The organism is Microbacterium zouquanmingi, assembly GCF_052266675.1.
Classification (GTDB): domain Bacteria; phylum Actinomycetota; class Actinomycetes; order Actinomycetales; family Microbacteriaceae; genus Microbacterium.
In genome coordinates this window covers 55,258-111,291 of record NZ_JBQPRA010000007.1, presented here as the reverse complement: position 1 = coordinate 111,291, position 56,034 = coordinate 55,258, and the positions used below count along the sequence as shown (strand labels likewise).

Here is a 56,034-nt window from a genome sequence, read left to right as displayed (position 1 = left end):
TCGAGGTCGGCGGTGGCGTAGTGCGCGGTGGCGCCGATGAGCTTCACTCCGCGCTCCTTGGCGCGTGCGTAGGGGTTCGCGCCGATGAAGGCCGGCAGGAAGGAGTGGTGGATGTTGATGATCGGCGCCCCGACCTGCTCGATGAAGTCATCGGTGAGGATCTGCATATACCGCGCGAGCACGACGAGGTCGACGTTGCCCTGCAGCAGCGCGAGCTGACGCGCCTCCATCGCCGCCTTGTCCGTGGCGGGGATGTGCATGAACGGCACGCCGAACGTGCGCACGGCCTCCGCGAGATCGGGGTGATTCGAGATGACCATGGTGATGTCGACGTCGAGCTGTCCGCGCTGCTGGCGCCAGAGCAGCTCCATCAGGCAGTGGTCGTACTTCGAGACGAAGATCGCGACGCGCTTGCGGCGTGCGGTGTCGTGCAGAGACCACTCCATGTCGAATCGCTTTGCCACTTCGCTCAGCGATGCTTCAAGCTCTGGGCGGGCGGCGGCGAGCCCCGGAAGGTGGATCACCGTGCGTTGGAAGAAGCGCCCGCCCGCGGCATCCGTGGAATGCTGGTCGAGCGAGATGATGTTCGCGCCGTGCTGAGCGAGGGCGTTCGCGACGGCCGCGACGATCCCGGGCTGGTCATCGCAGGCGATGAGCAGACGTGCGGTATCGATCTGAGACATGGATGCTCCTTGCAGGGGTGTGCATCGATTCTGCCCCGTGCACCGCGGCGCTGGCGAATCGGCGGGTGCGTTCCCAGCGCCGAGATGTCGCTAATCTGAGCGAGTGAACGCGAGTGACATGGGACTCATCCTGATACCGGTGCTCGCTGTGGCAGCCCCCTTGCTCGCCAGGGGGCTGCGCCGAGCCGTACGCGTGCCGATCATCGTCTTCGAGCTCGCGCTCGGCATCCTCATCGGTCCCGCGGTCCTCGGGTGGGTCGCCCCTGGCGTCGTGGTCGATCGGCTCTCGGACTTCGGCGTGGCGATGCTGTTCTTCATGGCCGGAGCGGAGATCGACTTTCGCGCCGTAGCGGGGCGCCCTCTCGTGCGCGCGTCGATCGGCTGGGTGCTCAGCCTCGTGCTCGGTGTGGGCGTCGGACTGCTGATCGCGCCCTCCGAGAGCATGGTCGTGATCGGAATCGCGCTCAGCTCGACGGCCCTCGGCACGCTGATGCCGATCCTGCGCGATGCCGGTGAGCTGGGAACTCCGTTCGGCAAGGTGGTGACCGCGATCGGGACGGTCGGGGAGTTCCTTCCTCTGATCGCGATCTCGATCTTCCTCAGCACCCGGCGTGCACCGGTGGCCGCAGCCATCCTCCTCGCGTTCGTGCTGCTCGCCGGAATCGTGATCTTCATCGCGCGCCGTGCCTCGCACGGTCGGCTACACGACTTCATCAGGGCGACCCTGCACACTTCCGAGCAGTTCGGCGTGCGATTCGTGCTGATGCTTCTGGCAGGTCTCGTCGGGCTCAGTGTGTTCTTCGATCTCGACATGCTGCTCGGCGCGTTCGTGGCGGGCGCGGTGTGGCGGATCATCATGACCAGGGCGCCGAAGGCCGACGCGGAGGCGATCGAGAGCAAGCTCGAGGCCATCGCCTTCGGCTTGCTCGTGCCGATCTTCTTCATCTACACCGGCGTCACTTTCGATCTCGGCTCGCTGCTCGCGTCACCTGTTGCGCTCGCCCTCGTTCCAGGGCTGCTGGTGGCGCTGCTGGTAATCCGCGGAACCGCGGCGCAGTTCTCTGCGCCCCGCGGAGCGTCGCTGCGCGAGCGCGGCGCGATCGGCATGCTGGCTGCCACCGGCCTGCCGATCATCGTGGCGGTGACCGCCATCGGCGTGAGTGAAGAGCTGCTCAGCCCGGCCATTGCCGCAGCGCTGGTCGGAGCTGGCATGCTCTCGGTGCTGCTGTATCCCCTCATCGGCATGATCTTGCGCGGCGATCGAGCGAAGCTCGCCCCTGCCGCGACCGAGCCTCCTGGAGAGCTGTGAGCTGCGTCCACGTGCTGCGTGCGGCACGGGCGGCGCTCACCGGCATCCCGAAAGAAGGACTCGGCGAGGAGCGCTCTTCGCGGTGGCGCGGTCAGCGGATCGTGCGCGTTGACGAGGCCTGGCACGTGGGGGTTCTGCTGCTCACGGATGAGGGAGTGCTCGCCACCGGGGAGATCCTGCGGGCGGCCGACCCTGGCCGCCGCGGCTACGCGGCAGAATCGGCGCGTGAACGCGCTGCACGCAGACAGATGGCTCTGCGCGGCGGATTCCGAGAGGGAGACGTCGTCCACGTGGGCTGGTCGGTGATCGACGTGGCAGCCGTCGATGCCGGTGGCGTCTCGGGGCCGCTCGCGCTGCAGGACGGTGTGCCGATGGTGCGCTGGTCAGGCAGCTCGTACCGGCCGCTCGGGACATACCTTCAGGAGCAGATCGACCTCAAGACCGGTCGCTGACGAACGCTCGGAAGCGCGCGAGCAGGTCGGTGCCGTCGACGGATGCCGCGAGCACACGCTCGGCCGTCAGATCGTACTCGTGCGGGTCGAAGTAGCCGGTCGTGCGGTAGTAGGCCATCCGATCCACGAAGTCCTGTGGTGTGACCTCGGGGTGGAACTGCGTCGCGTACAGCCGGTCGCCGACCCGGTATGCCTGCACGGGGCAGTCGTCGTTCGTGGCGAGGAGCACGGCGCCCGGCGGTGGCTCGATCGAGCCCTCCTTGTGCGCGGTGAGCACGGACATCGCGGGTGTGCTCGCCGCGAAGAGCGGGTCGGCCGTGCCGGCGGAGGTGAGGCGGATGCTTGTTGCACGGGTGGATTCAGGGACGGCCGTGCCGACTGTGCCGCCCAGCATCCGGGTTAGGACACCGATGCTGTAGCAGGTGAACATGGCGGAGAGGTGGCCGTCGATCGCGCTCCGGGCGATCGATTCAAGGTCTTCCTCGACGCGCTTCTGCAGGTCGCTGCGTTCGTCGACGACGACGTTCAGCGGGGAGCCGCCGACCACGATGCCGTCGTAGCGGTCGGAGATCGATTCCTCGAGCGGCCGGTCGAGCAGGTTCCATCGGTCGAGCGAGGGAACGCCGAGAGCGCGCCGGAACGATCGGTGCTCGGCATCTGCCGCGCCCTGCTCCGGCCTCACGCAGACGTACAGGATCGAGGCCATCTCATGATTCTATTCGCGGCGACGGGAATACTCCGGCCCACCCCACGTTGAACCTGAGTGCAGTACACTCAACTTTATACTTGAGTGAACAAGACTCAAGTTTTCAGGAGGATGAAATGGCCAACGACTTCAACGATGCCGGCGCGGGATCGTTCGACGACTTCCTCGCCCGATACCTCGCAGGCGAACAGGCCCGGCAGGCGCGATCCATCGACCTCAGCCGGTTCCTCACCGCGCGCACTCAGCAGATCCTGCAGCGCGCCGGACGCTTCGCGCTCGAGCGCGGTCAGACCGAACTCGACGCGCTGCACGTGCTGCGCACGATCGTCGAGGATGATGCCGTCGCGCGTGCGATCAAGAACCTCGGCGTGACCCCCGCGCAGGTCATCTCTGCGGTGGAGGCGCGACTGCCGATGCCCGGTGAGGCAACGGGCGCGGATGCGGCGACTATCACTCCGAGCGCGAGCCGAGCCCTGTTCCACGCGTACCAGGTGGCGCGCTCGGCTGGTGCGACCTACATCGACCCCGAGCACCTCTTCTTCGCGCTCGTGCTCGGACAGGACGTTCCTGCAGGACAGGTCCTTGCCCAGGCCGGCGTCACCGCAGAGGCCCTGACACAGGGTGCGCGCGAGCATGTCGCCGCCCCGGTCGGCGGAGAGAATCCAGAATCGGATGCCGCGGCATCCGGCTCTTCCATGCTCGAGAAGTACGGTATCGACCTCACCGCCCGTGCACGCGCGGGCGAACTCGACCCGGTGATCGGGCGTTCGGATGAGATCGAGCAGACGATCGAGATCCTCAGCCGTCGTACGAAGAACAACCCCGTGCTGATCGGTGAGGCCGGCGTCGGCAAGACGGCGATCGTCGACGGCATCGCTCAGGCGATCGTCGACGGTTCGGTTCCCGCACAGTTGGAGGGGCGTCGCGTGATCACGCTCGATCTTCCTGGGATGCTGGCCGGCACGCGCTACCGCGGCGACTTCGAGGAGCGCCTGACCAAGACGATGGATGAGATCGCCGCGCAAGAGGGCGAAGTGATCGTTTTCATCGACGAGGTGCACACGGTCGTCGGCGCCGGTGGCGCAGGTGACGGCGGCATGGATGCCGGAAACATCCTGAAGCCTCGCCTCGCTCGTGGCGACCTGCGCATGGTGGGCGCGACCACGCTCAACGAGTACCGCCGGATCGAGAAGGACCCGGCATTGGAGCGCCGCTTCCAGCCCGTCAAAGTCGACGAGCCGTCCGCCGACGACGCTGTGCGGATTCTGGAGGGGCTGAAGGACGCGTACCAACAGCACCACCAGGTGACGTACACGGATGCTGCGCTGCGCGCCGCGGTCAACATGAGCGCTCGCTACCTGCCTGACCGAGTGTTGCCCGACAAAGCCATCGACCTCATCGATCAGGCGGGTGCGCGGCTGCGGCTGAAGCTCGGTCTTCCCGTGGACACCTCGGCTCTCCTGGCCGAGCTCGCCGACATCGAGGCACGCAAGAACGCGGCAGTGACAGCCGAGAAGTATGAGGAGGCATCGCAGCTGCGCGATGAGACCGCTGCGGTGCAGGCGCGGATCGATGCGGCATCGTCTGGGTCTGCTCTCAGCGCAGGTGAGGCTGTCATCGACGAGCGCGAGATTGCAGAGGTGATCGCTCGTGCGACCGGCATCCCCGCCAGCCGTCTCACTGAAGGTGAGCGCGAGCGTCTCGCCGACCTCGAGGCCGAGCTGCACGATCGTGTGATCGGGCAGGATGACGCCGTGACCGCGGTCGCACGCGCCGTCCGCCGCAGTCGCACCGGAATGGGTGATGCGAGACGGCCGGTGGGCTCGTTCCTGTTCCTCGGCCCGACCGGTGTCGGAAAGACCGAGCTCGCGAAGGCCCTCGCCGATCGCCTGTTCGACGATGAGAACGCCGTGATCCGCTTCGACATGAGCGAGTTCGGCGAGCGGCACACGGTGTCGCGTCTCGTCGGTGCCCCTCCGGGATACGTCGGCTACGACGAGGCCGGTCAGCTCACCGAGCGCGTGCGGCGCAACCCGTACTCGATCGTGCTGTTCGACGAGATCGAGAAGGCGCACCCCGACGTGTTCAACCTGCTGCTGCAGGTGCTCGATGACGGGCGCCTCACTGATGGTCAGGGTCGCACGGTGGACTTCCGCAACACGGTGATCGTGATGACGTCGAACGTCGGGTCGGAGTTCCTCGCGTCGCGCTCTGGCGCACTCGGATTCGTGGCATCCGAGGACGCTTCCGCCAACGGCTTCTCGTCGATGGAGGATCTGCGGGCCAGGGTGATGGGCAAGCTCCGTGAGGCCATGCGTCCGGAGTTCTTGAACCGCATCGATGAGATCGTGCTGTTCCAGAAGCTCAGCCGTTCGGAGCTGGGCGAGATCGTACGGCTGATGCTGCGGGCGACCTCAGCGCGGCTCGACGATCGTTCGGTGACGCTCGAGGTGACCGATGCTGCGGTGGAATGGTTGGGCGAGCACGGCTACGAGCCCGAATACGGTGCGCGTCCACTGCGCCGGCTGATCCAGCGCGAGGTCGATGACCGGATCGCGGATCTGCTGGTCGCAGGTCACCTCGTCGACGGCGGCGCGGTCCGTGTGGATGCCGGGGCCGGGGGCCTCACGGTCGAAGCGCTGGTGCTGGTCGGCTGACCCGGGGCGCGACTCGACTAGCGCGAAGAGTTCGCGGAGCGGCCGCGGACGATTCCGATGAAAGTCTCGACGTCCTCCGTCGTGTGCTCTCGCCGCCAGGCGAGCACGACGGGGGACGTTCGTCCTGCAAGCAACGGCCGGTAGCCGACGTCTTTGCGGTGATGGAGCCGCGCCAGTGACATCGGCACCACGACGATTCCGACGCCTGATGCCACGGTCGCGATGGCTTCCTCGGTCGTCGCGATCGGTGCGAACCCCGGTGCGACAGTCGGAAGATCCAGCGGTCCGAGCACGTCATCGCCGGGCGTGATGAGGACTTCGCCGACGAGGTCGTCGGCAGTCAGCTGATCGACAGCCATGAGATGCGACTCTGCGGATGCCACGACGACGGGAACCTCGTCGTACAGCGGGATCACATGCAGGTCGTCGATGTCCTCGAGCGGACGGCGCACGAGCGCAGCATCCACTTCTTCGATCGCAGCGCGCTGCGACGCGAACTCGATCGGCACGATCTCGATCGGGATGCGCGGCATCCGCTGCTTCCACGTGTCGATCCACTTGCCGGCTGTCGCGCCAGGAACGACCCCCAGACGGAAAGTGCGGGGGTCGATCGTGCGCGTTGCCATGGAATCAGGCTACCCGGCGGGGGTCAGGCCGCCAGCCAGAGTCCCTTGCGGTCGGTCGTGATGCGCAGGCCCGCGGCGACGATCTCGTCGTCTCCGATTCGCGCGCCGCGAGCGATGAGTGCTCCCGCGCCGATCTCGGTGCGGACGCCGATGTGGGCGCCGTCTCCGACGGCCGCACCCGCGCCGATGTGCGCGTGCGCGTCGATGTAGGCGTTCTCGCCGATGACGGCGTCTGGTTCGATCCACGCTCCGCGGATCAAGTGGGCGCCTGCACCTACGCGCGCCCCCGGTTCGACATAGGCGCCAACCTCGACAACAGCCTTCGGGTGCACCTTCGCGCCGTGCGCGATCAGCCCTCGGCCGTTGACGTGCTTGCGATAGCGAAGCGTCGCGCCGTGGTCGTCTTCAATATCGATGTAGTTCTTACCCAAGATTCCTCCCAGTCCGGAACTGCCCGGATATAATCACAACCACGAGAATGCCGAATTCATTCCCGAATCGGGATGATCCTCACCGCTGGCAGCTCGGACACCAGAAAGTGACCCGTTCGCGGGTCGGGTCAGCGCCCTGCGCGTCGCGCCGGATGAGTGTTCCGCAGCGGCGACAGGGACGGTTCGCGCGACCGTACACCCAGGTCGTCTGGCCTCGGCGGTTCACTCCGGTGAAGGTGCGATCGACGCGATCGCGGTTCGCGCGGATCGTTCGCGCGCCGAGGTCGAGGAGTGCGCTCGTATCGACGTCGGCAGCCGGAGTGGTCGGCAGGATTCCGCGCAGAAACAGCAGCTCAGCCGCGTACTCGTTGCCGAAGCCGGCGACATTGCGCTGGTCGAGGAGCGCGACGTGGATGCTGCGCGGATCGCTGCTGAGGCGTCTAGCAGCCTCTGCGGCATCCCAGTCTTCCGCGAGCGGATCGGGGCCGAGGTGAGCGGTCAGCTGCGGCTCGTCACGAGTCGGAACCAGAGTGATGTCGGCGATGTCGACCCCGACCGCCTCGTGCGTCCGCGTGCCGACGATTGCGCGGACTCTGAACGCCGGATGCCGCCATTTCTCGCCCGGCCGGTACAGCAGCCAGGCGCCGTCCATGCGCAGATGCGAATGCAGGGTGAAGTCGCCGATGCGCATCAGCAGATGCTTGCCTCGGGCCGCGCACCTGTGGATCGTCGCCCCGGTGAGATCGACGGTGGCGGCCTGGGGCACGCGCAGATCGAAGCGGGTGACCTCGTGCCCCGCAAGTGCCTCATCAAGGCGTCGTGCGGTACGCAGGACGGTATCGCCCTCAGGCACGCGGAGCCTCCGGCGGCGGCGCCGCACCCAGCGTGGGAGGTGTCGCTTCGTGCCGCATCTGAGCCGCGGAAGCGACACTTTGTGACCCCTGCGGCCGCCGTACCGCAGCGTCGGCCTGCGCATCCGTCCGCTGCAGCAGGTCGCGCGCGAGCAGAGTGGAACCGGCGACCGCGGCCGGCATCGTCACGATCGCGCCGAACGGCACGAGGAAGCACAGCTGCGTCGCGACGCCGAAGCCGATCACACGGGCTCGCCCTGCGCGCAGCATCCCGGATCGGGAGTATCCGGTGAGTCCGCGTGCGTCGAATGCGCGCCCCGTGAGCTCGCGTGCGAGCAGCCGGCCGTTGAGGACGACACTGATGACGGATGCCGTGATCCCACCGACCGCGGGAATGAAGCCGATCAACAGCGTGAGAAGGGCGACGAGGATGCCGAGCATGACGAGCCGGATGCCCTCGCCGATGGTCGTCCAAAAGCCGGTCTCACCGGTGGGATCTTCGCCGAGGGAACGCTCGACGCCTCGCCAGATGCGCTGATAGAACGGATCGCCGATCGTCAGCGTGAGCGCCGTGAAGATCGCAGCCGACAGCGCGAGCGCTGCGATCACGATCACCGCTCCCAGGCCGAACCGCAGCCCGCTCCGCCACGGTTCGGTCCAGCCGTCTGCGAACGGCGTCATCCAATCGGTGATCGGCGCGAGCCAGATCATCAGCGGAATCACGGCCACGAGCAGCACCGCCCACGCGATGAACGCGGGAATGAGGCCAAGCGCCATGAGGCGGGTGTGCGTCTTCCACATCCGAAAGCCGCGAAACAGCGTTCCGACACCGGTGAAGAACTCGCTGAACACGATCAGATCGCCTTTCGAAGGGTGAACCCGCGTGGGGTCGCAACGAAGCCCGCTTCCTGCAGGGCGGTCGCGAAGGGCGTGCCGTAGATGGCGTCACCGTTGATCTTCTCGATCGTGAGGGTCTCGAGTCGGCGGGCGCGCGACGTCGCGACGAGATCGGATGCCGCAGCGCGCAGCACTTCCGAGTCGTCGGTGAAAGCCAACACCGTGCGGCCTCCGCGCTCGAGGTAGAGCGTGAGGTCACCGTCGACGAGCACCACCAGGCTGCCCGCCTTACGGCCGGGGCGATGCGAGACGCTCTCGCGCTTCGGCCACGCGAGCGCGGCACCGTAAGGGTTCGCGGGATCGGTTGCCGCGAGTGTGATCGTGCGGAGGGGGGCCGGGTCGGGAAGATTCGCGAAGGTGCGAAGCCGGTCGACAGTTGCGGATGCTGCGAACTGCGCGGCTCCCAGCTGCTCGATGACGTAGCCGCGGCGGCAGTGGCCGGCCTGCTCGAAGCCCGCGAGGATGCGGTACGCCTGAGCGAAGCCACCTGGCATGCCTTCAGACTGCACGGCGCCGCGCGTGACGACGCCGTAGCGGTCGAGGAGGAGACCTGCCGAGACCGTGGCGCGTCGGTTCGCATCGGCGCCGTCGCTCGGGGAGGACTGCGGCAGAAGCGACCAGCGGCCACCTGTTGCCGTCGGCCGTGGGGCCGGATTGCCGGTGAACGAGACTCCGCGGAACGTTCGCGTGCGCGGCGCCCGTCGCACGGACTTATGCGCCTGCGAACCGCCCGCGAGAAGCGTGCGCACGGGAGCGAAGGTGTCGTTGGTGACCCGCCCCGACCAGGTCAGGTTCCAGAGTGCCTCGAGCACGGACTGCTCGTTCTCGGCGGCGACCATCTCTTTCAGCTGCGCCGCAAAATATGCCCCTCCGCGGGCCAGAGCCGCAAGCAGCGCGCTCTCGAGCTCATCGGGCGTCTCGTCGTCTGCCACCGGGAGCGTGAAAGATGCGACATCGGAGGGATGCAGCGACACCCAGCCATCTCTTCCAGGCAGAGTGCCGTGGCCTGCCCAGACGACCTCACCGCTGGAGGTGAGCTCATCGAGCAGCGCGGGGGAGTAGTCGCGCACCCGCGACGGCAGGACGAGCGTCTCCCACGCGCTGGCGGGAATGGGAACGCCGGCCAGTTGCTCGATCACGGCCAGTACGCCGTCGACTCCTTCGAGGGGCCGCGTGAGGTGCTGCCAATCCGGGAGGAATCGCGCATACGCGTCGGGAGAGACCGGCTCGACGCTGCCGCGGATCGCTGCGAGCGAGCGCATCCGCAAGCGCCGCAGCACTTCGGTGTCGCACCACTCGTTCTCGGTGGCAGACCCGGCAGCATCGGGCAGAAAATATCCGCTCGTGATGCGCCCGGACTGCTCGAGGCGCTGCAGAGTGTGGCGCGCGACAGCTGTGCCGATCCCGAAGCGGGTGGCGACAGCATCCGTGGTGAAAGGGCCGTGCGTGCGCGCGTGACGAGAGGCGAGGTCGCCGAGCGGATCGGCGACCGGTTCGAGGAAAGCGACCGGGATGCCGGTGGGCAGCGCCGCCCCGAGCGCGTCGCGGAGCCGCCCCGCATCTTCGATCGCGGCGACGCGCAGAGTGCCCGCGATGATCACCGGGATCGCGCGGCGCGCCGCGATGAGAGCGTCGAGGTGGAGCTGGGCCTCTTCTGCGGACTCGGACTCCAGGCGGGCCGCGACCTCGGTGGCATCGAGCGGCCCGAGAGTGCGCAGCAGGTCGGCGACTCCCTCTGCGCCACGTGCGTGGCGTTCGGAATCGAGCCGCTGCGCCTCGCGTTCGAACTGCGCGATGACGTCGGGGTCGAGCAGCTCGCGCATCTCGACCGTGCCGAGAAGCTCTCCGAGCAGCGCCGGATCCACCGACAGTGCGGCGGCGCGACGCTCTGCGAGAGGTGAGTCTCCCTCGTACATGAAGGCGCCGACGTAGCCGAACAGCAGATCACGGGCGTACGGTGATGGCTGCGCGGGTTCTGTCTCGACCAGTCGCACGCGGCGCTCAGCGATGGCTGTGGTCAGTCGCCGCAGCGACGGCAGATCGTAGACATCTTGCAGCACCTCGCGGAGAGTCTCGAGGATCACCGGGAAGGTCGGGTGGCGTCTGGCCACCTCGAGCAGCTGGGCGGAGCGCTGCCGCTGCTGCCAGAGGGGAGTGCGCTTGTTCGGGTTCATCCGCGGCATGAGCAGCGCGCGTGCGGCGCACTCGCGGAACCGTGAGGCGAACAGCGCTGAGCCGCCCACCTCTGCGGTGACGATGTGCTCGATCTCGTCAGCATCGAAGACGAACAGTTCGGCTCCGGGTGGTTCAGCGTCAGCATCCGGAATACGAACGATGATCCCGTCATCGCTGGCCACGGCGGATCCTTCGACGCCGAGACGTTCGCGAACCCGTGCGTTGAGTGCCAGTGCCCACGGGGCGTGCACTTTCATGCCGTACGGGGAATGCAAGATGACGCGCCAGTCGCCGACCTCATCACGGCCGCGTTCGACCGTGAGGTTGCGGTCGGTCGGGAGGGTGCCGGTGGCTTCGCGCTGCTCCTTCAGATGTGCGACCAGGTTCGCCCGAGCCTGCTCGTCGAGCCCTGCCTCGATGAGGCGCTGGGCAGCCTTCTCTGGCGGTGCGGCATCGACTTCACGCGAGAATGCTCCGAGTGCCTCGCCGAGCTCGTATGGCCTGCCGATGCCGTCGCCGTGCCAGAACGGCACCTTGCCCGGTTGTCCGTACGCAGGCAGTACGTTCACTCGGTCGTGGGTGATCTCGGCGATCCGCCAGCTCGTCGTGCCGAGGGTGAAGACGTCGCCCACGCGCGACTCGTAGACCATCTCTTCGTCGAGCTCGCCGACGCGCCTGCCTGCACCCTCGCCGGCGACGAAGACCCCGAACAGTCCTCGGTCGGGGATCGTGCCGCCGCTCGTGACAGCGATCCGCTGTGCGCCGGGGCGACCGGTGAGGGTTCCGGCATCTCGGTCCCAGACGAGCCGGGGCCGAAGCTCTGCGAACTCATCAGAAGGGAACCGTCCGGCGAGCAAATCGAGCGTTGCTTCGTAGGCCGAACGGGGCAGCGACTGGAACGGTGCCGAGCGGCGAACGGTCTCGAACCACTCCTCGACGTCGATCGCATCCAGCGCGCAGGCCGCGACCGTCTGCTGGGCGAGGATGTCGAGCGGGTTGCGCGGCACCGCAATCGCTTCGATCTTTCCCGCCAGCATCCGCTCGGTGACGATCGCGGTGTGCAGCACGTCGCCGCGATGCTTGGGGAAGAGGGCCGCGCGGCTGATCTCGCCGACCTGGTGACCGGCGCGGCCGACGCGCTGCAGTCCGGATGCAGCGGACGGCGGCGCCTCAACTTGGATGACGAGATCGACCGCGCCCATGTCGATGCCGAGCTCGAGGCTGCTGGTCGCGACCACGCACCGCAGGACGCCCGACTTCAGCTCTTCTTCGACGAGTGCGCGCTGCTCTTTCGAGACCGAGCCGTGGTGCGCCTTGGCGAGCACGGGATCGGCGCCCGCTGTGGACCCGGCCTGCGCCATCATCGCGGCAGGCGGAGCGGATGCGTCGGGAAGCGGCGCACCGATCCGCTCGGAGTAGATCTCATTGAGTCGCCCCGTCAGACGTTCGGCGAGGCGCCGGGAGTTCGAGAAGACGATGGTCGAGTTGTTCTGCAGGATGCGGTCGACGATGGCCTCTTCGACATGCGGCCAGACCGAACCGGTGACCTCGGTGTACTCGGTCTCGTCCACTCCGACCCCTGAGCTTGTCGAAGGGGCCGGTGCACCCGGGGGCGCAGGCGGGTTGGTCATGTCGTCCATCGGGACCACGACGTTCAGCTCGAACGTCTTGGATGCTTTCGGGGCGACGATCTCGACCGGCGCTGACCCGCCCAGGAATCGGGCGACCTCATCGATCGGTCGCACGGTTGCAGACAGGCCGATGCGCTGCGCCGCAGCATCCGCCCCCGCCGCGCGTCGCAGGGAATCCAGGCGTTCCAGGCTCACCGCGAGATGCGCGCCGCGCTTGGTGGCGGCGACAGCGTGCACCTCGTCGATGATCACGGTGTGCACACCGCGCAGGGTCTCGCCGGCCCGACTCGTGAGCATCAAATAGAGCGATTCGGGCGTCGTGATGAGGATGTCGGGTGGGTTCGCGACGAGCTTGCGCCGATCGCTCGAGGTCGTGTCTCCCGAGCGCACGCCGACAGTCACGCCGGGAGCGGCGATGCCGAGGCGTCGGGCGGACTGACCGATGCCGACGAGCGGTGAGCGCAGGTTGCGCTCGACGTCGACACCCAGCGCCTTCAGCGGGGAGATGTAGAGGATACGGGTGCCCGCAGCATCCGGCTCCTCGACCTTCTCGCGGAACACGCTGTCGATCGCCCAGAGGAAAGCGGACAGCGTCTTTCCCGATCCCGTTGGAGCAACGACCAGCGCGTGCTTGCCTGCCGAGATTGCCTCCCACGCGCCTGCCTGCGCATTGGTGGGCGCGGCGAAGGCACCGCGGAACCAGTCCTGGGTCGCGGGGGTGAAACGGTCGAGCACATCTCTCACATCTCCATCATTGTCGGTGTGGCCGACATTGCGCGTGGTCCATCGACATGTCCGCCGAAAACGCCGGAACGGACTTTGGTCCGAAGTCCTCAACACTCGTGTGCGCATCTCCATCCCCACGGGATTGGATCGGCTGTCTCGTTCGTATCGCTTTCGGCAGTCGTGGAAAGAGACCGTCCCTGACTAGGATCAGAGCATGCCGGCGACCGTCAACAATCCGCTGCTGCCAGCCGCGTATGACATCACGTGGTCCGTGGCTGTTGTCGCTGTGCTGCTGCTCATGGTCATCGCGCTGATTTCAATCGCCCGGACGGCCAAGCGGATCACCTCACCACAGGCGCTGATCTGGACGCTCGTCGCAATCTTCGTTCCTTTGGTGGGGCCGTTGTCGTGGCTCTTCATCGGACGTCGTTCTGCGAATCAGGCGCTCGACACCGTTCAGCCGACGCCATAATTGCCGTCGCGCTTTGGCGGTCTGATGCTCCAGCAGCAACTCTGATCTTGCCTCCACTATCGACAATGTCAGCCGCGGGGTAGATGGTGGTGTCATGGCTGAGCACACGACGAACTACCAGAGCACTTTCATCGAGGTGTCGGAGGACTGTCCGATCGATCACGGCGCGGAGCCGCCGATCGCCGAGAACCTCTCGATCGCCGCTCTGCACTACCGGCTGCTCTCCGAGCGACCGTACGGATTGACCTCCGACGACGTGCTCTTCGAGACGCATGCGCTGCGCAAGGGCATCGATGCGGACGATGCCGAAGCCAGAGCCGAGTTCTTCTCGAAGGGCCAGACTTGCCTGCGCTCCTCGCCGCTCAGCAAGCGCTACGGCTGGGGCACGCACCACGACGCCGAAGGCCGCGTTGCGCTGGTGCCGCGCGACTCTGAAGAGTACGCATCCCTCGCCGCTGACCCCTCGCTCGCACACGCCCGGGCGATGCGCAGCAGTCGCGCGCAGTAGCGCTCACCTCAGCTCGTTCAGCCGCCCCTCCGCATCGATCTCGAGGGTGAGATCGATGCCCAACCGCGCCAGGAACGCATCGTCGTGGCTGACGATCAGCACGGCGCCTCGGTATGCGCGCAGCGCCTCCACCAGGTGATCGACCGTGTCGAGATCGAGGTTGTTCGTCGGCTCATCCAGCACCACGAGGTGCGGGGCGGGATCGGCGAGCAGGAGTTTCGCCAATGCGATGCGGAATCGCTCGCCGCCAGAGAGCGATGACACGGCTCTGTCAGCCGTGGCCCCGCGAATCAGGAACCGGGCGAGCCGGTTGCGCAGCTCTTTCTCGGGGATCGATGGCGCAGCCTTCGCGATGTTCTCGATCGCGGACCGGGCGTCGTCGAGGCCGTCGATCCGCTGCGGCAGGTATCCGACGCGATCGGTGTGCGCTGTCGCCTGCGCATAACTCCTGAGGAACTCGGGTTCTGCGGGGTTGCCGGCCGAATCGACAAGGATCTGAGAAAAAGTTCCGGAGTTATGCAGCGCGGCAGACGCGACCAGCCGCTGCAGTAACGTCGTCTTGCCTGCCCCGTTGCGACCGATCAGCGCCACGCGCTCCGGGCCCTGGACGACCCAGGAACGCTCCTGGTCACCCAACATCGCGATGCGGCGAGACGCGGACACCTCAGGATCGGGCAGCTCGATCTTCATGGTGGCATCCGAACGCACCCGATGGCCGGCATCATCGAGACGAGTCCGTGCCGCGGACTCTTTCTCTGCAACCTCCGTGCGCAGCCGGCCGGCAGACACCTGCGCAGCCATCTTCCGACCATTGGCGACGATCTTGGGAACGCGCTTCTCGACGAAGGCCTTGCGTCCCATCTGAGCTCGGGCCGCCAGCTTCGACTCCGCCTCGATCCGCTGTCGCTTCTCCTTCTTAAGAGTCTGCTTCGCGTCGCGCTCATCCTGTCGCGCGGCATCCTGCTCGGCATCCAGCCAGGCGCGCCACTGCGAATACGGACCGCCGAACACGTTCAAGTCGCGCCCGTACAGCTCAGCGGTGTTGTCCATCAGCTCGAGCAGCGACACATCGTGACTGACGACGATGAGCGTGCCCCTCCACGGCCGCACCATGTCGGCGAGCTTCGCGCGCGCATCACGATCGAGGTTGTTCGTCGGCTCATCGAGCAGCGTGATCGGTGCGCGACGCAGACGGATGCCGGCGATCGCGACGAGCACGGACTCCCCGCCTGAGAGCTCGCCGACGCGGCGGTCGAGGAACGAGGGATCAAGGCCAGCCTCGGCGAGAGACGCTTCGGCTCGCGCCTCGATATCCCAGTCGTCGCCGACCGCGTCGAAGTGTGCGGGGTCGACGTCGCCCGAGGCGATGGCGCGCACGGCGTCGAGCGCGCCATCGACGCCGAGAAGCTCCGCCACGCGTCGGTCGACATCGAGCGTCAACTGCTGCGGCAGGTAGGCCACATCTCCCGTGGTCGTGATGGAGCCCGACGTCGGCGCGAGCGTGCCGGCGATCAGGCGTAGCAACGTGGACTTGCCTGATCCGTTTCGTCCGACGAGTCCGGTGCGTCCGGTGCTGAACGCGCCCGATATGCCGTCGAGCGCAGTGGAGCCATCCGGCCAGGTGAAGGTGAGGCGGTCGAGGGTGACCGATGCGTGGGGGGTCGGTGTTGACATGGTTGTCTCCGGGAGTGTGCGGGTGCACTGACACCGGTCGCCGAACGAGCGCCAGAGATGGCGGGGCGAAACCGTACAGGAAGGGTCGTGTCAGCGCGCGGAAAGAGGGGCGCGGAGGCAACGACTCAGATCAATGAACTTCCAAACACGGCGGACAGGACTCATCGATGCTACCCGGGCGTGTCGCGCGGCGCAAGGGATGCGGGTGTCGCGCAGTGCACTCGGGGTCGTACGGTGGAGTCATGGCTGACGATCGCATGAGTGGCAACGAGATGCGCCAGCGCCTGAGGTGGGGCGCTGGCATCGCGATCGGTATGGGGGTCGGTGTGGCGATGGGGTCAGCGCTCGACAATATGGGCGCTGGCATCGCGATCGGTATCGCGATCGGCATCGTCTTCGCGATAGCCATCGGCTCGGTCGGCAAGCGCCGCAAGCCTCGGGGCGATGACGAGAGTGCAGACGAGGACGACTCAGTCGGCTGACTCGTCGCGCCACTTCTCGAGGAAGATGCGCACATCGTGCAGCTCGTCTTCGGACACACTGTGCGTGAGTCCGGGATAGACCCGCCCGGTGAGCTCTGAGTGGTCGGGAAGCCACTGCGAGGTGTGATCGATCAGCGGCTCGGGGATGACATCGTCGTGCGTGCCCCGGCCCCAGAACACCTTCGGTCGTGAAGTGCGCAGGTCCTCATCGTCTGGCAGACCGCCCGGCGTCGCGTACCCGCTGAGGGCGACGATCGCACTGAAGCGCGCAGCATCCAACCGCATCGCCTGCAGGGACACTGCCGCGCCCTGCGAAAAGCCGAGCAGTGCGATCTTCGGGGCGCTAGCGGCCTCGGCATCGATCCAGCGCAGGAGCGCCTCGGCTGCATCGGTCACGCCATCAGGATGGCGCCCGTTGATGCCTTCGATCGGATACCAGGATCGACCGGGCGCCGGCCACGGCGGCGATAGCGGTGCGGCGACGGATGCCACTGCGATTCCCTCTGGCAGAAACGGGCGCAGTCCGAAGAGGTCGTTCTCGTCGGAGCCGTAGCCGTGCAACAGCACCAGAAGCGGCAGGCCGTCGCGTTCTGCGGGGGCCCAGCGGGTCGCATTCGCATCGATCGAAAGAGAGTTGCTCACATGCCCATCCTGCCAGCGGCGACCGACACTGGTAGAAATGGAGCATGGCGGTGCGCACACCAGATCCAGATCCCGACGACGAGGGCGACGACCTCTCGCAATTCGCAGAGCTGCCCGCTGATGCCAGCAACCCCGGCTGGCTGAGCGAGTTCGAACTCGCCGACGCGCGCCGCAGGCTGCCGATGCTCTACGTCGAAGCGATCCCTGTGCGTACCGACGGGCTCGGGGAGGTCACCGAGATCGGCATGCTGCTGCGCTCGACTCCGATGGGAGAGATGACCCGCACGATCGTGTCCGGTCGCGTGCGCTTCGGTGAGACGGTGCGCGATGCGCTGTTCCGTCACGTCGAGAACGACCTGGGTCCGATGGCGTTCCCGCTGATGCCTCCTCAGCCGACGCCGTTCACGGTGGCCGAGTACTTCCCGATGCCAGGCCTGAGTGCTTTTCATGACGAGCGACAGCACGCGGTGTCGCTCGCGTTCGTCGTGCCGGTGACCGGCACCTGCGAACCTCGCCAGGACGCCCTCGAGGTCACCTGGTTCTCGCCGGAGGAAGCGGCATCCGACGCCGTCGCCGCCGAGATGGAGGGTGGCCGCGGGGCGTTGATCCGCACTGCGCTCGCGAGCCTGGGGCTCCTCCGGTAGGGCGCAGCTTCCGATAGAACGCAGAGCGGCGAGCCCCGAAGGGCCCGCCGCGTGCATTCAGGTGTATCAGCCTGCGGTGTAGCCGCCGTCGACCACGAACTCGCCACCCGTGGCGAAGCTCGCGTCATCGCTGGTGAGGAAGGTGATCATCGCGGCGATCTCCTCCGGCTTGCCGAGACGGCCGACCGGGGTGCCTGCGATGAGCCCTGCGCGGTCAGCGTCGCCGAGGATCGGTGTGTCGATGAATCCGGGGTGTACGGAGTTCACGCGCACGCCCTCCTTCGCCCAGCCGAGCGCCGTGGTCTTGGTGAGCAGCCGCACAGCGCCCTTGGCCGCGTGGTAAGCGGGGCTCACGCCAGAGCCGACGATGCCGTACATCGAGCTGATGTTCACGACTGAGCCGTTGCCGCTCTTCTTCAGTGCGTCACCCGCGGCCTTCATGCCGAGGAACACGCTGGTCTGAGTGACAGCGACGACCTTGTCCCAGGTCGCGAGAGTGGTGACTTCGATCGGCTCGGTGTCACCGATACCGGCGTTGTTCACGAGGATGTTCAGTCCGCCGAAGGCATCGACAGTCTTTGCGACAGCATCCGCCCAACCCTCTTCGCTCGTGACATCAAGATGGATGAACAGCGCCTTGCCGCCGTCCTTCTCGATCTCGGAGACGACCTGTGCGCCGAGGTCATCCTGCACATCGGCGATCACGACCGTTCCGCCCTCGGATGCGATTCGCAGTGCTGTTGCCTTGCCGATTCCGCTTGCGCCACCCGTGACCAGGGCGACACGTCCGTCGAAACGAGTCATGATCTCCTCTTTCCTTGTGGGATGCGGCCGGCGGATGCCGTGCCGTGTCTTCAGTACAACATCGGAGGCGTATTTATATTCCTTTGAATGAATATCAGGCGGTGGTGAGGCGCCCGATCTCGGCGACGAACGCGTCGACGTCTGCCTCCTGCGTGTCGAAGCCGCACATCCAGCGCACCTCGCGGCGCGCGGCATCCCAGTCGTAGAACCGGAAGGACTTGCGCAGCTGGTCGGCGACTCCATCGGGGAGCGTGGCGAAGATGCCGTTGACCTGGGTCGGCTGGGTGAATTCGACACCGCGGATGCTTCCGTCGGCAAGGCCCGCCGCGATGGACCCACGCAGACGTGCGGCCATCGCGTTGGAGTGGCGGGCGTTGCGCAGCCACAGGTCGCCCTCGAGGAGGGCGATCAGCTGAGCAGAGACGAAGCGCATCTTCGAGGCCAGCTGCATGGAGTATTTGCGGCTGTAGATCAGACCATCGGATGCTTCGCCGTTGAGCACGACGATCGCTTCGCCGAGCATGGCGCCGTTCTTGGTGCCGCCGAAGCTGAGCACATCGACCCCGGCGTCTCGCGTGAAGTCCGCCAACGGCAGGTTCAGGGCGGCGGCGGCATTGGAGAGGCGAGCGCCGTCCATGTGCAGGCGCATGCCGTATCCGTGAGCGTGGTCGGCGAGAGCCCGGATCTCATCGGGCGTGTAGAGCGTGCCGAGTTCGGTCGACTGTGTGATCGAGACGACCAGGGGCTGTGCGCGGTGCTCGTCGCCCCAGCCCCAAGCCTCGCGGTCGACGAGTTCGGGGGTGAGCTTGCCGTCCTCGGTCGGGACGGTCAGCAGCTTCATCCCGCCCATGCGCTCGGGGGCGCCGCCCTCATCGACATTGATGTGCGCTGTGGATGCCGCGACCACCGCACCCCAGCGGGGGAGCATCGACTGCAGTCCCACGACGTTGGCGCCGGTGCCGTTGAAAACAGGGAAGGCCTGGATGCCGTTGCCGAAGTGGCCGCGGAAGACCTCTTGCAGGCGCTCGGTGTATTCGTCTTCGCCGTAGGCGCTCTGGTGGCCGTTGTTCGCCGCGACGATGGCCGCGAGAACTTCAGGATGGATGCCGGAGTAGTTGTCCGACGCGAAGCCCCGGATCGCGGGGTCATGCAGAGTGTTCACCGAACCAGCCTATGTGCAATGTCGGAGGCCGCAGCTAGTCTTTTCGCATGGAACGAGCCATAGCCAGGCGAGCATTCGCGGGCGTTCTCGTCAACACCCTCATCGCCAATGTGACGACGAGCTTTCTGTGGTTCGCTCTGACCTTCTGGGTGTACATCGAGACGCGGTCCGTGCTCGCCACGGGCATCATCGGCGGGGCGTACATGCTGCTCGTAGCGGCGTTCGCGATGGTGTTCGGCGCGGTGGTCGATCGGCACCGTAAACACGCGGTGATGCTGCTTTCGAGTGTGGTCTCGGCAGTGGCTTTCGGCATTGCCGGGGTCTTCTACCTGTTCTTCACTGAAGAACAGCTCCTCGACCTGGGCGCACCCTGGTTCTGGTTGTTCGCCGTGATCATCCTGTTCGGTGGAGTGATCGAGCAACTGCGCAACATTGCGCTGTCGACGACGGTCACCCTGCTCATCGAAGAAGACAAGCGCGCCAATGCCAACGGACTCGTCGGCACTGTGCAGGGCATCGCATTCCTCGTGACCAGCGTCTTCTCAGGCCTGTCGATCGGTTTCCTCGGCATGGGGTGGACGCTGATCATCGCGATCGTCTTCATGGCGCTGACCGTCGTGCATCTGCTGTTCATCCGGATTCCAGAGGCCGAACCGGTGCCCGACCCGAACTCATCGGGTGTGCTCGACCTGCGCGGCAGCATTCAGGCGATTCGGCTGGCACCGGGTCTTTTCGCGCTCATCATCTTCTCGACATTCAACAACCTCATCGGCGGTGTCTACATGGCGCTGATGGACCCGTACGGGCTGACGCTCTTCGACGCCCAAATGTGGGGGATCGCGCTCGCGTTCGGGTCGACGGGCTTCCTCATCGGCGGCGCGCTGGTCGCGAAGTTCGGTCTGGGTAAGAAGCCGGTGCGCACGATGCTGACCGTCGTGATCGCGATGGGTCTGCTCGGCTCGGTCTTCATGCTCCGGGAATGGTGGCCGCTGTACGTCATCGGCATCTGGCTCTACATGTGCCTCGTCCCGCCGGTCGAAGCCGCAGAGCAGACCGTGATCCAGAAGGTCGTGCCGTTCGCGCGTCAGGGCCGCGTATTCGGCACGGCGGCGGCATTCGAGGCTGGTGCTGCACCGATCACAGCGTTTCTCATCGCGCCGATTGCCGAGTTCTTCGTGATCCCATACATGAACAGCGCCGACGGGCAGCGACAGTGGGGCTGGCTGCTGGGCGAGGGAGACGCGCGGGGCATCGCACTGCTGTGCCTGTTCGCAGGACTGATCATGGTGGTCGCTGCTGGTCTGGCGTTCTTCACTCGCTCATACCGCAAGCTCACGAAACTCTACGAACGGGCACCGGAGCAGCAGATCCCCACAGCAACCGGCGCGGACGAACCGCACGAGACGAAATAGACAACCGCAGCGGGCTGCGGTTCCCGGGTTCGCGCCGCTCAGGCCAGGTCGATCACGCGGTCGTTGAGGTCTGCGGCTTCGGCATCCCACAGGCCCGCGACGGCGGTCGCGAGCGCATCCGGTTCCAGCGCTTTCGCCCGGAAGACGACGGATGCTGCGTGCAGCGGTTCACCAGCATCCCGAGCAGTTTTCGCGAATCCATGCGCGACGGCGCGTGCCCACGCCTCGCTGGCAGCCTTCACCGCCGCGTAATTCGCGCCTCCCGCAAGGGGGTGGGCGACCGCAGTGGACGACACGATTGCGAAACGGCCAGCATCCGATGACTGCAGCAGAGAGTCGAAAGCACGCGAGGTGGCGCGAACCGCCTCGAGGGCCGGAAGCAGCGCGGCAAAGTCCGCATCCGACTGCCCGGCGAGACCTCCGCCTCCGCGCCATCCGCCGACCAGCGAGATCACGCCATCGACGGGGCCGAGCTTTGCGGCGAGGGCCGTCATGTCGTCGAACGAAGTCGCATCGGTCACCGCGACCTGGGCCCCGACGTCGCTAAGCGGTTGGAGCCGTTCGGCCGACCGCCCAGTCGCGATCACCCGTGCCCCGGCGCCGGCCAGGGCACGCGCAACTGTGAGCCCCGCTGCGCTCGTCGCGCCCGCGAGCAGAACGACGCGTCCTCGTGCGCTCATTGCTTCGTCCCTGCGTTCTGGGTGTGCAACAACCTCGGAGAAAAGCTCTTGACTCGGATCAATCGCGCCGATTGATCCGAATATGCAGCACTTCTCCGAACAAGCAGCACACCACCGAGGTCACTCATCGCCCGCACGGATCCCCGCGGTCGACTCGATCACCGGCCGCATCTTCTTCTCGAGCGCCTCGAAGAACATCGACAGCGGGAACTCGTCATCCAGCACCGCGTCGGTATATCCCTTGGGGAGGCCGGCGAGAACTTCGTCCGTGAGTCCGCGAGCCCAGACGGATGCCGGGTTCGGTGCAAGCACGCTGCTGATCAGCTCGTAGGCTGCGAGCCAGTGCGCCTTCTTCGGGCGATCGATCGAGCGCCAGTAGAGGTCGTTCACCGCGTCGCTGAGTGCGATCACGGATTCCGGCACGCCCTCCCAGTCAAAGGTGAGCTGCGTGTCGGTCCAGTGCAGCACGCCGTGCTGGTGAAGCCACGCGAACAGCAGCTGACCGCCCAGGCCGTCGTAGTTGCGCACGCGCGAACCGGTGATCGCGAAGCGGAAGATCCGGTCGAAGATCACTGCGTACTGCACGAGGGATGCGTGCTCGAGCATCTCCCGCTCGGCATCCGACAGATCGTCACGGGCAGCCAGGCGCTTCTCGATCGCCACCGACTCGCGGAACGCGGTCAGATCGCACCGCAACTCCTCGAGCGAGTAGAGGAAGAACGGCATCCGCTGCTTGATCATGAACGGGTCGAAGGGCAGGTCCCCGCGCATGTGCGTGCGGTCGTGGATGATGTCCCACATCACGAACGTCTTCTCGGTGAGGTCTTGGTCATCCAGCATCCGCGCCGCGTCAGCCGGCAGATCGAGCTTGGTGATCTCGGATGCTGCACGCACCACGCGCCGGTAGCGCGCAGCCTCGCGGTCCTGGAAGATCGCGCCCCAGGTGAAGGTGGGGATCTCGCGCATCGCGACGGTCTCGGGGAACAGCACCGCGGAGTTCGTGTCGTATCCGGGCGTGAAGTCGATCAGTCGCAGCGAGACGAACAGCTTGTTGGCGTAGTCGCCCGCCTCGAGCTCGGCGATGAATTCCGGCCAGATCGTTTCGACGATGAGCGCCTCGACCAGCCGATCGGATGACCCGTTCTGGGTGTACATCGGGAACACGACGAGGTGCCGGATACCGTCGATGCGGTGCTGCTGCGGCTGGAAGGCGACGAGCGAGTCGAGGAAGTCCGGGACGCCGAAGCCCTCTGACGCCCACCGCTCGAAATCGCGAATGGATGCCGCAAGGTACTCGGCATCGTGCGGGAAAGCGGCGGAGAGGGCGCGGATGCCGGCGATGAGAGCTGTGACGTGGTCGCGCGCCGCATCGTGCGCCCCTTCGATCCCTGAGCCGGTCGAAGGGTCGGGAATCGAGCCGTCCTTGACCTGCAGTTCGCGGATCGCGATGGCGGCGTCCTTCAGCATCTGCCATGCAGTGCTGGTCTCGGCGAGGGCTGCATCTTCGACGACCTCGGGCTCGCCGATGATGGCTGTGTTCTGAAGGGGAGTGGACATCGGGACCTCCGATCGTGGACTCAGCGGAAAATATCCGGTGGAATGTGACGTACACCGATATTCTTCCATCTATGGAAGATGCTGTCGACCGCCAGATCCTCACCGAGATCTCTCGCGATGCGCGCGCGACGCTCGCGCAGCTGTCTGAGGCGGTGGGGATGTCGACCTCCGCAGTGCAGAGCAGGCTGCGCAGGCTCGAATCTCGGGGTGTGATCGCGGGGTATCGCCCGATCCTCGACGCTGAGGCCGTCGGCAAACCGCTATCTGCATTCATCGAGATCACCCCCCTCGACCCTGGTCAGCCCGACAATGCCCCCGAGCTGCTCGAGCACATGACCGAGATCGAGGCCTGTCACTCGATTGCGGGCAACGCGAGCTACATGCTGTTCGTGCGCGTGGCGGCTCCGCGAGCGCTCGAGAAGCTGGTGGGCGACATCCGCCTCGCGGCGAACGTCAGCACGCACACCACGGTCGTGTTGCAGACCTACTACGAGAACAGGCCGATCTCCGTCGACGGCTAGGCTTTCGTTGAAGGAGAACATGAACCGATCCATCCCCCAACGGCAGCTTGCGCTCGCCGCACTTTTTCTCGTTCCGGGGATCGGCATCGCCTCCTGGGTCACGCGTACGCCCGATATCCGCGATCTTCTCGGCGCTTCGACGTTCGAGATGGGTCTCGTGCTGTTCGGACTGTCGCTGGGCTCGATGCTGGGCATTCTCGTCTCAGGCCCGCTCGTCGCTCGTTTCGGCGCGCGACCGATCATCGCGGCGGGAGCGATCAGCGTCGCCCTGAGCATGCCGTTGATCGGCATCGGGGCTGGAGTCTCCGAAGCGCTGATCGCTGCTGCTGGGCTGTTCCTCTTCGGCGCGGGCATGGGCGGCGGCGAGATCGCGCTCAATGTCGAAGGTGCCGACATCGAACAGGTGACTGGGCGCTCTTTTCTTCCGCGACTGCATGGCTTCTTCAGTCTCGGCACCGTCATCGGTGCACTGGTCGGGATCGCCGCAACGGCGACGTCTTTCCCGGTGAGCATCCACATGGTCATCATCGGGGTGCTCGCCCTTATCGCGGTGTGCCTCGCCATGCCGCGAATTCCGTCGGGAACCGGACGCACGCCGCGGGAGGCCTCCGGATCTCCTCGCGCAGCGCGGGCACAGCTGTGGCGCGATCCGACGGTGCTGCTGATCGGCGTGATCATCCTGGCAATGGCGCTCGCCGAAGGCACCGCGAACGATTGGCTTCCTCTCGTGATGGTCGACGGGCACGGGTTCGATGCTGCATCGGGATCAGCGATCTACGCGGTGTTCGCCGCTGCGATGACGACGGGCCGATTCGTCGGCGGATGGTTCATCGATCGTTTCGGCCGCGCGGCCGTGCTCTGCGCAAGCGGAGTGTTCGGTGCGATCGGGCTGGCTCTGATCATCTTCGTGGACAACCCGGTCATCGCGACCGCGGCGGTGCTGCTGTGGGGGCTGGGCGCGTCGCTGGGCTTCCCCGTGGCGATCTCTGCCGCCGGTGACTCCGGTCCGGATGCTGCGGCGCGAGTATCGCTGGTGGCGACTCTCGGCTACGTGGCGTTCCTGGTCGGTCCGCCCGCGCTCGGCTTCTTCGGCGATGAGTTCGGCCTTCGCTCAGCACTGATCATTCCCTTCGTGCTGGTTGCGCTCGCCGCATTCGCGGCGCTCGCCTACGGACGCAGGACGCGCGTGCACCTCGAAGTCGAGCGCGCCGCCTGAGTGCGCGCTCGCCGTCCGCGCCAGGGCTAAGATTCCAGATCGTGGCAGCATCCTCAAAGCGCAAGACGTCGACACCCAAGCACAAGCCGGTTCGCACCAGCGGCAACCCCGCGAGACGGCCGATCGTCGAGGCGCCGCCGATCACTGCGCGCGACTGGATCGGAGCCGCGCGTCTGCGCACACTGCCGCTCGCGGTCGCGCCGGTCATCATCGGCACCGGCGCCGCGCAGCTCGTCGATCGCGAGCTGCACTGGGTCATCGCACTGGCTTGCCTCGCCGTCGCCGTGTTCCTGCAGATCGGCGTGAACTTCACGAACGACTACAGTGACGGCATCCGCGGCACCGACGCTCACCGCGTCGGGCCCGCCCGCCTCACAGCCTCCGGCCGGGTCAACCCGCGCGCTGTGCTGCTCATCGGATTGATCTTCTTCGCGCTCGCGGCCGGCATGGGCCTTGCGATCGTGATCCGCACCGGTCAGTGGTGGATGCTGGTGGTTGGGGCTGCGTGCATTATCGCCGCCTGGTTCTACACCGGCGGCAAGCGGCCCTACGGCTATATGGGGCTGGGCGAAGTCTTCGTCTTCGTCTTCTTCGGACTGGTCCCTGTGCTCGGCACCACGTGGGTGCAGGCTTTCTACCTGCCCGTGGAAGCATGGCTCGGTGCCGTCGCCGCAGGCCTGTTCGGATGCGCCGTGCTGCTCGCGAACAACCTGCGCGACATCGATCAGGATCGCGAAGTCGGCAAGCGCACGCTCACTGTGCGCATCGGGAGGCGCCCGACGCAGGTGCTGTACACGGTGTTCGTCGCGGTCCCCTTTGCGATCGCCGTGCTGACCGCACTGCTCTACCCGATCGCGTGGCTCGCCCTGCTGGCACTGCTCGCCGGCATCCCCACGATCATCATCATCTGGACCTACCGCCAGCCGCGCGAACTGGTGATCGCGCTCGGGCTCACCTCTCTGACCGCACTCGCGTACGCGGGCGCGCTGTACTGGGCCTTCGTGGGCTAAGGTTCAGCTCTCACGGTGCGGTTCGCCCGCGGGCGTTTCAGCAGGAGTCTCGTCGATAGCTGTGTCTTCAGCGTCAGCATCCTGCGCGGCCACGCTCGAACGCGTACCCACCCGCGCTTCGCGCTGCTCGTAGATCTCTGCCGATGCGCTGGAGAGCGGCTTGCGCAGGAAGATGATCGAAATGCTCATGCCGATCAGTGCCGCGAAGACCACCGTGAAGTACCAGAGCTCGCGCATGATCGGGAAGAAGAGCCACATGATCGCCAGCGGCACCAGGAACGCCAGCAGCCTCAGCACGGAGTAGACGAGGAGGGGTGGCAGCTTCATGCTTCCAGTGTAGATCGCCATGAAACAGGACGACATTCAGAGTCGCAATCCGAGACATTGTGCCGGGGTGCTGGCGATCCGAATCACGGCTGGGTAGCGTCAAAGTCATCGCGGCGATCCGGGTGGCCCCGGGCTTCAGCTCATACCTGACGGTGTTGCGGGTTCGACTCCCGCCGTCGCGTCTACTCCCGAACGGGCTACACCAGTGGCGGCAGAGTGGGATCGATGGGCACCTCGATGACGGTGGGTCCGGTTCGCTTCCATGCGTCGCCGAGCGCCGTCCGCACCTCCGCCGCTGTTCTCGCAACGACGCCTGTCGCCCCATAGCCCTGCGCTATGAGGTGGGGTGCGATCCCCGGGATATCGAGTCCAGGGACGCCGGGGTTCTTCTGGAATTTCGAGAACGCCTTGAGGATGCCGTACTCCTGATTCGTCGGCACGAGGACCACGAGCGGGAGATCGTGCTGCGCCGCGGTGTAGATCGCCTGCGGCGAGTACTGCATCGACCCGTCGCCGATGATCGCCAGCACGGGCCTGTTGCGCGCCAGATCGCGCTCGGCAAGGGCGATGCCGACGGCTGCCGGAAGATCCCACCCGAGCGCGCCGCTCGCCATGGCGAAATAGCTGTCCGGTGCAGTGAACTCCCACTCCGAGTGGAGGTCGGCGATGTTCGAGGGCGACTCCTGCACGACCACGGTCTCGGCGGGGGATGCCGCGCGCACCACACGGAAGAGCTGCCTCGCGGTCATCCGCTCATCGTCGGCGGCATCCGCCACGTCGGTCTCGGCCGGCGGGTGCGGCGCCAGACGGTGTCCCTGAGTGACGACGGTTGCCTGACTCGCGCGCGCGGGCACGAGTGACGCGAGCGCGCGCAACGCGAGAACGGCATCGGAGACCAGGCTGTCGCCGACCGGGGCCCGACCCGACTCAGCCGGGTCATCCGTGATGTGCAGGAGGCGCGCGCCGGCGGGAAGGTAGTCGCCCGGCACCCACGGGTAGTAGCGGAAGACCGGAGCACCGACGACCAGGACCACGTCGTGTCCTGCGAGCTTCTGCGACAGAAGCCCCTGAGCGAAGGGGAGGCCGCCAGCGTAGAGCGGATGGTCCTCCGGAAACGGAACGCGCTCTCCCGAGGGTGCCGCCCACACCGGCGCGCCGATGCGTTCGGCGAGCGAGACAGCATCGTCCCAGCCGTCACCGCGAGCAATGTCGGATCCGAATACGACGACGGGGTTCTTCGCTGCGGCGACGACGGCGGCGAACTCGGCGATGCGCTCCGGGTCAGGACCGACACGGGTCGTGACCGACCGAACGACCGCGGCGCCGGTGGCTTTCTTATCCCAGTCATCGAGGGGGAGCGAGAGGAACACCGGCCCCTGCGGCGGCTGCATCGCAATGGCGTATGCACGCATGAAAGCTGCGGGGATGTCCTCCGGGCGTGTCGGCTGATATGCCCACTTCACCCACGGCTTCGCGATCGCCTCCGGATCCGGGTTGACGAGCCAAGGCTCAAGCAGAAGCATCTCCCGCGTCTGCTGACCGGCCGTCACGATGAGCGGTGTCTTGTTCTGAAAAGACGAGTCGAGCGTGCCGAGAGCATTGCTGACGCCCGCAGCGGTGTGCACATTGATCAGCGCGGGGCGCCGCATGATCTGTGCGTGACCGTCTGCCATCGCCGTCACGGAGGCTTCATGCAGACCCAGCACGAAGCGGAAGTCGTCGGGGAAGTCCTGCAGGAATGTTTCTTCTGTCGATCCCGGGTTGGCGAAGATCGTCGTGAGTCCGAGCTCACGCAAGAGTTGGAATGTTGCTTCACGAACGGTGGTCATGGCTCAGCTCGCATTCATTCGTCAGGGGCCATCGGTGCGGCGCGTGTTACCTCACGGTGCCAGCTTTCGAGGCATGCGCGAGACTCTTTATGAATCTTTCACCCGGAGTGCCACCTCTGTGTCACCCGCCGTCGGGACCGACCTGCGCGCGAATGTGCCGCACGCCGCTGCGCGTGAACTCGGCGCGGAACGCGTGATCGTCGTGCACCTGCATGCGAAGTGGGAGAACGTCAGGATGACGCGCACTGTCACAGCGATCGTCGACCTCGCGAACGATCCGTCCGTCGTGCTGATTCAGCCTGAGATGCAACGGATGGCGCAGTGGACGATGCGCGACGTTTCTCGGCTTATCACTGAGGGCCGCCGTGCTGCCACCCAAGCTCTCGATGCCCCGCCCGAGTTCTGAGCGGAAGCGAAGACTCTCACAGTGATCCCGCCTAGACTGGAGCTGTGGCAAGAGTACTGATCGTCGGGGGCTTTCTGGCCGTCGTCTTCTGGGTTTTCAGCATCGTGGACTGCGCAGTGCAGCCGGCGACGCGGCATCGCGGCGTGCCCAAGGGTGCCTGGATCGCGATCGTCGTCCTGATCCCGGTGCTCGGCGGCATCCTGTGGTTCGTGATCGGTCGGCGCCGTCGCGGCGACGAGCAGAAGCTGCGCTCCCTCGCCCCAGACGACAACCCCGAGTTCTTGCGGAGCCTCGGAAAGAACGAGCAGGACGAGCGCATCCGCCGCCTCGAAGAAGAACTCGCACGCCTCGACGATGAGACCGACGGCCCTGCCGCGGACTCTCGTTCATGACCTCATCACCAGCTGCGGATTCCGCGGCATCCCTGCTCTCCGAGCTCATCGCCCACGGCGTTCGCGACGCCGTGATCTCACCGGGTTCGCGCTCGCAGGCGCTCGCGCTCGCAGCCCTGCGCTTCGCCCGTGAGGGCGCCATCCGCGTTCATATTCGGATCGACGAGCGGGTCGCCGGCTTCACCGCCCTCGGCATCGCCCGAGAGACTCGCGTACCGGTCGCGGTGATCTGCACCTCCGGAACCGCCGCGGCGAACCTGCTTCCCGCGACGATGGAAGCTTTCCATTCCGGCATCCCGCTGCTTCTGCTCACCGCCGATCGCCCGCCGGAGCTGCGCGGCGTCGGCGCGAACCAGGCGACCATCCAGCCCGGAATGTTCGATGCGTTCGTGCGCTGGCAGCGCGACGCGCCAGTGCCGGGAGACGGCACCTGGGGCGGCCTCGGCGAAGAGGCTGTCACGGTCGCGATGGGGGCGGATGCTGCGCCCACTGCCCTCGCGGGCATCCCGGGCCCGGTGCACCTGAACCTTCCCGCCAGGGAGCCGCTCTCCGGTGCGGTTCCTGCCGGTTTCGTCGCGACCCAGGGTGAGGCCCCGACGCCCGATGCCGGCGAACTGCTCGTTCTCGAACTCGGACAGCGCACGGTCGTCGTGGCTGGTGCCGACGCGGGGGCTGCGGCCGAAGAGATCTCGCACGCGGGATCGTGGCCGCTCATCGCCGAGATCGTCAGCGGTGCGCGCTTCGGACGTCTCGTCGTCCACGGCTACCGCGAGCATCTGCGCGACGAGAACCTCGGCGGCCGCATCGAGCGCGTCGTCGTTCTCGGCCACCCCACGCTCAGCCGTGAAGTCACGGCGCTCCTGAAGCGAGACGATGTCGAGGTCATTGCCGTGCGCTCTGGCGGCGAGGCGCTGAATCTCAACGAGCGCACGCGTGCTGCGGCATCCGTCGCGGTCAGCACGGGGACCTCTGACCGGGCGTGGCTGGGCGAATGGATGCGGGCCTCTGCGGCATCCGTCATCGACCTCAGTGAAGACGCTCCCGATCACGACGGACTGCACTCCACTGATTTCGCCGCCCGCCGCGAGGCGGTGCGCGCGGAGCTCGATGCGGTCCGCCGCCCGCTCGACCGCGAACTGCTCGTCGACGCCGTGTGGCGCGCGACCTGGCCCCATGACCGCCTGATGTTCGGATCGTCCCGGCTCGTCCGCATCGCGGACGCTGTGCTCGGCGGCAAGAAGGTGCCCGTGCACTCCAACCGCGGGCTGGCCGGAATCGACGGCACGATCGCCACCGCCCTGGGTATCGCGATCGCGAGCCAGGCCGACGGGGCGGCGGGCGTGACCCGCGTGCTGCTCGGCGACCTCGCCTTCCTGCACGATGTCGGCTCTCTGCTGCTGCCGCCTGACGAACAGGAGCCGCGCATTCAGGTCGTCGTCGGCAATGACGGGGGAGGGACGATCTTCGACTCGCTCGAGGTCGCAGCCTCCGCCCCTCGGGAAGATCTCGACCGTGCCTTCTACACGCCGCACACCGCTCAGCTCGAACAGCTCGCCCTCGCCTACGGCTGGGACTATCAGCGCGTCACCACGCGCACAGCGCTCGATCAGGCGCTCACCTCGCCCGTCACGGGCCGTCAGATCATCGAGGTTCCGCTCCCGCGTTGAGCCGGGCAACCACCCTCACTCTGGGTCGCGATTTCTGCCGTTCTGAGCGCCGCATACCGACACGAATTGCGACCTGGACGCCGCCCATGCCCGCCCTGGGGCAGGATGTACTCATGAGCGAGCGAGGGTGGACTGCCGACGCAACCGAGATCCTGCGAGTGGGGCAGGACTTCCGGCTCGCGGACGTCGATCCCGGCAGTCACCCCGGCTACGACGGCGACAAGCGCGACGGCGAGGAGGATCTCACGGTCGGGCTCGACGCGCTGGGCGAGCTGCAGGAGCGACTGTTCGCGCAGAGTCGCACCGGCGCCGCGACTGACTCCGTGCTGCTCGTGCTGCAGGCGATGGACTCAGCAGGCAAGGGCGGGATCGTCCGGCACGTCGTGGGCGGCGTCGACCCGCAGGGTGTCGAGCTCGCCGCGTTCAAGGCGCCCACGGCCGAGGAGCGCGAGCATGACTTCCTCTGGCGTGTCGAGAAGCGGCTGCCCCAACCCGGATTCATCGGCGTCTTCGATCGCTCGCACTATGAGGACGTGCTGATCGGTCGGGTGCGCGAGCTCGCTCCGGCCGAGGAGATCGAGCGCCGCTACGGCGCGATCAACGAGTTCGAAGCGCAGGTCGCGGCATCCGGCACGCGCATCATCAAGGTCATGCTGCACATCTCGCCCGAGGAGCAGAAGGAACGGCTCATGGAGCGGCTCGAGCGCCCCGACAAGTACTGGAAGTACAACCCCGGCGACGTCGACGAGCGAATGCTGTGGCCGAAGTACATGCAGGCCTATCAGACGCTCTTCGAACGCACCTCTACCGAGCATGCCCCCTGGTATGTCGTGCCCGCCGACAGCAAATGGTACGCACGCCTCGCCGTGCAGGAGCTGCTGCTGGAGACGATGGAGGCCATCGACCCGCAGTGGCCGGGCGCCGACTTCGATATCGAGGCCGAGAAGAAACGGCTCGCGGCGAGTTAGGCCAGCGCGTCAACCAGTGGGCGGAACTTCACCCTGGTCTCGAGCAATTCGGTCTCGGGGTCGCTCGCGGCGACGATGCCCGCACCCGCATACGCGGTCACGGCGATTGCGTCGTCCCCAGCTGAGAACTGTGCGCACCGCAGCGCGATCGCCCATTCGCCGTTGCCGTTCGCATCGATCCATCCGACCGGCCCCGCGTAGCGGCCGCGATCGAAAGGCTCGAGCTCTCGGATCGCCGCGACAGCGGCGGGCGTGGGGGTGCCCGCGACGGCGGCGGTGGGATGCAGGGCTCCGACGAGATCGAGCGCCGACTCTCCCGCGGACAACTCGCCTTCGACATCGGTGGCGAGATGGAACAGGTTCGGAAGCTTCAGCAGGAAGGGCTGCTCGCTCGATGCCATCGCCCGCACGTGCGGCCGCAGTGACTCCAGAAGCGAGCGCACGGCATACTGGTGCTCGTCGAGGTCCTTGACGCTCGACGCGAGGCGGGAGGATGCTGCGGCATCCTCATCAGCATCCGCACCGCGGCCGATGGTTCCGGCGAGCACTCGCGCGGTCACGGTGCGATCCTGCACGGTGACGAGTGTCTCGGGGCTTGCCCCGATGAGCCCGTCGACCGCGAACGTCCAGGTATCGGGGTAACCCGTTGAGAGTTCACGCACGAGGCGGCGCAGATCAGAGCCCGCGGGGATCGTGCCCTCGAGATCGCGGGCGAGCACGATCTTGCTCGCCTCTCCTGCACCGATCCGCTCCAGAGCGTCACGGATGGAGGCCTGGTAGCCTGCCGGACTCTGACGCCCTGGGCCGACGGTTCCCGCCCAGTGCGGTCCGTACGCGTCGGGGGAGAGAGTGGCGCCCGGCTGATCACCGGGGAGCTCCGTTCCGGATACCGCGATGCGGGTGATCCAGCCGCGCCCCCGGTGGCGCCCCAGAACCATCGACGGAACGACCAGCACGCTGTCGGCCGCTGAGTCCTCGTCGAAGGTCAGTGCGCCGAACCCGACCAAACCGGTGCCAGGCAACTGCACAGGGTCATCGATCTCAGCGGCGTCGGTGAGCGCGCGCCAGGACTCTGCGATCACGTCGCTGCGCAGCGGGCCACGGTCGGCGGGCACTCTGATGGTCACCGGTGCGCTGTCGCCGACGGCGACGATGCCGTCGCCGCGCCGGAGCCAGGCGAGGGGGAAGTGCGGATGCGCATAGGCCAGCAGATCGTCGACCGGGTCGAACTCACGGGTCTGCACGACCAGGCGGGTGCTGCTCACCCATCCAGTTTAGGCGCCGGGGGACCCCTCGCCGGCGCCGCGCGCAGACAGCCAGGCCGATCTAGACTGGTCGGATGAGCCAGCCCAATCGCGCCGACCTCGGCAAAGACCCGCAGCGCGTCAGCGGCATGTTCGATCAGGTGGCCGCCGGCTACGACCGCACGAACACGGTCATGACGTTCGGAAACGACGCGCTCTGGCGTGCGGCGACCACCCGTGCGGTCGCCCCCGAGCGCGGTGAGCGGATCCTCGATCTCGCGGCAGGAACAGCTTCTTCGTCAGCATCCCTCGCGGCCAGTGGAGCCGATGTCGTCGCGGCCGATTTCTCACCCGGGATGCTCGCTGAGGGCAAGCGTCGCCACGGACACCTGGGGAACTTGAGCTTCGTCGAGGCAGACGCCATGAACCTGCCGTTCGCCGATGATGAGTTCGATGCCGTCACGATGTCGTACGGGCTGCGCAACGTGCAGCAGCCGAAGAAGGCGCTCGCTGAGCTGTTCCGGGTCACCAAGCCAGGGGGTCGCCTCGTGATCAACGAGTTCTCCACCCCTCCTGGCGCACTGTTCCGCGGCCTCTACCGCTTCTACAACGCCCAGGTACTGCCACGCGTGGCACGTCTGGCCGGCACCAACAGCGATGCCTATGACTATCTGAACGAGTCGATCCGCGACTGGCCCGATCAGAAGAAGCTCTCGGCGTGGATCCGGCAGGCGGGCTGGACGAACGTCGAGTACCGCAACCTCACTTTCGGCATCGTCGCGCTGCACCGTGCGGTCAAACCAGCATCCGCTCCGATGACGAAGCCTGAGTGAGCCGCAGGTAGGGTGGACACCGTGACTTCGAGCCCCGCTGCCCCGGGTTCGCGCCTCGCGAACCGTCTGGGCTTCAGCGACCGCGTGTTCCTCGGCCCTGTTGCGCGTCGTGTCGCGCGTCAGATCGAGGATGGGCTCGAACTCGTCGAGAATGGGCTGTCCGAAGACCTGCGCGTTGCAGACTCCCTCGTCGATGCATCCGCCCGGTACCTGTACGAGGCCGGTGGCAAGCGCATCCGTCCCGTACTCACGCTGCTGACCGCGCAGCTCGGTGATGGCAACATCCCGGCAGTGATCGACATTGCGAAGGCGCTGGAGATCACCCACCTGGGCTCCCTCTATCATGACGACGTCATGGACGGCGCTGACCGTCGCCGTGGGGTTCCCGCGGCGCAGGCGGTGTGGGGCAACAACGTCGCCATCCTCACCGGAGACATCCTCTTCTCTCGCGCGAGCCAGCTCATGGCGAAGCACGGCGACCGGGCGATCCGCCTGCAGGCCGACACCTTCGAGCGGCTCGTGATGGGCCAGCTCCATGAGACCGTCGGCGCTCAGCCCGATGACGACCCGATCGAGTTCTACATTCAGGTGCTGGCCGACAAGACCGGTTCGCTCATCGCCGCGGCGACGCAGGGTGGTGCGATCTTCTCGAACGCGCCGGAGGAGTGCATCGAGCCGCTGCGTCTGTACGGCGAGAAGGTCGGCATCGCGTTCCAGCTGCTCGACGATGTGATCGACCTCTCGGCGAGCCCCGAAGAGACCGGAAAGGTGCCAGGCACCGATCTGCGTGCAGGCGTTCCCACCATGCCGTACCTGTTGCTCAAAGCAGAGACGGATGCTGCCTCCACCGATCTCGCAACCCGCATCGACGACGGGGTGGAGCGGATCGCCGCCGGTGAGGATGCCGTTATCCTCGACCAGCCGCTTGCCGAACTGCGTGATCACGTGGTCACGCAGAAGACGCTCGACCTTGCCCGCTCATGGACTCGTGACGCCATCGACGCATTGGCGCCGCTGCCCAAGGGCACGGTGCGTGAGGCGCTGACGCGCTTCGCAGAAACTCTCGCAGACCGCAGCAGTTGATCGCCCCCATCGTCGATCAGGCTCTTCGCTGCAGCATCCGAAAGGACTCTCATGACCAAACTCCGCCTGGCCATCGTCGGAGCAGGCCCCGCCGGCATCTATGCCGCTGACATCCTGCTCAAGACCGAGCGCTCCTTTGACGTGTCGATCGATCTGTTCGAGCAGCTCCCGGCGCCCTACGGGCTCGTCCGCTACGGCGTGGCCCCTGACCACCCTCGCATCAAGGGCGTGATCAACGCGCTTCGTGATGTGCTCGACCGCGGTGACATCCGCATCTTCGGCAACGTGCGCTTCGGCGAGGACATCACACTCGACGACCTCAAGAAGCACTACAACGCCGTGATCTTCGCCACGGGCGCGATCCGTGACACGACGCTGGACGTCCCTGGAATCGACGCCGAAGGCTCTTACGGTGCTGCAGACTTCGTGAGCTGGTTCGACGGTCACCCCGACGTGCCGCGCGACTGGCCGCTGGATGCAGAGTCGGTCGCCGTGCTCGGCAACGGCAACGTCGCGCTCGACGTGGCGCGCATGCTCGCCAAGCACGCCGAAGACTTGCTGCCCACTGAGATCCCCGACAACGTGCACACGGTGCTTGAGGGCTCGAAGGTCACAGACGTCCACATCTTCGGTCGCCGTGGCCCCGCGCAGGTGAAGTTCACCCCGCTCGAGCTGCGCGAGCTCGGTGAGCTGCGCGATGTCGACACGGTCATCTACGACGAGGACTTCGACTACGACGAAGCATCCCTCGCGGCGATCGCCAGCAACAAGCAGGTCAAGGTCATCGACCGCATCCTGCAGCAGTGGCGCACGCGTCCGTCGGTGAACAACGCCGGGGGAGAAGCGAGTCGCCGCCTTCACCTGCATTTCTGGGCCAAGCCGGTCGAGATCAAGACGGATGCTGAGGGCAAGGTCGCAGCGATCGTCTACGAGCGCACCAAGCCTGACGGCTCCGGCGGAATGACCGGCACCGGCGAGCTGCGCGAGGTGGCGATCGGTCAGATGTACCGCGCGGTCGGCTACTTCGGCTCACCGCTGAAAGACGTGCCGTTCGACAAGAAGCACGGCGTGATCCCGAACCGCGAGGGGCAGGTCATCGCGAAGGACTCCAACCAGCGCGTCCCAGGCATCTACGCCACCGGCTGGATCAAGCGAGGACCTGTGGGTCTCATCGGCCACACCAAGTCCGACGCCATGGAGACCGTGCAGCACCTCGTGAACGATCAGGGCTCCTGGTGGGATCCCGCTGACCCATCCGAGGCTGCGATTCCCGCGCTCCTCGAGTCTCGCGGCATCCAGTGGACCGACCTCGACGGCTGGCACCGCCTCGACGAGCACGAGGTCGCGCTCGGCGCACCGCAGGAGCGCGTGCGCGTCAAGGTCGTCCCTCGCGACGAGATGGTGCGGATCTCTCGCGGCGAGTAACGCCTCCGTCAGTTTGCGGGTGCGGTGACCTCGACTGTGAAGGTCACCGACTCGTCGCTGCTCGAGTTGTCGAGCGTGACCTCGGTCTCACCGACTTCGAGTGCGGTCAGGCCCGGGTTGAACTGAGCGCTGCCGTCGTCCTTGCCCGGAGTGAACTCGACGATCTTCTCGTCCGCGATCTCGGCGGTCCAGTCGGTGAAGGTCTCGTCGTCGCCGGTGAGGTCGATCACGTTGCCTTTGGCGACCTCAACGGTCGTGCCGTTGATCTCGCCGATGTTCACGATGACGGGTGCGATCATCCCGGCCTCCTCATTCGTCCCACCGGAGGACGAGCATCCGACGAGAGAGAACGCGGTGCCCAGAGCGAGGGCCAAGGCCCCGGCACGGCGGAAGGAGCTGCGGCGGTGCGACATGGGGTCCTCTCGACGATGATGCGCTCAGTTTAGAGGTACGGCTCAGCCTGCGGGAGGAGTTTCTGGGGCGGCGGGGTTGCTGGTGGGCACGACGGATGCTCCGTAGAGGGCGGCGATGATCGTCTTGGCGACCACGACGGCAGCCGTCTCACCGTCGACGGGAGAGGCCGAGAGGTTCGCCCCGACGATGATCGTGTCATCGGTGTTCTTGTTGTAGACCATGAACGTCGAGTAGCCGGGGAGCTGGCCGTCGTGGCCGAGGATGCCGGGCGCGAACTGCGCGATTCCGAGTCCGTAGCCGACGCCGCCGGTCTGGCCCGCGACGGTGGGCTGCACGCTGTCGAGGCGGATCTTCTGCATCGCGTCATCGAGCAGGCCTCCGCCGACCAGTGCCTTGACGTAGACGGCGAGATCGTCGGGAGTCGAGATCGCGCCACCGGCGGTCCATGCCCATGAGGGGTTCGCGTCGGTCTGATCGATCGGTGCAAGGGTGCCGTCGAGCGCTGCCGGAAGCTCGTCTGCGGGGACGGCGTAGGAGTCGATCGTCTCCAGGTTGGAGCCGAACTGGTACCCCTGCGCGTGGGGCGAGGGGATCGTTGCATCCGAGGGCTCAGGCAGTGATGAGTTCTTCAGGCCCAACGGCTCGAAGATCCGCTCCTGGAAGGCATCGGATGCCGACATGCCGGTGAGCTGCTCGATCACCAGGCCCAGCAGCACGATGTTCGTGTTGCTGTACTCATACTGCGTGCCGGGTGCGAAGTTCGCGGGATACGCGAAGGCGATCGCGAGCAGCTCATCGGGCGTCCACGCCTTCTGCGGGTCCTCGTCGAGAGCCGCGTTGAACGCGGGGTCGAAGGAGTAGCTGACCAGGCCGCTGCGCATCTCAGAGAGCTGTGCGATCGTGATGTTCTCGCCGCCCGGCACGTCGGGGCGGAACTTCGAGATCGGATCATCGAGTGAGAGCAGACCTTCTCCGACCAGCTGCAGGACGATCGTCGACGTCATCGTCTTCGTGTTGCTTCCGATGCGGAAGAAGTCATCCATCGACATCGGCACTGACCTGCCGAGCTCGGCAGTGCCGAAGGTCGCAGACCAGTCGCCCTTCTCCGGAGAGAGGATCTTCACGACGACCCCGGGGATCGCGTTCTGTGCCATGACCTCCGGGATCTTCGCCTGCAGGGTCGCGGCGTACTCCGGCGCAGCATCCGTCGTCGAGGAAGTCGACGTGCCCGACGGGCCGGAGGATGCCGGGCTCGGAGCGCTGCACCCGCTCACGAGCAGCATGGTGCTGACGGCTGCCGCCGCCAGGAGGGTTCTGGAGTTCTTCATCATGTCTGCGTTCCTGGGTCTGTCAGTGCGCGGGTGCGGTGGTGGGTGCTGGTGGGGGATTCTCGGGCACGATCTCAGAGGCGAGCTGGGTCGCCAGTGTTGCGGCGTAGTTCTCGAGGTTCCCGTTCCATTCGTCTGCCGTGTAGCTCTGGGCCCCCGGCACGATCGAGACGGAGACCGTCACCGACCCGATCGGAGACTGCGCCTCGGGCAGGGTGGCAACGGCGGCCTGGTACCCGCCGAAGAGCGGGGTCTGCATCACCCAGTCGCCGCGGAGGAACACCCCGAGTCCGTAAGTCCATTCCGTGGTCAGCGTGTGACAGGAGCGGCATCCCTCGAGCGGGGCTCCGAAGCCGATCAGATCTGTCGAGATCATTGCCTGGTGCGACTCGTCGCTGAGCAGTTCTCCGCGCCCGACGATGGCATCGAAGCTCGAGGTCATGTCATCGATCGTGGTGGTCTCGATCGCGCCGTGGGGGAGCGTCCACGAGGGGTTCCAGTAAGTCGAGTCCTCGAAGATGCCGCGTTCGGCGGTGAAGCCGTGCACGACAGGGCTTGGAATGTGGGCGGTGACGTCTGCCACCGTGCCGTCGAGTGACAGCGGGCCCAGGACGTACTTCTCGACCAGCTCAGCGAGCGTCTTGCCACTCTCCGCCTCGAGCACGTGGGAGAGGATGATGTAGCCTGCGTGCGAGTAGTCCCAGTTCTCACCCGGAGCGAAGAGCCGAGGGCTCGCCTCGCTGTAGGCGAGAAGCTCCTTTTCGGTCCACGCGCGGAACGGGTCTGCTGCCTGCGCGGTGAGGAAGTCAGCGTTCGCGACATGATCGGGGTATCCCGAGGTCATGGATGCCAGCATCCGTGGCGTGGCCTGGTCTCCACCGGGCAGGTCGGGCAGCCAGCGTGAGATCGGTTCGTCGATATCGATCAGGCCTTCGTCGGCCATCGCGAGCATGGCCGCCGCCACGTACATGATGGCGACAGCCCCATTGCGGAAGCGCCCGTCCTCGGTGACCGGGAAACCGGTCATCGATTCGCCGTATGTCACCGTGTCGATCACGCGACCGTCGACCATCACTTGAGCGACGAGCGAGGTGAACTGCTTCCGCGCGAATTCCTGCTGGGTGAGGTCGGTCAGCACAGCGCTGATCGCCTTGTCCTCCGCTGCCTGAGCTGTCGGTGGCGGCGTGCTCTCAGACACGCTGGCTCCTGTGCAGCCGGTCAGCGCGAGGGCTGCCGCGAGTGCGACTGCTGCCCCCGCACGCAGTGCGCGCCCACCTCGTTCCGTACTGGCCGAATACACACGTGGAGAGCCCATGTTCGGTAGCGTATGCACCTCGGCGGAGGGCAGATAGAGACCTAGGTCGCCAGATTCGCCGCACCCTCCCACAACACTCGTACGGCACTTGCACCCGTGCAGAGAACGTGGTCATGATGAGACAGCGTCGAGCGCGAACGCACATACTTCCACGGCGAGGAACCCATCCAGATGAGCACGGGCGCGAGCGCACCGATACGGCGATCCTTCAATCGCGCGCTCTTCGTGATCCTGTGCGCGGGAGTGCTGCTCAACACGGCTCTCGTCGCGCTGCTGCCCCTTCATGGGCCGCTCGGACCGGTGCTCGCGCTCTTCCCGGTCAACGTCCTGATCTATCTCGGCGCAGGTGTTCTCGCCTGGCACTACCGGCCGAGCAATCGGATGGGCGCGCTCATCCTGCTCACGGGCGTCTGGATGCTTCTCGGCGGGCTGGGCAACACGGATGTCGCAGCCCTCGCAGCGCTCGGCACCATCGCCGGCAGCATGCCTCTTGCCGGATTCGTGCACCTGCTGCTGGCCTTTCCTGCAGGTCGCGTGCGGGGAGCGGTCGCGCGCGCGACCGTGATCGCCGCATATGTCACCTCGTTGCTCTTGCAGGTCCCTCGCTACCTTTTCGCACCGGATGTTGCGGCTCCTGGCCTGATGATCGCTGATGTCCCCGCGTTCGAGCAGTGGGGCGGGGGCGTGCAGGAGTTCGTCGGCTTCCTGGTTTTGACGAGCACCCTCATCGTGCTCGCGGATCGCCTTCGGCGATCGACCGCAGTGGAACGGCGTGTCCTGGTGCCGCTCTACGGGTACGGGATCGTCGCGCTGGTCGTGCTGCTCTTCGCTTCCCGCATCCTGGGGCCGGTGCTCGGCTGGGCGCCGACGGATGTTGCGGCACTGCAGCTGCTGGTGTTCTGCGGCGTGCCGATCGCGTTCGCGCTCGGAACACTGCGCGGAGGCGTGGCAAGGACCGGCGAGCTAGAAGAACTCGGCGTCTGGCTCGGCGAAGTCGGCAGCGTCAAACCTGCGATCGGCGCAGCGCTCGCCCGCACGCTCGGTGACCCCACGCTGGAAGTCTGGTTCTGGGTGCCCGCTCGCGAAGGCTACGTCGACACCGAGGGAGTCGAGGTGACCTCCGAACGTCAGCAAGCGCATCGCGTGGTCGAAACCGTCGAGCTGGATGGGCGACGGATCGGCGCCATCTCGTGCGATATCGCGCTCATGGCCGAGCCAGGACTCGTGCGCACCGCCGGTCGCGTGGTCGCGATCGCGCTTGACCGTGAGAGGTTGATCGCCGAGCTTCTGGCGAGCAGTCGCGCGCTGCAGTCATCGCGTGAGCGGCTGGTCGAAGTCGCCGACCGCGAGCGGCGCCGTATCGCGCAGGATCTGCATGACGGGCTGCAGGCGCAACTCGTGCTTCTGGCGCTGGAGGCGCAGCAGATCGCGCACATCGGCGCCGACGAAGAGACAGTGCGCGAGCGCGCGACCGAGCTGCGCAAAGGAATCGATGCGGCAGCGTCGGGACTGCGCGAGGTGGTGTATTCGGTCATGCCCGCTGCCCTTTCCCAGCGCGGGCTGTCCGCGGCGGCCGAGGACCTTGTAGATCGGGTGCCGGTGCCCACGACCCTCGACCTGAACGTCGCCGACAACGAATGCTCCCCCGTTGTGGAGAGCACCGCGTACTTCGTCGTCGCCGAAGCACTGGCGAATGCCATCAAGCACTCGCGGGCCGGGGCCATCGCCGTCCAGCTGGGTCGCGATGGCGACGTGCTGCACGTCGAGGTGCGAGACAACGGCGATGGCGGAGCACGGGTCGGGCGTGGTTTCGGCCTGACCGGAATGGTCGAGCGGGTGGAAGCCCTGGGCGGCACCGTGCACATCGAGAGCCCAGACGGCAGCGGCACGACAGTACGAGCGGAGATCCCATGCGGGTTGTGATCGGAGAAGACGAGGCGCTCCTGCGCCGTGGGCTCGAACTGATGCTGGGTGATGCCGGCTTCGAGGTCGTCGACTCGGCCGCAGATGCGCCCGCGCTCGAGCGTGCCGTCGAAGAGCACCGGCCCGATCTCGTCGTGACGGACATTCGGATGCCGCCGAGCTTCACCGACGATGGTCTGAGGGTGGCTCTGCGCATCCGCGCCCAGCTGCCGCAGACCGCTGTGGTGGTGCTCTCGCAGCACGTGCAGCGCAGGTATGCCGTGGAGCTGCTCTCTGGGCAGACCGGCGGTATCGGCTACCTCCTCAAACAGCGAATCGCCGACGTCGACGAGTTCCTGGGCGATCTTCGCCGTGTCGCGGAGGGCGGCACGGCGATCGACCCCGATGTCGTTGCGGTCATGATCTCTCGTGCCAGCCGGTCGGACTCCGCCGTGGGAGCCTTGACCACCCGGCAGCAGGAGGTTCTCTCGCTGATGGCAGAGGGGCGCAGCAACGCATCGATCGCCGGCAGGCTCTTCCTCACCGAGAAGGCGGTCGTGCAGCACGCCTCGCGCATCTACGATGCGCTGTCATTGGCCGTCGACTCCGATGCGCACCGGCGGGTGCTCGCCGTGCTGCAGTATCTGAACCGCGAGGGCTGACGGTCCTCCGGCGCGTGCGGTCCCGGCGGTTGTGCGAGCATTGGCCTCATGACCGAATGGGTTCCGGATGTCTTGGGCGATGAGTTCGAGCAGCGGACCCTCCCGCTCGGAACGGACGAACAGGGCGAGGTCGTCGCAACGCTCGTGCGGGCTCTGCCTGCGCCGCTGCCACCGCAGCCTTCGGGATGGGAGCGGTTCGTCACGCGGCTTCGGGGCGAGTCCGACAAGTCGCAGCATCCGGTGCTCGACGGCGTCGACGTGCTCTACGTGCACGGCTGGTCTGACTACTTCTTCCAGAAGCGGCTCGCCCGATTCTGGACGGCGCGGGGCGCGCGATTCTTCGCGCTCGACCTGCGCAAGTACGGTCGCAGCCTGCGCGAGGGGCAGACGCCCGGATACATCGCCGATCTCGCCACCTACGACGAAGACATCGCCGCGGCCCTCGAGGTCATGAGGCAGGATGCCGGCGAGTCTGCGCGACCGCGCAGACTCCTGCTGATGGGGCACTCGACGGGTGGTCTCGTGCTGAGCCTGTGGGCGTCACGGCATCCGGATGCTGCGGATGCCATCGTCCTCAACTCTCCGTGGCTGGAGTTCCAGATCGCGCCCCTGCGGGCCGCGATCGCGCCGATGGTCGAGCTGCAGGCGCGGTTGCGTCCGATGGAAGCCGCACCGCAGATCGACCTGGGGTTCTACGCGCGGGCGCAGGCCGCCGTCATGGATCCGGATGACGTGATGCAGACGAACCCCGCCTGGCGGCCTGTGCCGGCGATGCCAGTTCACGCAGGCTGGCTGTGGGCGATCCTGCACGGGCACCGAACCGTCGCGGCAGGGCTGTCGATCAAGGCACCGGTGTGCGTGATGCTCTCGGCGCGCTCAGCGCTGCCGACCAGGTGGTCGGAGGAGCTGACCTCCGCAGACACCGTGCTCGTCGTCGAAGACATCGCCGAGCGTGCGCTGAGGCTGGGACCGTCTGTGACGGTCGAGCGGATCGACGGCGCGCTGCACGACATCTTCCTCTCACGCAAGGTTGCGCGAGATGAAGCTTATGCGCGGTTGGAGCGCTGGGTCGTCGGGTGGGCGGCTGCTAGCGGTAGTTGATGAACTGCAGGTCGACGTCGAGGTCTGACCCCTTGAGCAGGGCGATCACGGACTGCAGGTCGTCACGGCTCTTGGACTGCACGCGCAGTTCGTCGCCCTGAATCTGGCTCTTCACGCCCTTGGGGCCTTCGTCGCGGATGATCTTGCCGATCTTCTTCGCGTTCTCCGAGGAGATGCCGTCCTTGAGCGTCGAGACGATGCGGTACTCCTTGCCGCTGGCGAAGGGATCGCCCGACTCGAGGCTCTTCAGCGAGATGCCGCGCTTGATGAGCTTGGACTGGAACACGTCGAGCACAGCCTTGGCGCGCTCTTCGGTGTTCGCCTTGATCAGGACCGATTCGCCACTCCACTCGACCGAGGCGCCGGTGCCCTTGAAGTCGTAGCGCTGCTCGACCTCTTTGCGGGCCTGGTTGAGGGCGTTCTCCGCCTCCTGGTGGTCGACCTTGCTGACGATGTCGAACGATGAATCTGCCATGGCGCCATCCTACTGATTTCGGGCAGAGGGATCGATTTTGAAAGCGCTTCCACGGGAACCCGCCCCCTGGTCATCTATTACAGCTTGATATCAGCCGTGCCGACCGTTTCCTTAACGGACGATTGCAATGCATACTGTAAGCGCTTACAGTTCTGTGAGCAGATACCCGCATCGAGAGAGGCAACACACCAATGAAGGTGAACACGAGGGCCATCGTCGCGTTCGGCGCGATCGCAGCCGTTTCCACGCTGACGCTCGCCGGCTGCTCAGCCGGCACCGAAAGCGACAGCGACAAGGGCGCAGAGTCCGCTGACTCGTCGCTCGTCGTCTGGGTCGATGCTGAGCGCGTCGACGCTGTCCAGGGTGCGGCAGATGCCTACGAGGAGAAGACCGGCGTCAAGGTCGAGATCGTCGGCAAGGACGTTGACACCATCAAGGACGACTTCATCCAGCAGGTTCCCACCGGCAAGGGCCCCGACGTCACCATGGGTGCGCACGACTGGCTCGGCGAGCTGTCCACCAACGGTGTTGTCGCACCGCTCGAGCTCGGTGACTCGGCATCCGACTACCTCGACGTCGCGCTCCGGGCATCGACGTACGAGGGCACGGTCTACATGCTCCCCTACGCGGTCGAGAACATCGCTGTGCTCCGCAATGCGGATCTCATCCCTGAGCCGGCTGCGAACTTCGACGACATGATCGCCAAGGGCCAGGCCGCAGGCCTCGCTCAGCCGTTCGTCGTCGAGCAGGGCGTTGAGGGCAACCCGTACCACCTGTACCCGTTCCAGACCGCCTTCGGCGCTCCGGTGTTCGGCACTGACGCTTCGGGCAGCTACGACGCCGCAGACCTTCAGCTCGGCAGTGCCGGCGGCACCGAGTTCGCCACCTGGCTCGGCGCACAGGGCGCAGCGGGTGTCTTCAACACCGACATCGACGGCGAGATCGCCAAGCAGCAGTTCATCGACGGCAATGCCGCATTCTGGCTCACCGGTCCGTGGAACGTCGGCGCAGCGGTCGACGCCGGCATCAACGTCGAGATCGACTCCGTCCCCAGCCCGACCGGTGAGGTCGCCTCGCCGTTCGCCGGCGTGAAGGGCTTCTTCGTCAGCTCCGAGTCGAACAACAAGGTCGCAGCGAACGACTTCCTCGTCAACTACCTCGGCACCGAAGACGTCCAGCTCGCGCTGTTCGAGGCAGGCAACGTCCTCCCCGCGCTGACCGCAGCAGCTGACACCGCAGCCTCCGACCCGATCGTCGCCGGCTTCCAGGCCGTCGGCGCCGATGCGGTTCCCATGCCCGCCATCCCCGCCATGGGTGCCGTCTGGCAGTTCTGGGGCATCGCTGAGGCAGCGATCATCAATGGCGCCGACCCGGCTGCGACGTGGCAGAAGCTTGCCGACGACGTGGCAGCGGCCATCAAGTAACAAAGCACGAAACGTCGGGGCGGGCGCGGAAGCGCTCGCCCCGACAACACGATGGACGGGATGAAGATGAGCGACACCACCGAGACTGAGCAGAAGCCGCCGCAGACCAGGCGACAGCGTCAGGCCGCACGGATCGCGGAGGAGGCATCGACGCCGATCGGGTGGATGCTGTTGAAGATCGCGCTCCTCGCGATCGTCGACGCGGTGGCGCTGTATGCGGCATTCGTGCTCTTCACTCACCGTGAGTGGCTTGTGCTCGCGCTCGTGGTGATCGTCGCGGTGCTGGTGAACTACATCTACTTCTCCCGCAAAGCAGTTCCGGCCAAGTATCTGACACCGGGAATCATCTTCCTCATCATCTTCCAGGTGTTCACACTGCTGTACACCGGGTACATCGGCTTCACGAACTATGGAACCGGCCACAACGGCTCCAAGGACCAGGCGGTCGCCGCGCTCATGCGCTCCGCGCAGGAACGCGTGGAAGACTCGCCCGTCTTCCCCGTCACTGTCGTCGAACAGCTCGGCACTCTCGGACTCCTGGTCACCGACCCGGATGACGGCGACGTCAGCGTGGGCACGAACGATCAGCCGCTCGAAGAGGTCAGCGGCGCCACCATGGAGGGTGGCAAGGCCACCGCCATCGAGGGGTGGACCTCACTCAGCTTCGCTCAGGTGCTCGCACGCTCCAATGACCTCGAGCAGCTCTCTGTTCAGTACAGCAGCGACCCCAACGACGGAGCCATCCGCAGCCCCGACGGGCAGAACGGCTATCTCTACATCTCGACGCTCGAGTACGACGAGGCCGCCGGAACGATGACCGATACCGATTCGGGCACCGTCTACGAAGACAACGGCACTGGCGCGTTCACCTCGGCAGATGGCGAGCAGCTTCTGCCCGGCTGGCAGATCACGGTCGGCTTCGACAACTTCGTCCGCGCGGTCACCGACAGCTCGATCCGCGGTCCGCTGATCTCGGTGACGATCTGGACGTTCGCCTTCGCTCTGATCTCGGTGGCGACGACGTTCTTCCTCGGGCTCCTGCTCGCTCTGGTCTTCAACAACACCAAGATGCGATTCCGCAACGGCTACCGCATCCTGCTGATCCTGCCCTACGCGTTCCCGGCGTTCCTCTCGGCCCTGGTCTGGGCCGGCATGATGAACGAGAGCTTCGGCTTCCTCAACCAGGTGCTCTTCGGCGGAGCATCCATTCCCTGGCTCACCGACCCGGTGCTGGCGAAGGTCTCGGTGCTCATCGTCAACCTCTGGCTCGGGTTCCCGTACATGTTCCTCGTGTGCATGGGTGCTCTGCAGGGAATCCCCGAAGAGGTGAACGAGGCGGGTGTGATGGATGGCGCGAACCCCTGGCAGATCTTCCGCCAGATCAAGCTGCCGCTGCTGCTGGTCACCGTTGCGCCGCTGCTGATCTCGTCATTCGCGTTCAACTTCAACAACTTCAACCTGATCTATATGCTCACCGGCGGCGGGCCGCGCTTCTCGGATGTATCGATTCCCGTCGGTCACACCGACATCCTGATCTCGATGGTCTACAAGGTCGCCTTCACAGGTCAGACCCGCGACTACGGACTGGCATCCGCATTCACGATCATCATCTTCATCGTGGTCGCGGCGATCTCGATCGTCAGCTTCCGCAAGACCAAGGCACTCGAGGAGCTGAACTGAGATGACTTCCACGACCTCCTCACCCGTCCGCCGGCGTTCGTTCGGCAAATGGTTCGCCGACACCGGATGGCGCCACCTCGTCGCGATCGTCGTGAGCATCTTCGCGATCTTCCCGCTGCTGTACGTGTTCTCGGCGTCGCTGAACCCGAAGGGGACGCTCACCGGATCGAACCAGCTGTTCTCCGCTGTGGGAATCGACAGCTATGTGCGCATCCTCAGCGACCCGAAGAATCCGTACGGGATGTGGTTCCTGAACACTCTGGTGATCGCCGTCGTCACCGGTCTTGTCACCGTCTTCATCGGCGCCTGCGCCGCATATGCCTTCTCGCGCATGCGCTTCACCGGGCGTCGGGTGGGACTTGTGACGATCGTCGTCGTGCAGATGTTCCCGCAGCTGCTGGCAGTGGTTGCGATCTTCCTGCTGATGTCGACGCTGGGTGACTGGTTCCCTGCCATCGGGCTGAACACTCACACGGGTCTGATCCTCGTGTATCTCGGTGGCGCGCTGGGCGTGAACACCTATCTCATGTACGGCTTCTTCAACACCATTCCGAAGGAGCTCGACGAGGCGGCCCGCATCGACGGTGCCGGTCACGCTCGCATCTTCTTCACGATCATCCTGCGTCTGGTTGCGCCGATTCTCGCGGTGGTGGGGCTTCTCAGCTTCATCGGAACCGTCAACGAGTATGTCGTCGCGAGCGTCATGCTGATCGACCCTGAGAAGCAGACCCTGGTCGTCGGGCTCACCAAGCTCGTCTCCAACCCACGCTATGCGGACTGGTCGGCGTTCTCGGCCGGTGCGGTGATGGCTGCGATTCCGGTGATGATCCTGTTCCTCTTCCTGCAGAAGTACATCGTCGGCGGCTTGACCGCTGGAGCGACGAAGGGCTGAGATCGCCCAGCGTGTCCACCCGTTGCCATGCCCTCCTCGGTCGTAGCGTGGAGACATGGCACGGGTAGGCGGTCGAAACCTCGCGATGAGCTGGATCGCGGGTCTCTTCTGCATCACGGTGGTGGCGGCACTCCTGTGGCTCGCCCTACCGATGGGGCCCGTCATGGTGCAGTTCGTCGGCGACACGCTTCGCAGCATCGCGCCGGGCGCAGCCTCCTGAAGATCTGAGAGGTCGCCGCGAGTCCGGAGACACGTCGGCACGCCTCCGCTTTCGCCAGACCGCACGGCGGTAACCTCACAGTGCACATATTGACGAGAGGCGCCCACATGAGTGACCCTGAGGTCCCCCAGAACGAGCACAAGTCCGACGTCGACGACGTCGTCGACAGCGCTAACGCCGGACTCGCCGACGCCGAGGCCGCACGCGGCGATTCCCCCGCGCAGCCGGCCGAGGCCGATGCTTCGGCATCCGTCAACGACCCCGTCGACTACAACGCCGTCGACCCGGATCTCGCAGCCTTCGAGGCCGCGGAGCGCGATCACCCCGGCACCTTCGGTGCCTCGGAGCCCGACGCCGCCTCCTCGGGCGACGATTACCGCTCAGCGGCCACTTCTTCTGACGCCACCGAGTTCGGCGCAGCATCCGAATCCGCGGCATCCGACGTCGTCGTCACCGACGTCGTGGCATCCGGCGAATATGACGCGCCCACGCGCGTCGTCCCCTCGGAGCCCGTCGCCGAGACGGTGGTTGTCGCCCCGATCTCGCAGCACCAGCCGATCTTCGTGCAGGCGCCTGAGCCGCCGCGCGACCGAGGCAACCGCGGTACCGCGGCTGGAATCGGTCTGATCGCGACCCTATCGTTCGCGATCCTCTACCTCGGTACTGCTCTCGGGCTTCAGGCTCTCGTCGGCGACGTCACTGGAGAGAACATCGGCGAGGCTGCTCTTGCTCCGCTGACGACCTGGGGCTTCTGGGTTCCCGTCGTCGTCTTCTTCATCGGCTTCTGGCTGCTGGGCGCGATCATCAACCGCGGTCGCTGGGGTCTGTGGGTCGTCTTCGGACTCATCGTCGGTCTGTTCGCCTGGGCAGGCCACATTCTCGGACAGCTGTTCGAGGCGCCGTTCTGGCTGCTGTCCGCCCGAGAGGGCAGCGAACTCGCCCTCAGCGAGGGGCTCGCGCCACTCGCGATCGCAGCCTTCGTCTTCGGTCGCGAGCTCACCATCTGGTTCGGTGCGTGGGTCGCCCGCAGCGGTGCGCGCAAGACCGAGCTCAATGCCGAGGCGCAGCGCGAGTACGAGCGCACCATCGAAGCCGGCCCGACACTTTCGAGGTAGCCACGAACATCTCTTCGCCCGACTCCCGCAGCCCTGTGCCTGCGGGGGTTTCGGCCGTGTTGGCGACGGTGATGACGGCTATCGGCTTCTTCGCTCTCGCCATCTTCGGCCTCGGGGCGCTGAGCGTCATCACCGATTCCGACATCATCTCGGTACCTGGCATCGGACAGGCACCGGGGATCGTGGGGATGATCCTCGCCATCGCGGCATTCGCCGGTGTGCTGTGGCTGGCCGTTCGCGGAGCGCATCCGAGGTTCCGTTCGGTGTGGACGATCGCGATCGTCACGGCGTTGGTCCACCTTCTCGGGGTGGGTGCGACAGCTGTCGTGGTCGTGGGTGAGGTCGTCACCCCCCTCGCCGTGATGAGTGAGCTCGTCACGCACGGCGCGAGTCTTGTGGTGCTGGTCGCTGCCGCGGTCGCTGGCTGGGCAGGCGTCGCGCTGCGACGCGCCCGCCGGAGCCGGCCCCAATGGCCCTGGGAGCGTGAGGACCCTGACGCGCAGTGACGCATTGCTGCGAATCGGATGCCGCAAATCTCTGCCGTTTCGCGCCTATCGCCGTACCCTGGATCTGTGGAGCGGTCGCTAGAGGCGCAGGTTGACCAGGCTGTCGAGGCCTGGCTGCGTTGGGTGCCGCGGTGGGAGCCGGCCACGCATCGCGGACGAGTCGCTCCCTGTCGGCGGTGCCTTGGTTCGCCGATCCTCTCTGCCGTGGGCATCGGATCGAACGTTCCGCATGGCGTGCAGCATGGGCTGTCGACACGCATCAAGACGGTTGTCGACCGTGCGGTCGCCGACTACACGGCGCGCAATCTGCCGATGCTGCAGGCCGAGCTCGACCAGCAGGCCGCGCGCAACCGGGCGCGCAGCTATCGTCCAGCCGAAGACCTCGCGCCCGAGTTCGAGGGGATGCCTCTGGATCCCGAGCCCGTGCCGGGCGCGCCCTTCCTCTTCACGATCGCGGGACTGGCTGACGACGAATCGGGGGAGCTGCCCCCGCTTCCACCGCTCACAGACGAGGCGAAAGCAGCGCTGCGCCAGGAAGTGACCCTCGCAGATGAATACGCCAACATGGTCGGTCGGGAGATCTGCGGAATGCTCCTGCGTCACCGTCTGAGCGTGCAGGGCGCGATCTCGCAGTACGTCGAGCCGCAGATCGAAGCGATGCTCGAAGAGCTCACTCAGTCGCTGGACTCGCCCTTCGATCCCGAGGCGCCGTAGCGCCACAGCCCCGCCAGCGTCGTGAAGGTGGCGGTGCGCGGCTGCCGCCGCGTTAACCTTGGCGCTCGTCACGATCTCGCCGCTGCCGCGCACGGTCGCTCGGGGCTCAACCCGCAGATGGGGCGGCTGTCCGGTCGCGGCGTGATCGCGGCCCTCCGCATTCGCGCGCGTGCGCTACGCACGCGCTTCGTTTCGCCTGGCGCTCAGCGTGGCGTCGCGCCCGGATACCAGCGCGTGCCCACTCATCGCCCAATCGCGCCTCGCTCTACCCGGTTTGATAGCGCTTTCAAACTCGTGCTAAGGTCACGTTCTGAAAGCGCTATCAAACTGGATTGCGCATCCGCAACGTCGAGGAACGCCGTGTCTGAGCAACTGATCTGGTCCGCCCCGCAGCTCACGCTCGTGTTCGAGTGGGCTGAGGATGCACCGGTGCATCTCGCTCATGTCGGCACCGGCAACGGCGCCGCAGATCTGTATCGCGTTCCTGCTGTCGAGATCCTGACTGCGACCGACGGCCACATGCCTGCGTCCGACCGGCTGATCCATACCTCGCTCGGCATGCGCATGCGCTACATCGGGCACGAACAGCACGAAGATGAGAGTGCGTCGGTGCTCGTCATCACGCAGGCCACAGGCGACATCGAAGCGCGACTCGTGCTGCGTCGGCCGCATGGCGTAGCGGCGATCCGTTCGCACGTCGAGGTCAAGAACACATCCAGTATCGGGGATGTCGTGCTCCGCTCTGTGGCATCGTGGTCTGCCGGCTTCACCACCCGCGCCGACGAGGGGGCGCCCACGGCCGACACCCTAAACGGCTGGGACCGCGTCAGCGGACAGAGCGACTGGCTCGGTGAAGGACGGTGGGAGCGCGAGGCACTGCGCGGCATCGAATTCCCGCAGCTCGCCGAGCACCTGACGCGGCAGCATCCGCGCAGTGCGTTCTCTCGGGCATCCCATGGCACATGGTCGACGGGTGCAGCGCTGCCGAGCGGCGCGCTCGTGCACGATTCGGGCATATCGCTCGCGTGGCAGATCGAGCACAACGGGGCATGGAAATGGGAGATCGGCGAAGACACCTTCGGTGGATATCTTGCGCTGTCCGGGCCGACCGACGTCGACTCCGCCTGGACGCGCGTCCTCGCTCCCGGAGCCGAGTTCCACTCGGTGCCCGTCGAGATCGCGTACGGCGAGTCCTTCGAGGATGCCGTCGCCGCATTGACCGGTTACCGTCGAGCTGCCCGGCGCCCGCATGTCGACAACTCTGCCATGCCGGTGATCTTCAACGACTACATGAACACGCTCGACGGCGACCCGACCACTGAGAAGCTTCTGCCCCTGATCACGGCTGCCGCCGAGGTCGGGGCCGAAGTGTTCTGCATCGACGCCGGCTGGTACGACGACTCAGGCTATTGGTGGGACAGCGTGGGGGAGTGGCTGCCGTCCACGACGCGCTTTCCGGGCGGCCTCGCCGAGGTGATCGCCGCGATCCGTGACGCCGGCATGTCACCCGGGCTGTGGCTGGAACCCGAGGTCATCGGCGTCCGCAGCCCCATGGCCGAGCTGTTGCCAGCCGATGCATTCCTGCAGCGTCACGGTCAACGTGTCATCGAGCACAGCCGCTACCATCTCGACCTGCGCCACCCGGCGGCGGTCGCTCACCTCGACGCGGTCGTCGATCGACTGGTCGTCGATTTCGGTGTCACCTTCTTCAAGCTCGATTACAACATCAACCCGGGCGCCGGCACCGATCTGGCTGCCGACAGCCCCGGCGACGGTCTCCTGGAGCACAACCGGGCCCACCTCGCATGGCTCGACGGCGTGCTCGACCGCCATCCGGATCTGGTCCTGGAGAACTGCGGATCCGGTGCGATGCGCATGGACTTCGCGATGCTCTCGCGACTCCAAATGCAATCGACATCCGATCAGCAGGACTACACGAAGTACCCGCCCATCGCGGCGGTCGCGCCGCTGTCGATGCTGCCGGAGCAGGCCGCGAGCTGGGCATACCCGCAGCCTGGGATGTCCGACGAAGAAGCCTCGTTCTGCCTGGTCACCGGACTGCTCGGCCGATTCTACGTCTCGGGCTATCTCAATCGCATGACCGCGTCGCAGCGCACTCGCGTCGCGACGGCGATCGAGGTCGCCAAGCACCTGCGCGGGCAGATCGCATCCGCAACCCCCTACTGGCCGGTCGGTCTTCCCGCGTGGAACGATGACATGGTCGTGCTCGGCCTGCGCGGCACCGCCGCCGATCTCATCTCCGTGTGGCGCCGCGGCAAGTCCGACACGGCCGTGCTGAATCTTCCCCACCTGCGTGGGGGTGAAGTGACGGTCCAGACCGTCTTCCCGCTCGACCTCCCTGAATGGCACACCGAATGGGATGCCTCGACGGGCGAGCTCCGAGTGCGGGCATCCGCGGCACCGTTCGCAGCACGCACTCTGCGCATCATCCACGCTCCGGCAGGGAGCGCGGACGTTCGCACACCGATCATCCCGATCACCGAATAGGAAAAATATGAAGGAGCATTCGATGAAGAAGCGTTTCCGTGCCGCAGCGGCACTCACCGCCGTCGCAGCACTCTCCCTGGCAGGCTGTTCAGACCCGGGAGCAGGTGGCGGGGGCAGCGCGGAGCCTGCTGCGTGGCCCGCACAGGATACCGACCTGAGCGGCACGACCCTCACCCTCTGGGCCGCCCAGAACTCCAACACCGTTCCGGACAGTGTCGTGGCGGGCTTCGAGAAGCTGACCGGTGCCACCGTCGACGTCGTGACGATCCCGGATCCCTATGAGCAGGGCATCCAGACCAAGGTCGCGACCGGCGACAAGCCGGACATCGCGTTCTGGCAGCCGACCGGTTCACAGCTCGCGGCGCTGAACGCTTCTACCAACCTGCAGTCGCTCGACGGCGCGCCGTGGCTCGAGGCATATGACGCCGACTTGCGCGACCTGTCAGGCATGCTCGACGACACGCGCTACGCCACGCTGATCACCACTCCGGCTGTGCAAGGTGTCTACTACAACAAACAGGTCTTCGCGGATGCCGGAATCTCGGAGCTGCCCGTCGGCTGGGATGAGTTCATCGAGACCGCCCGCACGCTCAAGAGCGATGGCGTCACTCCGTTCTTCGATTTCGCCGGCGGAGGCAGCTCATGGGCGACGCAGTACTGGGTGCAGGTGCAGCTGGCCGATGCGGCGGCAGGGGGCCTGTGGAACCGGGTGAACTCCGGAGAGGAGAAGTTCACCGATCCGACCATCCAGGGCGCCATCGACACGTATGCCGGCCTGATCGACGAGGGGCTGTTCAACGACGACATCAAGACCGCGACGTTCGAGGACCAGGGCGCTGCTCTGCTCGCCGGGGACGCGGCGATGGCCGTGCAGGTGAACACCCTGTTCGGGCAGCTGCAGTCGCTGGCCGACACAGAGGAACTCAACGAGAAGATCGGCTTCTTCCCGATCTCGCCGAGCGGCAATATCGGGACCTTCATCCCCGATCAGGCAAACGCGCTGGTCGCTTTCAAGACCGGGGACGCTGAACGCGAGGCCGCGGCGCGTCAGCTGCTGTCGTTCTGGCTGGGCGACGGATACCAGGACTTCGTCGACGCGCAGTCGACGGTGTCGCTGCAGAGCGGAGTCGAGTCTTCCGCCGACGTGCCGCAGGCGCTCCTCGACGTCAGTGATGCACTCGGCAACTCGGTGGGCGCCATGCAGGCGGAGGCCATCGCGAACCCGGATCTGTACATCAACCTCGGTGACATGATTCAGGGCACGAAGACGCCGGCCGAGGTCGCCGAGGCGACCCAGGCTCAGTTCGACAGCCTGGCCAAGGCCATGGGAGCCGAGGGGTTCTGATCTGATTCGGGGGCGCCTGCATGTCAGGTGCCCCCGACACGACCCGCAGTCCTGAAGGCGCAGAAGCCACAGCGTAGACACGGAAGAAGAAAGCATGACGATCACTCAGGCGCCGCCGAAAGGCACGAGGCGCTCGCACGCTGCTGGCCAGGTGTCAGCAACTACGCGACCGAAGAACGATCACCCGTTATGGTTCCTGATCCCGGCGCTCATCGTGCTCGTGGTGTTCTTCTTCATCCCGACGCTATTCAACTTTTTCTACGCCTTCACGGACTGGTCGAGCTTCAAGGCTCAGATCGGCTTCGTCGGCTGGGAGAACTTCACCGAACTGCTCTCCAACGGCACGCTGACGAATGCGCTCAAGGTGACGCTCATCTACGCCGTGCTCGTGGCGATCTTCCAGAACCTGTTCGGGATGGTTCTGGCGCTGCTGCTCGAGCGCGACACCAGGGTCAACCGGGTGATCCGGGTGGCATTCTTCATCCCTGTCATCATGTCGGCGCTCGCCGTCGGCTACATCTTCCAGGCGATGCTGAAGCCGGATGGTGCTGTCAACGACATCCTCGGGCTACTCGTGGGTCAGAACGTCGAGATCGCTTGGCTCGGCAGCACGACCTGGACCATTGTCGTGGTCGCTCTCATCCACGCCTGGAAGTGGGCGGGCTTATCGATGCTCATCTATCTGGCAGGGCTGAAGACCATCAGTGATGACGTGCTCGAAGCCGCGCGACTCGACGGCGCGGGCTGGTGGACGACGTTCCGCTCCATCCGCTTCCCGCTGCTTGCCCCTGCGGTGACGTTCAACGTCGCCACATCGCTGCTGGGCTCCATGAACGGCTTCGATATCGTTCAGGCCACCACCGGTGGTGGCCCTGGCGGGACCACCGAACTGCTGAACATCTTCATCTTCCGGACCTTCGGTCAGGGCCTGTTCGCTCAGGCTACGACGATGAGTCTGGTGCTGTTCCTGGTGGTCATCATCCTGGCGTTCCCGGTCATCCGTATGCTGCGCAAGAGGGAGGACGTGCTGTGAGCGCTGTCACCGAAACGCGGTTGCGTCAGCGCATCCGCCCGTCGCACATCATCCAGCCGATCGTCGCGATCCTGGTGGCCGTGGCGCTGCTCGGCGTCCCGTTCTGGCTGGTCATCGTCACCGCAGGCAAGAACCAGGCGGAGGCACTGCAGCCGAACATGGCCCTGCCGGCTGAATGGCAGCTGTGGGACAACTTCGTCACGGTGTTCACCGATGGCAAGATGCTCGCAGCCTTCGGTGGAAGCGTTCTGGTGATGGTGCCCGCGGTGATCGGCGTGCTCATTCTCGGTTCGATGGCCGCGTGGATCCTCGGGCGTCGACGCTCCAAGTCGATGGCGTTCATCTATGCGCTGGCGATCAGCGGCATCGTTCTGCCTCCTGCGGTCGTCACCGTCGTGCTGCTGCTTCGTCAGCTGGGGCTTGCCGGGACCGCGGTCGGAATGATCGGCGTCTACATGGGCATGTACCTGTCGACGGTGATCTTCTTCGTCACCGGATTCGTGCGCACTATCCCGGTCGAACTGGAAGAGGCTGCGCGAGTCGACGGCGCCTCGCCGGTGAGGGTGTTCATGAAGATCATCCTGCCGTTACTGATGCCGGTGCTTGCGACGGCGACGATCCTGATCTGCCTCTACATCTGGAACGATGTCTTCTACGCACTGTTCGTTGTGGGCGGCCGTCTCGACACGCTGCCGTTGAACCTGTATCAGGTGGCGAGCGCGGGGCTCTATCTTCAGAACTGGCACCTGATCTTCGCATATATCATCCTGATGAGCCTGCCACTGCTGATCATCTTCATGGTCGCGCAACGCAAGATCATCTCGGGGATCACCAGTGGTGCGGTGAAGTGAGTCCGGTTCCAGGAGAGGAACACGTATGAACGGGGCAACGAGGCCGGCGACGATGGCGGATGTCGCTAAGCGCGCAGGTGTATCGGTGCCAACGGTCTCGCGGGTGCTCACAGGGGCGGCTCGGGTCAGTCCGAGCAAGCGTGAAGCGGTGCAGGCCGCGATCAGCGAGTTGAGCTTCCGGCCGAGCGCCGCGGCTCGGCTCCTGGTCTCAGGACAGTCGCGAGTGATCGCGGTGGTTGCTGGCGACACTTCGCCATACGGCTACGCCGAGACCATCCGCGGGATTGAGGAGTCTGCGCGCGCCGAGGGATACACCGTGATGATTACTGTGGTAGAAAGCGCCGTGGATGCTGAGATCGATCTCGCCATCGCCGCGACGTTCGGTCAACCACTCGCCGGCGCGATCGTTCTGAAGTTCGACCCGCCCGGAGACGCGGCGCTGCGTCG

General features: G+C 66.1%; 53 protein-coding genes and 1 tRNA gene (2 of these 54 cut by a window edge). 34 read left to right on the top strand and 20 right to left on the bottom strand.

What is annotated here, in order from left to right; translation table 11 throughout:
• Positions 1 to 683, bottom strand: the 5' portion of a protein-coding gene (gene purU / locus ACTU6V_RS14885; RefSeq protein WP_443468761.1) for a formyltetrahydrofolate deformylase. 169 nt of this gene lie to the left of the window's left edge; the window shows 683 of its 852 coding nt (coding positions 1-683); it begins with the start codon at positions 681 to 683; its stop codon lies off the left edge, out of view.
• 103 nt (positions 684 to 786) lie between these two features.
• On the opposite strand from purU, the gene ACTU6V_RS14880 reads away from it, so the two are divergent.
• Together ACTU6V_RS14880 and ACTU6V_RS14875 are read left to right on the top strand one after the other, a co-directional pair.
• Positions 787 to 1,992, top strand: a complete 1,206-nt coding sequence (locus ACTU6V_RS14880) for a cation:proton antiporter (RefSeq protein ID WP_443468762.1) — start codon at positions 787 to 789, stop codon at positions 1,990 to 1,992.
• On the top strand, positions 1,989 to 2,444 hold the full coding sequence (locus ACTU6V_RS14875; RefSeq protein ID WP_443475937.1) for a glutaminase: 456 nt from the start codon (positions 1,989 to 1,991) through the stop codon (positions 2,442 to 2,444). Before ACTU6V_RS14880 ends, ACTU6V_RS14875 begins: the two co-directional genes overlap by 4 nt.
• Here the strand turns inward: ACTU6V_RS14875 and ACTU6V_RS14870 are convergent.
• Positions 2,428 to 3,150 carry a glutamine amidotransferase-related protein gene (locus ACTU6V_RS14870; RefSeq protein ID WP_443468764.1) on the bottom strand — a complete coding sequence of 241 codons (723 nt, stop codon included), beginning with the start codon at positions 3,148 to 3,150 and terminating at the stop codon, positions 2,428 to 2,430. The genes ACTU6V_RS14875 and ACTU6V_RS14870 overlap by 17 nt on opposite strands.
• Before the next feature lie 116 nt (positions 3,151 to 3,266).
• Here ACTU6V_RS14870 and ACTU6V_RS14865 point away from each other — a divergent pair, with 116 nt between their 5' ends.
• On the top strand, positions 3,267 to 5,807 hold the full coding sequence (locus tag ACTU6V_RS14865) for an ATP-dependent Clp protease ATP-binding subunit (protein ID WP_443475936.1): 2,541 nt from the start codon (positions 3,267 to 3,269) through the stop codon (positions 5,805 to 5,807).
• Between the two features lie 17 nt (positions 5,808 to 5,824).
• Here ACTU6V_RS14865 and ACTU6V_RS14860 read toward each other — a convergent pair whose 3' ends face one another.
• The 5 genes from ACTU6V_RS14860 to ACTU6V_RS14840 form a co-directional block, all read right to left on the bottom strand.
• Positions 5,825 to 6,433 (bottom strand): LysR substrate-binding domain-containing protein, encoded by a 609-nt coding sequence (locus tag ACTU6V_RS14860; RefSeq protein WP_443475935.1) that lies wholly within the window; start codon positions 6,431 to 6,433, stop codon positions 5,825 to 5,827.
• Between the two features lie 23 nt (positions 6,434 to 6,456).
• A complete protein-coding gene (locus ACTU6V_RS14855; RefSeq protein WP_443468767.1) occupies positions 6,457 to 6,864 on the bottom strand; it encodes a transferase in 408 nt (135 codons plus the stop codon).
• A gap of 79 nt (positions 6,865 to 6,943) precedes the next feature.
• Complete coding sequence (locus tag ACTU6V_RS14850; RefSeq protein WP_443468768.1) at positions 6,944 to 7,717, bottom strand: DNA-formamidopyrimidine glycosylase family protein; 774 nt, start codon at positions 7,715 to 7,717, stop codon at positions 6,944 to 6,946.
• Positions 7,710 to 8,567, bottom strand: a complete 858-nt coding sequence (locus tag ACTU6V_RS14845) for an EI24 domain-containing protein (RefSeq protein WP_443468769.1) — start codon at positions 8,565 to 8,567, stop codon at positions 7,710 to 7,712. Before ACTU6V_RS14845 ends, ACTU6V_RS14850 begins: the two co-directional genes overlap by 8 nt.
• Positions 8,568 to 8,569: 2 nt before the next feature.
• Positions 8,570 to 13,162 carry an ATP-dependent helicase gene (locus tag ACTU6V_RS14840; protein WP_443468770.1) on the bottom strand — a complete coding sequence of 1,531 codons (4,593 nt, stop codon included), beginning with the start codon at positions 13,160 to 13,162 and terminating at the stop codon, positions 8,570 to 8,572.
• A 196-nt stretch (positions 13,163 to 13,358) separates the two neighbouring features.
• Here ACTU6V_RS14840 and ACTU6V_RS14835 point away from each other — a divergent pair, with 196 nt between their 5' ends.
• On the top strand, positions 13,359 to 13,616 hold the full coding sequence (locus ACTU6V_RS14835) for a PLD nuclease N-terminal domain-containing protein (protein ID WP_443468771.1): 258 nt from the start codon (positions 13,359 to 13,361) through the stop codon (positions 13,614 to 13,616).
• Positions 13,617 to 13,710: 94 nt separating this feature from the next.
• Entirely contained in the window at positions 13,711 to 14,124 is a 414-nt protein-coding gene (locus tag ACTU6V_RS14830) for a DUF6157 family protein (RefSeq protein ID WP_443475934.1), read from the top strand.
• Between the two features lie 3 nt (positions 14,125 to 14,127).
• Here ACTU6V_RS14830 and ACTU6V_RS14825 read toward each other — a convergent pair whose 3' ends face one another.
• Positions 14,128 to 15,798: an ABC-F family ATP-binding cassette domain-containing protein gene (locus tag ACTU6V_RS14825; protein WP_443475933.1), complete on the bottom strand. Its 1,671-nt coding sequence runs from the start codon at positions 15,796 to 15,798 to the stop codon at positions 14,128 to 14,130.
• Between the two features lie 242 nt (positions 15,799 to 16,040).
• Here ACTU6V_RS14825 and ACTU6V_RS14820 point away from each other — a divergent pair, with 242 nt between their 5' ends.
• Positions 16,041 to 16,280, top strand: coding sequence for a hypothetical protein (locus ACTU6V_RS14820; RefSeq protein ID WP_443475932.1), 240 nt, complete (start codon positions 16,041 to 16,043; stop codon positions 16,278 to 16,280).
• On the opposite strand, the gene ACTU6V_RS14815 is transcribed toward ACTU6V_RS14820, so the two are convergent.
• On the bottom strand, positions 16,269 to 16,922 hold the full coding sequence (locus ACTU6V_RS14815) for an alpha/beta hydrolase (RefSeq protein WP_443468775.1): 654 nt from the start codon (positions 16,920 to 16,922) through the stop codon (positions 16,269 to 16,271). The two genes, ACTU6V_RS14820 and ACTU6V_RS14815, sit on opposite strands and share 12 nt — an antisense overlap.
• Positions 16,923 to 16,966: 44 nt before the next feature.
• Here ACTU6V_RS14815 and ACTU6V_RS14810 point away from each other — a divergent pair, with 44 nt between their 5' ends.
• Positions 16,967 to 17,566 (top strand): NUDIX hydrolase family protein, encoded by a 600-nt coding sequence (locus ACTU6V_RS14810; RefSeq protein ID WP_443468776.1) that lies wholly within the window; start codon positions 16,967 to 16,969, stop codon positions 17,564 to 17,566.
• Between the two features lie 66 nt (positions 17,567 to 17,632).
• On the opposite strand, the gene ACTU6V_RS14805 is transcribed toward ACTU6V_RS14810, so the two are convergent.
• Complete coding sequence (locus ACTU6V_RS14805) at positions 17,633 to 18,370, bottom strand: SDR family NAD(P)-dependent oxidoreductase (protein ID WP_443468777.1); 738 nt, start codon at positions 18,368 to 18,370, stop codon at positions 17,633 to 17,635.
• Between the two features lie 94 nt (positions 18,371 to 18,464).
• A complete protein-coding gene (locus tag ACTU6V_RS14800; protein WP_443468778.1) occupies positions 18,465 to 19,532 on the bottom strand; it encodes a threonine aldolase family protein in 1,068 nt (355 codons plus the stop codon).
• A 47-nt stretch (positions 19,533 to 19,579) separates the two neighbouring features.
• Here ACTU6V_RS14800 and ACTU6V_RS14795 point away from each other — a divergent pair, with 47 nt between their 5' ends.
• Positions 19,580 to 20,944 carry an MFS transporter gene (locus ACTU6V_RS14795; protein ID WP_443468779.1) on the top strand — a complete coding sequence of 455 codons (1,365 nt, stop codon included), beginning with the start codon at positions 19,580 to 19,582 and terminating at the stop codon, positions 20,942 to 20,944.
• Positions 20,945 to 20,982: 38 nt separating this feature from the next.
• On the opposite strand, the gene ACTU6V_RS14790 is transcribed toward ACTU6V_RS14795, so the two are convergent.
• Together ACTU6V_RS14790 and ACTU6V_RS14785 are read right to left on the bottom strand one after the other, a co-directional pair.
• Positions 20,983 to 21,624: an SDR family NAD(P)-dependent oxidoreductase gene (locus ACTU6V_RS14790; RefSeq protein ID WP_443468780.1), complete on the bottom strand. Its 642-nt coding sequence runs from the start codon at positions 21,622 to 21,624 to the stop codon at positions 20,983 to 20,985.
• Between the two features lie 120 nt (positions 21,625 to 21,744).
• Positions 21,745 to 23,181: a DUF6421 family protein gene (locus tag ACTU6V_RS14785; protein WP_443475931.1), complete on the bottom strand. Its 1,437-nt coding sequence runs from the start codon at positions 23,179 to 23,181 to the stop codon at positions 21,745 to 21,747.
• A gap of 71 nt (positions 23,182 to 23,252) precedes the next feature.
• On the opposite strand from ACTU6V_RS14785, the gene ACTU6V_RS14780 reads away from it, so the two are divergent.
• From ACTU6V_RS14780 to ACTU6V_RS14770, 3 genes are read left to right on the top strand one after another with little or no spacing between them, the layout of a single operon-like run.
• Positions 23,253 to 23,702 carry an Lrp/AsnC family transcriptional regulator gene (locus tag ACTU6V_RS14780; RefSeq protein ID WP_443468782.1) on the top strand — a complete coding sequence of 150 codons (450 nt, stop codon included), beginning with the start codon at positions 23,253 to 23,255 and terminating at the stop codon, positions 23,700 to 23,702.
• A 19-nt stretch (positions 23,703 to 23,721) separates the two neighbouring features.
• Complete coding sequence (locus ACTU6V_RS14775; protein ID WP_443475930.1) at positions 23,722 to 24,918, top strand: MFS transporter; 1,197 nt, start codon at positions 23,722 to 23,724, stop codon at positions 24,916 to 24,918.
• A 41-nt stretch (positions 24,919 to 24,959) separates the two neighbouring features.
• Positions 24,960 to 25,928, top strand: coding sequence for a 1,4-dihydroxy-2-naphthoate polyprenyltransferase (locus tag ACTU6V_RS14770; RefSeq protein WP_443475929.1), 969 nt, complete (start codon positions 24,960 to 24,962; stop codon positions 25,926 to 25,928).
• 3 nt (positions 25,929 to 25,931) lie between these two features.
• Here the strand turns inward: ACTU6V_RS14770 and ACTU6V_RS14765 are convergent, their stop codons facing one another.
• Positions 25,932 to 26,255, bottom strand: a complete 324-nt coding sequence (locus ACTU6V_RS14765; RefSeq protein WP_443468785.1) for a DUF4229 domain-containing protein — start codon at positions 26,253 to 26,255, stop codon at positions 25,932 to 25,934.
• A gap of 109 nt (positions 26,256 to 26,364) precedes the next feature.
• Here ACTU6V_RS14765 and ACTU6V_RS14760 point away from each other — a divergent pair.
• Positions 26,365 to 26,437 (top strand) — tRNA-Met (locus ACTU6V_RS14760).
• Positions 26,438 to 26,452: 15 nt separating this feature from the next.
• Here ACTU6V_RS14760 and mdlC read toward each other — a convergent pair.
• A complete protein-coding gene (gene mdlC / locus ACTU6V_RS14755) occupies positions 26,453 to 28,084 on the bottom strand; it encodes a benzoylformate decarboxylase (protein ID WP_443468786.1) in 1,632 nt (543 codons plus the stop codon).
• Positions 28,085 to 28,157: 73 nt separating this feature from the next.
• On the opposite strand from mdlC, the gene ACTU6V_RS14750 reads away from it, so the two are divergent.
• From ACTU6V_RS14750 to ACTU6V_RS14735, 4 genes are all read left to right on the top strand, one after another.
• Positions 28,158 to 28,490 (top strand): patatin-like phospholipase family protein, encoded by a 333-nt coding sequence (locus ACTU6V_RS14750; RefSeq protein ID WP_443475928.1) that lies wholly within the window; start codon positions 28,158 to 28,160, stop codon positions 28,488 to 28,490.
• A 44-nt stretch (positions 28,491 to 28,534) separates the two neighbouring features.
• Positions 28,535 to 28,882, top strand: coding sequence for a PLD nuclease N-terminal domain-containing protein (locus tag ACTU6V_RS14745; RefSeq protein WP_443468788.1), 348 nt, complete (start codon positions 28,535 to 28,537; stop codon positions 28,880 to 28,882).
• Positions 28,879 to 30,549 (top strand): 2-succinyl-5-enolpyruvyl-6-hydroxy-3-cyclohexene-1-carboxylic-acid synthase, encoded by a 1,671-nt coding sequence (gene menD / locus ACTU6V_RS14740; protein WP_443468789.1) that lies wholly within the window; start codon positions 28,879 to 28,881, stop codon positions 30,547 to 30,549. Before ACTU6V_RS14745 ends, menD begins: the two co-directional genes overlap by 4 nt.
• 113 nt (positions 30,550 to 30,662) lie before the next feature.
• On the top strand, positions 30,663 to 31,517 hold the full coding sequence (locus ACTU6V_RS14735) for a polyphosphate kinase 2 family protein (RefSeq protein WP_443475927.1): 855 nt from the start codon (positions 30,663 to 30,665) through the stop codon (positions 31,515 to 31,517).
• Here the strand turns inward: ACTU6V_RS14735 and ACTU6V_RS14730 are convergent.
• A complete protein-coding gene (locus ACTU6V_RS14730) occupies positions 31,514 to 32,782 on the bottom strand; it encodes an isochorismate synthase (RefSeq protein ID WP_443475926.1) in 1,269 nt (422 codons plus the stop codon). The two genes, ACTU6V_RS14735 and ACTU6V_RS14730, sit on opposite strands and share 4 nt — an antisense overlap.
• Before the next feature lie 74 nt (positions 32,783 to 32,856).
• Between ACTU6V_RS14730 and ubiE the strand changes: the two genes are divergently transcribed.
• The 3 genes from ubiE to ACTU6V_RS14715 are packed head-to-tail and all read left to right on the top strand — an operon-like array spanning position 32,857 to position 36,102.
• A complete protein-coding gene (gene ubiE / locus ACTU6V_RS14725) occupies positions 32,857 to 33,594 on the top strand; it encodes a bifunctional demethylmenaquinone methyltransferase/2-methoxy-6-polyprenyl-1,4-benzoquinol methylase UbiE (protein WP_443468792.1) in 738 nt (245 codons plus the stop codon).
• Between the two features lie 21 nt (positions 33,595 to 33,615).
• The gene (locus ACTU6V_RS14720) at positions 33,616 to 34,677 is read left to right on the top strand and encodes a polyprenyl synthetase family protein (RefSeq protein WP_443468793.1); all 1,062 of its coding nucleotides are present in this window, start codon (positions 33,616 to 33,618) and stop codon (positions 34,675 to 34,677) included.
• 51 nt (positions 34,678 to 34,728) lie between these two features.
• Positions 34,729 to 36,102 carry an FAD-dependent oxidoreductase gene (locus tag ACTU6V_RS14715; protein WP_443468794.1) on the top strand — a complete coding sequence of 458 codons (1,374 nt, stop codon included), beginning with the start codon at positions 34,729 to 34,731 and terminating at the stop codon, positions 36,100 to 36,102.
• An 8-nt stretch (positions 36,103 to 36,110) separates the two neighbouring features.
• Here the strand turns inward: ACTU6V_RS14715 and ACTU6V_RS14710 are convergent, their stop codons facing one another.
• The 3 genes from ACTU6V_RS14710 to ACTU6V_RS14700 all read right to left on the bottom strand — a co-directional run bounded on the left by ACTU6V_RS14710 (position 36,111) and on the right by ACTU6V_RS14700 (position 39,159).
• The gene (locus ACTU6V_RS14710; RefSeq protein ID WP_443475925.1) at positions 36,111 to 36,401 is read right to left on the bottom strand and encodes a hypothetical protein; all 291 of its coding nucleotides are present in this window, start codon (positions 36,399 to 36,401) and stop codon (positions 36,111 to 36,113) included.
• A 156-nt stretch (positions 36,402 to 36,557) separates the two neighbouring features.
• Positions 36,558 to 37,847, bottom strand: coding sequence for a serine hydrolase domain-containing protein (locus tag ACTU6V_RS14705; RefSeq protein WP_443475924.1), 1,290 nt, complete (start codon positions 37,845 to 37,847; stop codon positions 36,558 to 36,560).
• 19 nt (positions 37,848 to 37,866) lie between these two features.
• Positions 37,867 to 39,159, bottom strand: coding sequence for a serine hydrolase domain-containing protein (locus tag ACTU6V_RS14700; RefSeq protein WP_443475923.1), 1,293 nt, complete (start codon positions 39,157 to 39,159; stop codon positions 37,867 to 37,869).
• 171 nt (positions 39,160 to 39,330) lie between these two features.
• On the opposite strand from ACTU6V_RS14700, the gene ACTU6V_RS14695 reads away from it, so the two are divergent.
• From ACTU6V_RS14695 to ACTU6V_RS14685, 3 genes are read left to right on the top strand one after another with little or no spacing between them, the layout of a single operon-like run.
• Entirely contained in the window at positions 39,331 to 41,082 is a 1,752-nt protein-coding gene (locus ACTU6V_RS14695; protein WP_443475922.1) for a sensor histidine kinase, read from the top strand.
• Entirely contained in the window at positions 41,070 to 41,723 is a 654-nt protein-coding gene (locus tag ACTU6V_RS14690) for a response regulator (protein ID WP_443475921.1), read from the top strand. Before ACTU6V_RS14695 ends, ACTU6V_RS14690 begins: the two co-directional genes overlap by 13 nt.
• A 48-nt stretch (positions 41,724 to 41,771) precedes the next feature.
• Positions 41,772 to 42,824, top strand: a complete 1,053-nt coding sequence (locus ACTU6V_RS14685) for an alpha/beta hydrolase (RefSeq protein WP_443475920.1) — start codon at positions 41,772 to 41,774, stop codon at positions 42,822 to 42,824.
• Here the strand turns inward: ACTU6V_RS14685 and ACTU6V_RS14680 are convergent.
• The gene (locus ACTU6V_RS14680; RefSeq protein WP_443468801.1) at positions 42,811 to 43,299 is read right to left on the bottom strand and encodes a YajQ family cyclic di-GMP-binding protein; all 489 of its coding nucleotides are present in this window, start codon (positions 43,297 to 43,299) and stop codon (positions 42,811 to 42,813) included. The two genes, ACTU6V_RS14685 and ACTU6V_RS14680, sit on opposite strands and share 14 nt — an antisense overlap.
• Positions 43,300 to 43,490: 191 nt before the next feature.
• Here ACTU6V_RS14680 and ACTU6V_RS14675 point away from each other — a divergent pair, with 191 nt between their 5' ends.
• The 12 genes from ACTU6V_RS14675 to ACTU6V_RS14620 form a co-directional block, all read left to right on the top strand.
• On the top strand, positions 43,491 to 44,723 hold the full coding sequence (locus tag ACTU6V_RS14675; protein ID WP_443475919.1) for a sugar ABC transporter substrate-binding protein: 1,233 nt from the start codon (positions 43,491 to 43,493) through the stop codon (positions 44,721 to 44,723).
• Positions 44,724 to 44,789: 66 nt separating this feature from the next.
• Complete coding sequence (locus ACTU6V_RS14670; RefSeq protein WP_443468803.1) at positions 44,790 to 46,403, top strand: ABC transporter permease subunit; 1,614 nt, start codon at positions 44,790 to 44,792, stop codon at positions 46,401 to 46,403.
• 1 nt (position 46,404) lies between these two features.
• A complete protein-coding gene (locus ACTU6V_RS14665; protein WP_443468804.1) occupies positions 46,405 to 47,295 on the top strand; it encodes a sugar ABC transporter permease in 891 nt (296 codons plus the stop codon).
• A gap of 55 nt (positions 47,296 to 47,350) precedes the next feature.
• Entirely contained in the window at positions 47,351 to 47,515 is a 165-nt protein-coding gene (locus ACTU6V_RS14660) for a hypothetical protein (protein ID WP_443468805.1), read from the top strand.
• 107 nt (positions 47,516 to 47,622) lie between these two features.
• Positions 47,623 to 48,630 (top strand): ABC transporter, encoded by a 1,008-nt coding sequence (locus ACTU6V_RS14655; protein WP_443468806.1) that lies wholly within the window; start codon positions 47,623 to 47,625, stop codon positions 48,628 to 48,630.
• 71 nt (positions 48,631 to 48,701) lie between these two features.
• Positions 48,702 to 49,136, top strand: a complete 435-nt coding sequence (locus ACTU6V_RS14650; RefSeq protein WP_443468807.1) for a DUF6121 family protein — start codon at positions 48,702 to 48,704, stop codon at positions 49,134 to 49,136.
• Positions 49,137 to 49,202: 66 nt separating this feature from the next.
• Positions 49,203 to 49,850, top strand: a complete 648-nt coding sequence (locus ACTU6V_RS14645) for a spermidine/putrescine ABC transporter substrate-binding protein (RefSeq protein ID WP_443468808.1) — start codon at positions 49,203 to 49,205, stop codon at positions 49,848 to 49,850.
• A 360-nt stretch (positions 49,851 to 50,210) separates the two neighbouring features.
• Positions 50,211 to 52,358, top strand: coding sequence for a glycoside hydrolase family 36 protein (locus ACTU6V_RS14640; RefSeq protein WP_443475918.1), 2,148 nt, complete (start codon positions 50,211 to 50,213; stop codon positions 52,356 to 52,358).
• Positions 52,359 to 52,380: 22 nt separating this feature from the next.
• A complete protein-coding gene (locus ACTU6V_RS14635) occupies positions 52,381 to 53,703 on the top strand; it encodes an ABC transporter substrate-binding protein (protein WP_443475917.1) in 1,323 nt (440 codons plus the stop codon).
• 94 nt (positions 53,704 to 53,797) lie between these two features.
• Positions 53,798 to 54,736 carry a carbohydrate ABC transporter permease gene (locus ACTU6V_RS14630; RefSeq protein WP_443475916.1) on the top strand — a complete coding sequence of 313 codons (939 nt, stop codon included), beginning with the start codon at positions 53,798 to 53,800 and terminating at the stop codon, positions 54,734 to 54,736.
• On the top strand, positions 54,733 to 55,587 hold the full coding sequence (locus tag ACTU6V_RS14625; protein ID WP_443475915.1) for a carbohydrate ABC transporter permease: 855 nt from the start codon (positions 54,733 to 54,735) through the stop codon (positions 55,585 to 55,587). Before ACTU6V_RS14630 ends, ACTU6V_RS14625 begins: the two co-directional genes overlap by 4 nt.
• Before the next feature lie 25 nt (positions 55,588 to 55,612).
• A protein-coding gene (locus tag ACTU6V_RS14620) for a LacI family DNA-binding transcriptional regulator (RefSeq protein ID WP_443475914.1) crosses the window boundary here: on the top strand, positions 55,613 to 56,034 show its 5' end (the start). The gene runs 595 nt beyond the window's last position; the window shows 422 of its 1,017 coding nt (coding positions 1-422); it begins with the start codon at positions 55,613 to 55,615; the stop codon falls past the right edge of the window.

What these genes read in the sequence shown, in the direction of transcription:
- ACTU6V_RS14870 (WP_443468764.1), bottom strand. Translation starts at nt 3,150, where the DNA reads ATGGCCTCGATCCTGTACGTCTGCGTGAGGCCGGAGCAGGGCGCGGCA.
- ACTU6V_RS14865 (WP_443475936.1), top strand. Translation starts at nt 3,267, where the DNA reads ATGGCCAACGACTTCAACGATGCCGGCGCGGGATCGTTCGACGACTTC.
- ACTU6V_RS14860 (WP_443475935.1), bottom strand. Translation starts at nt 6,433, where the DNA reads ATGGCAACGCGCACGATCGACCCCCGCACTTTCCGTCTGGGGGTCGTT.
- ACTU6V_RS14835 (WP_443468771.1), top strand. Translation starts at nt 13,359, where the DNA reads ATGCCGGCGACCGTCAACAATCCGCTGCTGCCAGCCGCGTATGACATC.
- ACTU6V_RS14830 (WP_443475934.1), top strand. Translation starts at nt 13,711, where the DNA reads ATGGCTGAGCACACGACGAACTACCAGAGCACTTTCATCGAGGTGTCG.
- ACTU6V_RS14825 (WP_443475933.1), bottom strand. Translation starts at nt 15,798, where the DNA reads ATGTCAACACCGACCCCCCACGCATCGGTCACCCTCGACCGCCTCACC.
- ACTU6V_RS14820 (WP_443475932.1), top strand. Translation starts at nt 16,041, where the DNA reads ATGGCTGACGATCGCATGAGTGGCAACGAGATGCGCCAGCGCCTGAGG.
- ACTU6V_RS14810 (WP_443468776.1), top strand. Translation starts at nt 16,967, where the DNA reads ATGGCGGTGCGCACACCAGATCCAGATCCCGACGACGAGGGCGACGAC.
- ACTU6V_RS14805 (WP_443468777.1), bottom strand. Translation starts at nt 18,370, where the DNA reads ATGACTCGTTTCGACGGACGTGTCGCCCTGGTCACGGGTGGCGCAAGC.
- ACTU6V_RS14795 (WP_443468779.1), top strand. Translation starts at nt 19,580, where the DNA reads ATGGAACGAGCCATAGCCAGGCGAGCATTCGCGGGCGTTCTCGTCAAC.
- ACTU6V_RS14790 (WP_443468780.1), bottom strand. Translation starts at nt 21,624, where the DNA reads ATGAGCGCACGAGGACGCGTCGTTCTGCTCGCGGGCGCGACGAGCGCA.
- ACTU6V_RS14785 (WP_443475931.1), bottom strand. Translation starts at nt 23,181, where the DNA reads ATGTCCACTCCCCTTCAGAACACAGCCATCATCGGCGAGCCCGAGGTC.
- ACTU6V_RS14780 (WP_443468782.1), top strand. Translation starts at nt 23,253, where the DNA reads ATGGAAGATGCTGTCGACCGCCAGATCCTCACCGAGATCTCTCGCGAT.
- ACTU6V_RS14775 (WP_443475930.1), top strand. Translation starts at nt 23,722, where the DNA reads ATGAACCGATCCATCCCCCAACGGCAGCTTGCGCTCGCCGCACTTTTT.
- ACTU6V_RS14765 (WP_443468785.1), bottom strand. Translation starts at nt 26,255, where the DNA reads ATGAAGCTGCCACCCCTCCTCGTCTACTCCGTGCTGAGGCTGCTGGCG.
- mdlC (WP_443468786.1), bottom strand. Translation starts at nt 28,084, where the DNA reads ATGACCACCGTTCGTGAAGCAACATTCCAACTCTTGCGTGAGCTCGGA.
- ACTU6V_RS14750 (WP_443475928.1), top strand. Translation starts at nt 28,158, where the DNA reads ATGCGCGAGACTCTTTATGAATCTTTCACCCGGAGTGCCACCTCTGTG.
- menD (WP_443468789.1), top strand. Translation starts at nt 28,879, where the DNA reads ATGACCTCATCACCAGCTGCGGATTCCGCGGCATCCCTGCTCTCCGAG.
- ACTU6V_RS14735 (WP_443475927.1), top strand. Translation starts at nt 30,663, where the DNA reads ATGAGCGAGCGAGGGTGGACTGCCGACGCAACCGAGATCCTGCGAGTG.
- ubiE (WP_443468792.1), top strand. Translation starts at nt 32,857, where the DNA reads ATGAGCCAGCCCAATCGCGCCGACCTCGGCAAAGACCCGCAGCGCGTC.
- ACTU6V_RS14715 (WP_443468794.1), top strand. Translation starts at nt 34,729, where the DNA reads ATGACCAAACTCCGCCTGGCCATCGTCGGAGCAGGCCCCGCCGGCATC.
- ACTU6V_RS14710 (WP_443475925.1), bottom strand. Translation starts at nt 36,401, where the DNA reads ATGATCGCACCCGTCATCGTGAACATCGGCGAGATCAACGGCACGACC.
- ACTU6V_RS14705 (WP_443475924.1), bottom strand. Translation starts at nt 37,847, where the DNA reads ATGATGAAGAACTCCAGAACCCTCCTGGCGGCGGCAGCCGTCAGCACC.
- ACTU6V_RS14700 (WP_443475923.1), bottom strand. Translation starts at nt 39,159, where the DNA reads ATGGGCTCTCCACGTGTGTATTCGGCCAGTACGGAACGAGGTGGGCGC.
- ACTU6V_RS14695 (WP_443475922.1), top strand. Translation starts at nt 39,331, where the DNA reads ATGAGCACGGGCGCGAGCGCACCGATACGGCGATCCTTCAATCGCGCG.
- ACTU6V_RS14690 (WP_443475921.1), top strand. Translation starts at nt 41,070, where the DNA reads ATGCGGGTTGTGATCGGAGAAGACGAGGCGCTCCTGCGCCGTGGGCTC.
- ACTU6V_RS14685 (WP_443475920.1), top strand. Translation starts at nt 41,772, where the DNA reads ATGACCGAATGGGTTCCGGATGTCTTGGGCGATGAGTTCGAGCAGCGG.
- ACTU6V_RS14680 (WP_443468801.1), bottom strand. Translation starts at nt 43,299, where the DNA reads ATGGCAGATTCATCGTTCGACATCGTCAGCAAGGTCGACCACCAGGAG.
- ACTU6V_RS14675 (WP_443475919.1), top strand. Translation starts at nt 43,491, where the DNA reads ATGAAGGTGAACACGAGGGCCATCGTCGCGTTCGGCGCGATCGCAGCC.
- ACTU6V_RS14670 (WP_443468803.1), top strand. Translation starts at nt 44,790, where the DNA reads ATGAGCGACACCACCGAGACTGAGCAGAAGCCGCCGCAGACCAGGCGA.
- ACTU6V_RS14665 (WP_443468804.1), top strand. Translation starts at nt 46,405, where the DNA reads ATGACTTCCACGACCTCCTCACCCGTCCGCCGGCGTTCGTTCGGCAAA.
- ACTU6V_RS14660 (WP_443468805.1), top strand. Translation starts at nt 47,351, where the DNA reads ATGGCACGGGTAGGCGGTCGAAACCTCGCGATGAGCTGGATCGCGGGT.
- ACTU6V_RS14655 (WP_443468806.1), top strand. Translation starts at nt 47,623, where the DNA reads ATGAGTGACCCTGAGGTCCCCCAGAACGAGCACAAGTCCGACGTCGAC.
- ACTU6V_RS14650 (WP_443468807.1), top strand. Translation starts at nt 48,702, where the DNA reads ATGACGGCTATCGGCTTCTTCGCTCTCGCCATCTTCGGCCTCGGGGCG.
- ACTU6V_RS14635 (WP_443475917.1), top strand. Translation starts at nt 52,381, where the DNA reads ATGAAGAAGCGTTTCCGTGCCGCAGCGGCACTCACCGCCGTCGCAGCA.
- ACTU6V_RS14630 (WP_443475916.1), top strand. Translation starts at nt 53,798, where the DNA reads ATGACGATCACTCAGGCGCCGCCGAAAGGCACGAGGCGCTCGCACGCT.